We start from the raw sequence: 57,671 nt of genomic DNA on the forward strand, positions 1-57,671 counted from the left end.
GCCTATATGGAACTTATATTTATTTAACTAATTTGTTTTTATTTTTTATCCGCATACCTTTCAATTGTAAAAATAGTACAGTTGACGGTCTTCATGGCAATTGTTTTTTACCGTCCGGGATGCGATCATCCTTTTTGATTTTACAATCTATTACTTTAGACAAAAAACTATAAATATGGTTTAATCCGAATTGTAAAATTAATAAGGATATTTTGCCACCAACGGAATCTGCCTTCCTGGACCAAAAGCTTTTGGACTAACACGCAGGATAGGCGGAGCTTGAAAACGTTTGAATTCCGCATTATTAACCAATTTACAAACCCTTTCTACTAACGATTTTTCAAAGCCCATTGCTACAACCTCAGATCCTGCTTTCTCATTTTCGATGAGTTCAAAGAGGATTTGATCTAATAGATCGTATTCCGGTAGAGAGTCCGAATCTTTTTGATCTGGTCGAAGTTCCGCAGAAGGCGCTTTTTCAATGGTATTGACTGGAATGATCTCCCTTTCTCGATTGATATAGCGCGCTAAATCGTAGGCTTTGGACTTGTAAACATCACCGATTACAGAGATGGAACCTGCCATATCACCATAGAGTGTACCATATCCCACAGCAGCCTCACTTTTGTTGGATGTATTGAGTAAAATATTGCCGAATTTATTGGAAGCAGCCATCAAAATTACCGCACGTGCGCGCGCTTGAATATTCTCTTCAGTTGTATCTGGCTGCAGCCCTTCAAAAAGAGGAGCTAAACTATGTTCGAAGGCATTGGCAATATCTTTGATCGGAACGATATAATGTTTGCAACCGGTATTGTTGACGAGATCCATCGCATCTTTTATCGAATGGTCGGAAGAGTAGACCGATGGCATCAGTATGGCTAATACATTATCGGCACCCAGAGCCTCGCAGGCCAAAGCCGCAACTAAGGCCGAATCTAGCCCGCCGGACAGACCTAAAACCGCCTTCTTGAAACCAGATTTTTGAAAATAATCACGTAGCCCAAGGATCAATGCATCATGTATAAGAGCCATCTCAGCTATAGACTCTTTCGAAGAAGCTGTGGTGGAGGTGATATTTTGTTGATAATAGGTGACAAATTGAAGATCTTCTTCAAAGCTTTTTAGTTCAGCAATTTTTGTTCCTTCATTATTCAGGGCGATTGAGCGGCCGTCAAAGATAATATCCATGTGAGCGCCAATTTGATTGACATAAATTAGCGGTCTGCCAGACTTTGTTACCTGTTGGCTGAGGACCTTGATCCGTTCATCAAAATGGGTATAGGAAAAAGGGGATGCCGCAATGTTGATGAGGAGGTCTGGATTTTCTTTTCTCAGCTCTGCCATGGGGTCACCAACGTAAGAATTGCCCCCTTCGTCATCATCCCACAAATCTTCACATATGGTTAAGGCAATTTTTACGCCGTTCAACTCGATACAATCAAAACGTCTGCTGGGTTCAAAATAACGATATTCATCAAATACATCATAATCGGGCAAAAGGCCTTTTTTTACAATGTTTCGGACTGCCCCATGCTCAATAAATACAGCGGTATTATAAAGCTCTTTGCCCTCAGGATCACTGTTTTTGACGGGTGCTCCGATGATACAGGCGATATCCTGACAATGAGCAGCGATTTGATGAATAGCTTCATCACATTGATGTTTAAAAGCCTTACTTCGCAAAAGATCCTTGGCAGGATAACCACCAATCGCGAGTTCGGCAAAAATAATAAGATCGGCTGTTGCTTCTTTGGCCTGCTGGATCGCGCTAATTATTTTTTTAGTATTTGCTTCAAAATTACCGATATGGTAATTCAATTGTGCTAAAGCTATTTTCATATGCTATTAATCGTCTAACTAAATAAGATACCAATTGATGTCGGATCTTCTCACAAATTTATTTCTTTTTTTTGATACTCAGCCCGCACTTATGCGAATAAAAGCGCTAAATTATCTTCCGATCAATTGAAGGACATCGTATTACCAGCTATGGCCTGTAAGTGGAATGAATGCACAGTGAGTTCATGTTGAGTCTATCTGTTGAGCTGCTATCGTTGTAGATGTATGTTTTTTACAACGCGGGACGATATTGAATGTGCTAAATTGTTTTAACATAATTTTAACAACGTTAAATGCTGTTAAATTTCTTGACATGAAAGCAGATCTGTAGTACCTTTGATATATCAAAAGAAACGAAAGATATTAAAAATAATATATAAAGAACTTTTCATAATTTAGGTTAATAATTGGTTAGGTAAAGCTCGGAGTTCCCCACTTCGAGCTTTTATTTTTTCTAGACACCTGTTTCAAGTCGTGTTTCAATTTGCTTCTTTATTTAATTAATTTAAAGTGTTGTTTATGGATCATACTATTGTCGCACAATAGCGATCTTTTTGTTACGTAAGTATAGCTTCTACCTTTTTTCTCTTTTATTTTTTTTTGCGGCAAATTAGGATCAGATAGTGATCAAATTAACTCTTTTGACAGTGCTTGTTCAGTCATCGTTCAGCGATTGTTCAGTGCTTGCTCAGTGTAGACTGAATGATCAGTGACTGATCACTGTTTAAAAAGCGATTGAAAATTGTTATTAGGTATAAGTTGATCTTAAAATATATCAATTTTAAGATCTATCTTACTTTTAAGTTTTTGGATAATTTTGCTAGCATATAAAACTATCACCCAATAAACAGATTAATCGTTGAAAACCTCCTGAACTAAAAAGCTCCTAAAATGATGTCATTTTAGGAGCTTTTATACTTTATTGCTTTAAAAGGAGCGATAATTATTTTATATCCGTTACTTCAATTACAAAATCCAATGGCGAGTTTGCCGGAATAGTTCCCACAGCCTGGTTTTGGTATCCATAAAGGGAAGGTGCCATGATATGAATTTTACTGCCCTTTTGTAGACCTTTTTCTGTTAAGCCGCCTAATTTCATGTCACCGATTTTTTGCGGAGCAAATGCGAAGGTCCAAGCAGGAATAATAGTGCTGTAAAATGGGTATTGATACCCCGTGTTTGTGATGATTTCAAATTCTTTGGCAGTATCAGTTTGATCAAATACACTTCCACTCAATAATTTTCCAACGTATTTTACAGTCGGTTTAAATTTTAAGTATTTGCCATTTAATGTGTCAACCACTTTATATTCATAGTTCCCTGTTCCTTCGGCAAGAATTTCATACCAAATTCCTGTTTCGCTGTTGTATTGTGCATCAGGGTAATTTTGGCTAACGTAATTTTTAAGTGTTACAGAATCCGTTTTAAATTGTGCATTCGCATCATAAACCGGCGCATCGTCGCTTTTGTTACAGCTGATAATAAGGAAAGCGATTGCTGCAATTCCCATGAATAGTGGTGATAACAGTTTTTTCATTATATTTTTTATTGGTTTTTCAAGGAAAAGCTATTTTCTTTATGAAAGTAGCTTTGCAAATGTATATTATTTTTTCTTCGTTAAATGTTTTCGCTATAACAATTAACATTTTGATACAGTAATTTACACTTCTGAACGTCTACTTACAAAAAAGCCATTCTCACTAGGAGAACGGCTTCGATGAATGCATTGTTTTTATTTCTTAGTTGGAAGTAGCTCTAGCAATATCTGTTACTTCAATAGTATATACAACCGGAGAGTTTTTAGGGACAGTTACATTTTCTGTACCTTTATATTCTTGATTATCATATGCGAATACCGAAGATGACACAAATCGAATCTTAGAACCTTTTTGTAGTCCTTTTGGTAGCAAGCCACCTAATTTAGCATCTTGGCCATTTTGATTAAGTGTTTGTGGCACAAATGCATAATACCAGCATATTCCAAAATTCTGTCTAATTGCCAATAGTAAATTGGAAAAATTAGCTGGAGTACCTTCTTTGCTTTTACTAAAAACAGTTCCATTTTGATCCGTAAGTTGACCAGTGTAATTTACACTGATTGATGGGTAGCCATTTTTATAATCATAAGAATCTGATTGACCTACAGCAAGAACTTCATACCAAATTCCGGAAGAATCGGATTTAACCGGATTTTGAAAATGTGTTTTGGCATATTGTTCAAGTAAGGGAGCCTGAGCTTTTCTTGTAGAATCAATTCGGATCATTTCTAATCTTTGTTTTTCTTGTTCAGCTGCCCAGTCAATGCCATCGCTTTTACTACAAGATGCGAAGATCGTTCCCAGACACAAAAACGCCATTAAAAATTTCGTGATATTTTTCATAATTTCTTAAAGTGTGTATTAATTATAAAATCCAAAACGCAGGAATGATGGCGTTCGCTACAAGTAAATGTTAAATTATTCTAAAAAAACGGCTAACTCCTTTGAGTTCAGGTATTTTTGCTGTATACTTTTTAGGCGAAATTCGCTGTCAAAACGTAGGAGAGTTGGGAAGATCATTTTTCTTCCTTGTAGCAATTGCAAAGCTAAAGGATGGTATTGTCCTGTTTTCTTTCTTTTGCTTAAGGGCCTCCATATACTTTGGTCAAAAGAAATGTCTTGGATAGATTCTGCATCTAAATGAACGGCGTAGTAGCGCTTGTTGATTAATTGGACAATCTCCTTTTTTGTAAAGATTTCCTGTTCCATTTTCCGGCAATAGCTGCACCAATCCGTATGAATAAAGAGGAGCGTTTCGCGCGGAGAAACATTCAGGAGTGAATCCAGTTGTGCAAAATCAATCCAATTTATCCGCTCCTGTCCTTGAGAACAGAGCGGATAAAAGAATAGGATCAATAGCACATATATATTTTGGAAATGCTTCATATCCCAAATCCATGTTAATGAAAATGACCAACACGAAGGCCAAATGTATAAGTTCGAGGGCGTGTTGGACCATAGATATAATCTGAATCACGTAGCGCTCCCTTGTCGAAGTCCTTCTGAAAAGCATTGAACATGTTTTGTACACCCCCAAAAATTTCGATGCTGAAATCTTTATGTATTGGAAAGGTATACCCTAAGCGGAGATTTAATTCCACGAAGTCCCGGGCATTTTTAAGGGTCATTACATCATGTTGGATATGTGGAACAATCATTTTTCCCGTGTACACGCCCGTCAGATCGATCGCAAATTGTTTGGTCGCTTTCAGGTTGCTATTCATATAACCATAGATATTTGGCGTACGGACATATTTCTTGGTGAGGATGTCCTGCCCGTCTTCTTTTCCTGTATAGATGAGTTGGTCTTTTTTATAGCGTGAGCGCTGGATCGTTCCGCCGGTTTGGAAAGAAAACCAGGAGGATGGCGCGATATTGATTTCAATATTGGAACCGTACACCCGGGCTCCTTCACCATTTTGCATTTCCTGAATAATCAATCCATCTTTTTCAGACGCCATGACGTTGACAAACTGATTGTTTAGATCCGTGTAAAATCCTTCCACGAGCAAACTTGTTTGTACATTTCCAAAATTTTTATTGTAGCTAAAAGAACCTGTATAGGCATTGGAATATTCGGTTTTCAGATTTTCACCGATCAATACAAATACTTGGTTTCCGCCAATGGAAGTGACGTGCATGTCCTCATTAAATGCCTGTGGTGCACGGAAACCACGTGCATAGCCTCCTCTAAATTGAAGGTCTTTTGTGATATCGTATAAGATGGTCAACCGTGGGCTAAAGGTGCCGAAGCGCTGATCTGAGTTTCGGTTTATACCTGCAAGACTATATTTACCGTCAACATAGGTGTAATCATATCGCGCTCCGATTAACGTTTTAAAATTACTTAAAGGCTTCCATTCGTATTGGGCATAACTGCCTAGTCCTTTGTTCTGCTGATCAATGGTTCGTTTATACCCTGGTATTTCATCCTGGGTATCGTTGTATGAAAACTCCACTCCGGCAGTAAATACATCTCTTTCAAAGTTGTAGGTATATTGTCCCCCGGCAACTAGCGCGATATCATTAGTTTTTCCATAGGCATTTGCGGCTAATGTGCTGTCCGCAAGGGTTGTTCCGCCTCCAAGACCGCCATAGTAACTGTCGCGAACAGTTTTCTGCACAGAGCCATACAACGACATTTTTTGCTTATAATCTGTGGAATAGTGATCGTATGTGATTCCGCCAACAAGCGAACTGGTTTCCAACTGCTCGGTGATCTGCGTCAGGTGCGGTACTTTATCGAGTTGATCACCACCGCGGCGAAACTCATTTACGGTACTAAAATCAACCGTTATCTTATCCAGGTCACTCGGTTTGTAAAATAGTTTTGTGCCGAACGTGGTGTTACGAAGTTTGGTTATTTCCGAAAAACCATCGCCATTGGCATCGTAAGCTTCCCGATTACGGTGCATACCGTAGAATGTGGCTCCTCTTTTGAGGTCTTCCGAAACGGTGGAGGTATTAAAATCCACTGTATTATCCCAGCTTTTGCCGCCAATGAGTGAGTTGGTGGATTTTACTTGCCAGTCGTTTTCTACAGGATCTTTTGTAATAATATTGATTGTTCCAGCGATCGCATTGGCACCAAATAATGCCGAACCACCACTGCGCACAACCTCAATACGATCGATCATACTTGTTGGAATCTGATCCAATCCATACACGCTATTTAATGCGGAAAATACCGCCCTACTGTTGATCAATATTTGTGAATAGGGGCCTTCGAGGCCATTCAGGCGGACTTGTGAAAAGCCGCAATTCTGGCAATTGTTTTCTACCCGTACACCCGGCTGATAATTCAATGTTTCCGACATGGCAACAGATTGTGTTGCATTAAATAATTTAGGCCCTATGACATTGACAACCACGGGGGCGTCCTTACGTTTGACGCCATAGCGTGTAGCCGAAACAACGACCTCATCCAAATTGAGGTTGTCTTCTTCCAGTTGAATTTGCAAAGGCAACTTCAACGTGTCTAAAGAGATGACTTTGCTGAAGGAGCGATAGCCCACTGCCGATATATTTAAGGTTACTTTTTGCGGTGGTATGGCGGATAGCTTAAAGTACCCGTTTGGATCGGATGTAGTTGCGAGCTTGCTGTTTTTTAAAGTCAGAGTACCAGAGGGAACCGCCTCATGGTTTTTGTTGAATAAGTAGCCTTCAAGTTTTGATTGGGCGTATATAGTGGATGTACCAGCCAGTAATGTGGCCAATAAAGTGTATTGCTTTAGCATCGTAATTTTATGAAAATTTTATAAATACAAGCCTCGTATAGCATGGTCTGTTCCTCGTTATGAACGGCGTTCAAGGCATTGCGTCTTATCGGAAGCAGGGTAATAGCTTGTTTCCGACAAGGTAATGTATGCCAATGAGCTCACTGAAACCATAGTAACAGTATTCAGCGAAAGTTCGCTATTGTAACAGGGACAACTCTCAAAGTAGAGGCAAATAAAAATGGGATCAAAGATGATATCTCGATAGCGGTATTTCATGCTGTCGTTCTGGAGCCAAGCGATTTAGCACATACGTAATCTCTTACTTGTTTGCACCAAGTTCGTTTGATCGTTATGGAACCATGGACAGGCCCTCGAAATCTTTGATTTTTGGTTTATGCTAAGCTGGGGGGACCACGTAAGTGGTAATGATCGATCGTTGTGGTAATCGCCTCCGGACAAAATGAATTATAATGCTCTTCTTTTACTTCACGCGGAATAGGAAGTTCAAGGACGGTAAATTCGGTTTGTACGTAGGTATTGTGATAGATGACATTGAGGTATTCGATTTGGTCATCTGTTTCTTGCGGCTTTTGTTTTTTGGTAAAATCATAAGGGTGGGTGTGCATGACAATTTCACCGGTTGATTTTACCTCTTTGTGCATAAAAACAACACCCGAAATAATAATCAGCGACATTAATACCAATTGGCAAAATGCGATAAGCTGACGTGGGGATTTTGTTGTTTTTCGGTACATAAAAAAGCGCTACTTTTTAGGGTAACGCTTCAAAAATACGATTTTATTTTGTGAGTATTCGTGATCTACTCATTAAAAAAATATGAAATATCGATATACTAAGCTTACAGTGCTTCCTGATTATTTAATCAGATGATTGTTGTCGTCTGGAAATACAACGGAAGGTTTAAACTGCTTAGCTTCTTCAAAGTCCATGTTCGCGTAGGAAATAATGATGACGATATCGCCAACTTGAACCAGGCGAGCCGCAGCACCATTCAAACAGATAATACCTGATCCACGTTGACCTGGGATGACGTATGTTTCAAGACGGGCTCCATTATTGTTGTTTACGATTTGAACTTTCTCGTTAGCGATGATATTTGCGGCATCCATCAAATCTTCATCTATTGTGATACTACCCACATAATTCAATTCCGCTTGTGTGACTTTAACGCGGTGAATCTTGGATTTCATTACTTCTATTACCATGGCGCAAAGGTAGGGCTTTCTGCTGAATTTGAAAGATTTGTCAATTAATTTGACAAATTATTCAGAATCATATTATCAATCAAACGGACACCTTCAACCCAGGCAGTGACAAGTGCGACATGCTGCTTGCTGAAATCGATGTGGTTGACTTCTTTTAACGTTGAACTTTCACATAGCGCAAAGTATTCAACGCTAAGCCCATCGGTGTCTGTTAAAATCTGCAGAGCTTTGTCTTTTATTTCCGCTAGCGGGATAGGGTCATGTATATGATCTTTTACATATTGCAGGGAGCGGGAGAGTGCCAAAGCTGTTCTTTTTCCAGCTTCACTTAAGCGCGCGTTTCTAGAGCTCAGTGCTAGGCCGTCTTGATCTCTAATGATAGGACATATCGCCAATTGGATCGCGAGATCCTTCATGGCTATCATGCGCTTGATGACCATGACCTGCTGAAAATCTTTCTGCCCGAAACACGCAATATCCGGTTGTACCAATGTAAATAATTTATAGACCACCTGGGTGACACCTTGGAAATGGCCAGGGCGTTTTTCACCTTCCCAAATTTGGTCCAGTTCGCCAAGATCGAGATGCCAGGCCTCATTTTTATCGGGGTACATCTCATCAACACTTGGTAAGAAAAGGATGTCGCAATCGACGGATTCCAGTAATCTGATATCGTTTTCGATGGGCCGTGGATATTTTTCGAGATCTTTCGGATCGTTAAATTGTGTGGGGTTAACAAAAATGCTGCAAACACGAATATCACTGATTGGTTTTGCATAATTTAATAAGGATAAATGTCCTTCATGTAAAGCGCCCATCGTAGGGATTAGGGCGATTTTTTGACCTGTTGATCGGGCTTCTTGCAGGTATGCTTGGAGAGATGCTTTCGTTTTGAAAATTTCCACTTTGCTATTTAGTTTTTTGTTGGCAAAGGTGCATAATATTTTGGGAATATAAAACGATGATTAATAGTAAATTGCATAGTAAGTATTTTTTTCGTACCTTTGTAGACCGATTTTACTGTTCGAAAATAATAAATAAAAATAACTGGAGATGGCAAAAACGAAGATATTGTTTATTACTCACGAGATGTCGCCTTTCCTCGAATTAACTAAAATTTCTGAAATTACACGTCAACTTCCGCAAGCGATGCAAGAAAAGGGTTTTGAGATCCGGATCTTAATGCCGCGTTTTGGGAATATCAATGAGCGTAGAAATAGATTACATGAGGTTATTCGTCTTTCAGGCTTGAACATTGTTGTGGATAATAATGATAATCCGCTAATTATTAAAGTTGCTTCATTACCTGCGGCCCGTATGCAGGTGTATTTCTTGGATAATGAAGACTACTTTCAGCGTAAAAAAGTTTTTAGTGATGAGCATGGCGAATTCTTTGCAGACAATAATGAGCGTTCGGTGTTCTTCTGTAAAGGAGCGTTGGAAACTGTGAAGAAATTAGGATGGTCCCCTGATGTAGTACACTGTCATGGATGGTTCTCTGCTTTGGTACCGGCTTACGTGAAGACAACTTATAAAGACGATCCTACATTCAAGGATGCAAAAGTGATGTACTCTTTGTTCAATGAAGAATTTAAAGGTACATTAGGTACGAAGTATGCTGAAATGGCGCCAGAAGGTTCCTTTAAAGCCGCAGATGCGCAGGTGTACGGTGATGGTAGTTATGAGGCGATCTACAAAGGTGCTTTGCATTTTACCGATATGGTGGTTGTCGCTGACGAAAATGTCAACACTGAAATAGTTGATTTTGCTCGCTCAAAGGATATTCAGGTTTTTGAGCCTAATGGCGATCAGGACTACGATGCTTTTGGAGAAGTATATGATCAGTTTGCGCCTGAAGAAGTAGAAGCGTAAGCTTTACTTTTCGAAGCGTTTCGAAAAACAAACAGACAATAATATAAAAAAAGGCTATTCTCAAGGATAGCCTTTTTTTATGCGTCTCTTTTTTCATCCGGTCGAACCGTTATTGCAATGATTTTCGGTGCGCTACCTGTTAGAAACCTTTTGTCGCGATAAATATAGCTGCGAATTGTTATCTTCGCAATAATCTGTCATTGTTTTTAGCTATTCATACCAGGAGATCTCCGCGAAGATAAATTGGGTGTGATCTATACCTCATAGGTTAGGTTATCAAATAGCATACATAGGCTGTATTATATTGTATTTAAATCGGGTGTTTGGGCATGTTTCTAGGATATGAACAGACACCATAGCTATAATCGTGTAATGAAAATTAAGGTAGGATTTGGATTTGATGTCCATCAGATGAAAGAAGGTCATCCATTTATTGTTGGTGGGGTGCAATTGGAGCATCATGCTGGTGCCTTTGGGCATTCTGATGCCGATGTGTTGGTCCATGCGATATGTGATGCCATTTTGGGCGCCGCCAATTTAGAAGATATTGGCTATCACTTTCCAAATACAGATATGCGCTGGAAAGGCATTAGTAGTTTATTATTGTTAAAAGAATGTATGGCGCTGATTGCTGCGAAAGGATACACGCTTGGCAATATTGATGCGATGCTGTGTCTGGAAGCTCCTAAGATCAAACCCTATATCCCACAAATGAAAGTTAAACTGGCTGAAGCAACGGGTTTGGATATCGACGACATCTCTATTAAAGCAACAACAAATGAAACGATGGGATTTATCGGTCGTCAGGAAGGGGTGGTTGCCTATGCGGTTTGTTTGATTGAACGCGCGTAGTTCGCTTCAATATTTTCACGTTTAAATTCTTGCTTTTGGCCCAATTAGTAATACCTTTGCCAAAGTAGGGATTCTTGGCACACTATCTGATAGAGTGAGCATTAATGTCTTAATTGAAGTCTTTAAAGATCGAAATAATGCAGTATCCAAGTTTGCAAAACACAACTGTGGCTGGAAAAATGGACTATGCATTGCGGTCTTTAAAATGAATAATATTTACGTCTGAAATTTAGTAAATAGATGAAACGAGTATCAAAAAAAAATCAACTTACTGAGGCTGATGTCAAGCGGTATACGTTCAATTTTTGGAAAATTATCGTCGGGATCGTCGCGATAGGTTTCCTCTTTATATTGAGTATACGTCTTGGCGTATTTGGAAAGTTACCCTCCTTCAGTGATTTGGAAAACCCCAAAAGTAATTTAGCTTCCGAAGTTATCACGGAAGATCATAAGGTATTGGGAACTTATTATGTCCAAAACCGCTCCAATGTAAAGTATAGCGAATTGTCTCCTTATTTGGTCAAAGCATTGGTTTCGACAGAGGATAAACGCTTTTATGATCACTCTGGGATAGACTACTCACGTACATTTACAGTTATCTTTCACACGCTGACCGGTAACAAACAGGGGGGAAGTACAATTACACAGCAGTTGGCACTTAATCTATTTTCGGATGGACGGCAGAAGAATTTTCTAAAGCGTGTCATCCAGAAATTTCAGGAATGGATTACAGCGGTTCGCTTGGAAAGAAATTATACCAAAGATGAGATTATTACCATGTATTTTAACACGGTAGACTTTGGTGCTTACAATACATACGGAATCAAATCCGCTGCGCGGACTTATTTCAATACGACTCCGGATAAACTGACAGCAGACCAAGCAGCCCTTTTGGTGGGAATGCTTAAAGGTCCAGGAGCCTATTCTCCGGTGCGGTATCCCGAAAAATCACGTACTCGCCGTAATACGGTGTTGAATAATATGGTTGCCGAAAATTTTATTTCGGCTGAGGAGGCTACAAAAGCGAAAGAAAAACCACTTGGTTTAGAACTTAAGATCGCAAATTACGGTGAGGGTTTGGCGCCATATTTTAGAGCGGTATTAAAGGATGAAATCAAAAAGGAATTTGCAAAATTGTCCATCACCAAACCGGATGGCACACCTTATGACCTCGATCGTGATGGATTGAAAATCTATACGACGATCAATATGTCTATGCAGCAATATGCAGAGGATTCGCAAAAAGAGTGGATGAAGCAACTGCAGTCTAAATTTGCTGCCCAATGGAAAAATAGGGATCCTTTTAAAGGCGAGAAAGCCAAGCTGCTTATTAGCGGAATGAAGCGCTCTGATCGTTACCGTATTTTGAAAGAAGAGGGCTTGAATGAAGACGAGATCAAAAAGGCCTTCAATGTAAAGGTTCCGATGAATATATTTACATGGAAGGGAAGTGTTGATACGATGATGACGCCAATGGACTCTATTAAGTATAATAAACTTATGTTGCGCAATGCGATGATGTCTATGGAGCCGAAGACCGGACATATCAAAGCCTGGGTTGGAGGTATTGACTTTGACCACTTCAAATATGATCAGGTAAAAATGGGTACGCGTCAAGTCGGATCAACGGCGAAACCATTTACGTATGCGGTGGCGATTGACAATGGTTATTCACCATGTTACAGTATTCCCAATTACCAACAAACTTATAACGGATGGACACCAAGAGGAAATGCACAAGGTGGAAACCCAATTACCTTAGCGAAAGCATTGGCTTATTCGCAAAACTATGCGACGGCCTATCTGGTGCACGAAGTTGGCGCTGCGGAAGTAGCTGCATTGACAAAACGGATGGGTATAACAAGTGACGTGCCTAATTATCCATCGATCTCATTAGGGGCTTATGAAGCGTCAGTCTTTGATATGGTGGGTGCTTATTCGGCATTTGTGAATCAAGGAACTTGGATTGAGCCAACAGCGATCTTACGGATTGAAGATAAAAATGGTACACCGATCTATGATAAAGCACCAAAGGTCGTAAAAGCCTTAAATAGTGAATCCGCTTATATTATTGTTGATATGTTGAAAAAGGTGGTATCCCAGGGTACGGCGAGACGTATTCAATGGATGTATAAGCTCACAAATCCAATTGGCGGTAAAACAGGTACAACCAACGATAACTCTGATGCCTGGTTTATTGGCATTACACCGGAACTGGTTACGGGTGTTTGGACTGGTGCAGAAGATCGAGGCATTAGTTTCGACAGGATGGAGTACGGACAGGGGGCTGCAGCAGCGATGCCAGTATTCGCTTACTACATGCAGAAAGTGTATAAAGATTCAAATTTGAAGTATACCAAAGGTGATTTTGAGCAACCTCAGGGAGGGCTTACCCGTGTCATTGACTGTAATCAGTATTGGGGCGGTGGTGGCTCTGATGTCGAAGATGGGTCTACGGATTCAAGTGGCAAAGATGCGACTAAACTAAAAGATGATCGCTTAGGTTTCTAAGTTATTTTAACGAATACCATTGGGCCAGACAATAAATTTTTTCGAGATTTGTTGTCTGGCTTTTTTGCTGAAGGTGTTTGATATTGGAACATAATGGACGTATTTGACTATAGAGAAGAATTAAAGAAGATACCGCATCGACCGGGAGTCTATCAGTATTTTGATAAAAATAACGAACTGATCTATATCGGTAAAGCGAAGGATTTGCGTAACCGGGTCGGTTCGTATTTCGTTAATGAAAATCAGCTGAATGGCAAAACCCGTGTTTTGGTTCGGAAGATCAACCGTATATCTTTTACTATCGTTGACACGGAGATTGATGCGTGGTTGCTTGAGAATTCATTGATCAAAAAACACAAGCCCAAGTATAATGTTCTGTTGAAGGATGATAAAACCTATCCATGGATTGTCATCAAGAACGAACCTTTTCCGCGGGTTTTTTGGACCCGACAATATATCAAGGATGGATCCCGTTATTATGGGCCCTATCCTTCGGTGGGGATGATGCATATTGTATTGGATCTGATCCGTGAATTGTTTCCCCTCCGTACCTGCAATTTGGCCCTAACACAGGAAAATATACGGAAAGGCAAGTTTAAGATCTGTCTCGAATATCAAATTGGAAATTGTAAGGGGCCCTGTGAAGGGTATCAGTCCGAAGACGACTATGATCAGAACCTGAGTGATATCAAGGATATTCTGAACGGAAAGATTGCTGTGGTGACCAATCGTTTAAAGGAGAGTATTGCTACCGCAGCAGCAGCTCTGGATTTTGAAAGAGCGCAGTTAATTAAGGCGAAGCTGGATAAGCTGGACAATTACCAAAGCAAGTCTACAGTGGTTAACTCATCCATTACAAATGTGGATGTATTTAGTATTGCTTCAGACGAGGGCTACGCTTTTGTCAATTACCTGAAAGTCATGAATGGTGTTATTATTCAGACACAGACGCTCGAAATGAAGCGGCGTTTGGATGAGAGTGAACAGGAACTTTTGGCCTTGGCCATACCGGAGATTCGGGAACGCTTCAAAAGCCTTTCGCGAGAAATTATCGTACCCTTTGAATTAGATATTGAAGAGAACGAACGGATTCGATTTACGATTCCGAAGCTGGGCGAAAAGAAAAAATTGCTGGAGCTGTCTCAAAAGAACGTGGCATTTTTTAGAAAAGAGCGTCTGTTGCAATATGAAAAGCTTAATCCTGATATTCGGACCGAGCGCATCTTAAAACAGATGCAAAAAGATCTTCGCATGAATGTGCTCCCTCAGCATATCGAATGTTTTGATAACTCGAATATTCAGGGGAATTATCCTGTATCGGCTATTGTTGTCTTTAAGGATGCAAAACCTTCGAAGAAAGATTACCGTCACTTTAATGTGAAAACAGTTGAGGGACCCAACGATTTTGCCACGATGGAGGAAGCTGTTTTTAGACGCTATAGGCGATTATTGGATGAGGATCAGCCTTTGCCGCAATTGATCATTATCGATGGCGGAAAAGGGCAGCTAGGCGCAGCCTTAAAGAGCCTGCGCTTGCTGGGGATAGAGCGAAAAGTAACCGTCATCGGTATTGCCAAAAGACTGGAGGAGCTATTCTATCCAGGTGATCAATATCCACTTTATTTAGATAAAAAATCTGAAACCCTCAAGGTCATTCAACATCTTCGGGATGAGGCACACCGCTTCGGAATCACTTTCCACAGGAATCAACGGAGCCGGAAGACCTTCGTTTCAGAGCTGGAAAACGTTCCGGGCATAGGTAAAACAACCGTTGAGAAAGTATTAACTGAATTTAAATCGGTGAAAAAAGCGAAGGAAGCCTCAGATGAAGAGCTAAAAAAAGTGCTTAATCTGAAACAGATTAAAGCACTTCGTGAATATTTTGCAAAGTAAAAATTTACAAGAAGAACAATTCGTGTAGGGGAGGTCGGTATAAAAAGATCTCCGTACGAACTCTTCAATGCGGATTAATCGTCGTACCCGAAACGTTTAAGGTAGTTCTTTTTACTTCTCCAGTCAGGAATTACCTTAACAAAAAGCTCGAGAAATACTTTTCCGTCGATAAACTCTTCAATATCCTGGCGCGCATAGGTGCCGACTTTTTTGATCATGGCTCCTGCTTTTCCAATGATAATGTTTTTTTGAGAGTCGCGCTCAACAATAATTTCGGCAGCAATACGTGTGATATTTGCTTCTTCTTTGTAAGATGTAACGATTACTTCTGTACTGTAGGGAATCTCTTTATCGTATAGTTTGAATACTTTTTCACGAATCATCTCAGAGACAAAAAAACGCATGGATTTATCCGTTAACTCATCCTTTTCATAATAGGCTTCGTGAATAGGTAATTTATCCTTAATGTAGTGCATCACGGCAGCAACATTATGATTTAATTTTGCTGAAATCGCAAAAACGGTATCCGGATTTAATTTTTCCTGCCAAAATTCAATCTTAGCCTTGACCTCTTCTTCCGAAGATTTATCAATTTTGTTGATAAGCACGGCAACAGGGGAATTTGTTTTACGCAATTTCTCCAGGACATCGTTCTCATCGTATTTTTCGTGGATATCTGTCACAAATAAAATAATGTCTGCATCGATCAACGATCCTTGGACAAAATTCATCATCGATTCTTGCAAAGAATAGTTTGGTTTGATAACACCAGGGGTGTCCGAAAACACAATTTGATGGTCTTCATCGTTTACAATACCGATAATGCGGTGTCTTGTCGTTTGCGCTTTGGGTGTAATGATAGACATTTTTTCACCCACTAAAGCGTTCATTAGGGTGGACTTACCAGCATTTGGCTTTCCGATGATACTTACGAATCCTGCTTTATGTGACATTTTTCTAAATTTTATTAGGATTACAAAGAAACAAAATATATCTTTGTACTCCAATTCGGAAGGATCATAATCTTGTTTTTTCAAAAGAAAAAAGCAATTTTGTTCAAAAATATATTGCGGGGTGGAGCAGTTGGTAGCTCGTCGGGCTCATAACCCGAAGGTCACTAGTTCGAGTCTGGTCCCCGCTACTAAAGAAAGAGCCGATTGCAATGATCGGTTCTTTTAAAGAAATTTAAAATACATTGCGGGGTGGAGCAGTTGGTAGCTCGTCGGGCTCATAACCCGAAGGTCACTAGTTCGAGTCTGGTCCCCGCTACTAAAAGAAAAAAGCCGAGGTGAATATCTTGGCTTTTTTTGTGTCCTAATTTACGCTATAATACCGCCTGTTTTTCAGGATCATCTTTTTTCCTACTCTTGTAAATTTCTTTTTATCGATTGTCGTGAGGTTGTTGAAAAACGGTCTTTTGCTGTTATTTAATCGTTCTAATTTTTTGATATTGGATTACGCTGTAAAATGTGTGTTTATGCAATCGTTTGTTTAATTGGCGCAATCGATTTCGTTGTTGCTAAATTTTGATATACTATCATCTTGCTTTAGATTTAGCATTCATGTACCTAAATTTTGATTAGTACGCTAATCAATTTTTAAACTAACTATTAAATATTATGATTTCAAAGATTCTCGACAATCACAAGTTGAGTCTGTTATCATTAGCTTTACTCATTGCAAGTACACACAGCTCGGCTAATGCTAATGGTCTTACGTTTCCAAACAACAATATTTTGTTGAATGACGCGGTTTATCAACAAAAAGTGAATGGAAAAGTGCAGTCTACAGACGGCCCGTTGGCTGGAGCAACCATTAGCGTTAAGGGGAGCGGTAAATCGACATCCGCAGGAGCAGATGGACGTTTTACAATAGATGCTAAAAATGGTGATGTACTGGTCGTTACAAGTGTTGGTTATAAAGCACAAGAAGTGACCGTGACAGGACCGGTTGTTAACATCAATATGGAGTCCAATAGTGAAGCACTCCAGGAAGTTGTCATTGTTGGTTATGGAACACAACAGAAAAAAGAAAGTTTGACTGGCGCTCTTCAGGCGGTTAAAGGAAACAAATTACGTGATGTCACTACGCCATCGGTTGAAAACATGCTGAATGGTAAAGCTGCCGGGGTATATGTTGCCCCAGGAGCCGGTAAACCAGGGTCAAATGGCGGTGTTGTGATTCGTGGTCAGGCAACATTAAGTGGTACGACCAGCCCATTGTGGGTCATTGACGGTGTTATTGTTGGCTCAAGCCCAGGTGATATCAATCCGGACGACATTGAATCATTAACCATCCTAAAAGATGCTGCTTCAACCTCGATTTATGGTTCTCAAGGCGCGAATGGTGTTGTCGTTGTGACAACCAAAAACCCTACTGCATCCAAAACAAGCATTAGCTTTTCTACAAAAATGGGTATCAACCAACTTTCCAATGGACACATGGAAATGATGGATGGTGCTGAACTCTATGACTACTTTGCGTCATTCTCCAATCAAGATAAAATTAAATTTCCACGCTGGAACCCTGAATTACGCAACAGTAATTTTGACTGGTGGAAACTGGCGACAAAAACCGGGTTTGTCCAAAACCACAATTTGTCTATTCAGGGTGGAAATGATAAATTACAGTCTTATTTGTCTTTAGGTTACTACAACGAAGCCGGTGCTGTAAAAGGATATGATTACGATCGTTATAATTTTAGATTACGTACCAACTATAAGCCTTTCGATTGGCTGACCATTAAGCCATCTATTGCGGGATCAAGACGTGCTGTAGATGATCGTCAATATGATGTCAATGCCATGTATGGAAACCTGCCTTGGGACAGTCCTTACGATGCAAATGGAAATTTAGTGCCACATCGTTACAGCGGCTGGGTCAACAATGCAAGTACAAACTACTTGTACGACCTCCAATGGAATCATAGTGCCAATACCAATTATGAATTTATGGGTAACTTAGATTTCGACATCAAATTAACAGATTGGTTGACGTTCTCTTCTGTCAACAATTATCGTTACAATAGTTATTCCGATAGCGGATATCAAGATCCACGATCAAACAGCGGCGAAAGTGTAATTGGTCGTGTGACAGATTATCGCATGGAATTTGCCCGTCGGTATACCAACCAGATTTTACGTTTCAACAAGACTTGGGATAAACATAGCCTGAATGGATTGGCTGCATACGAATTTAACGACTATTGGACAAAAACCTTAGATGCTTATGGAACAGGTATTGTAAATGGTTTCGAGGTATTGGATGTTGTTGCAAAACCAGAGCGAACCAGAGGTGGAATTTCCGAATGGGCAGTACAGTCATTTTTGTCTAATGCAAACTATGCATACGATAATAAATATTTGGCACAGGTATCTTTCCGTCGTGATGGAGCATCCAATTTTGGTACCAATGCAAAATATGGAAACTTCTTTTCAGTTAGTGGTGGTTGGAATATCAATAAGGAAGAGTGGTTCAAGGCTGATTGGGTAGATAACTTAAAACTGAGAGCGGCTTATGGATCGGTAGGTAATAGACCAAGTTCATTATATCCGCAATATAGTCTTTACTCGGTGTCTGCATCATCAAGTTACAATGGTATACCAGGGGCATTAATTAGCCAAATCGGTAATAAAGATCTGACTTGGGAAAAAACCTATACAACTGGTTTTGGGGTTGATGCAGCCTTGTTTAAGAATAGATTGCGATTCAATGTTGATTATTATGACAAGAAGACCGATAATGTACTTTATCAAGTGCCAATCAGCGGTCTGACCGGTGTCACTTCTATCTGGAAAAATATTGGTAAGATGCAAAACCGGGGGATTGAATTGACCATCGGTGGCGACATCGTTCGAAATGACAATGTACATTGGAGCTTGGATGTTAATTTGAGTCACAATGTGAATAAATTGACCGAGCTATTTGCGACAAAAGATGCCAATGGTAACCTTGTTTCAAAACCAATTATCGCAGGTGACGGATCGGGTATCGCTGGATCAGCGCAACGTCTGCTTCAACCTGGTTTTCCCGTAGATACCTATTACTTAAAAGAATGGGCAGGTGTTAACGTAGATAATGGTTTGCCAATGTGGTATCGATACGAGACAGATGCCAATGGCAATGAAACAAGGACAACGACGTCGAACTATTCCAATGCAACCTTCCGTAATGTAGGAAAAGGAAATCCGGATCTTTTTGGCGGTTTCAGTACGGCTTTAAGTTATAAGCAGTTTGACCTGAATGCCGTGTTCGGTTTCTCCTTGGGGGGTAAATTATATAATTACTCGCGTCAGGAATTTGATTCGGATGGAACCTATACGGATCGTAACCAGATGAAGTTACAGGATGGTTGGAGCCGTTGGGAAAAACCTGGCGATGTTGCCACTCACCCGATTGCAAGATACGACAACCAAGATAAAGGTAATTCACCTTCAACACGCTTTTTAGAAAGTAACAATTTCTTGAAAATGAGATCGCTGACCTTAGGGTACAACTTTGATTTAAAGAAATATAACATCAAAAATTTACGTGTCTTCTTAGCTGGGGAGAATTTGTTTACGATTACAAACTATTCGGGTGTTGATCCGGAGCTTCCATTGACTGAGCCAGATGGCAAAGGCGGCGGCGGTCAAATGATTCGATCTACCGGAGTTTCTGTCTATCCTATGGTTCGCAAATACATGTTCGGCGCAAGCGTAACATTTTAATTTTAACGTTTAGAAAATCAACAATGAAAAAGATATTAATAGGACTTTTGATCGCAACGGCAGTATCCTCCTGCGATATAGATCGTCTTCCTTATACTTCAATGGATGAAGAAAATATTGCAAGTAATCCTGATGCAATGGTAACAGGTACTTATGCGCAGTTAAAAGCTTGGTCTGATCCGATGCACCGTCTTGGCGAATACGCTGGGGATAATAGATGATCCGCGGATCATCGACAGATGCATTTTACGAATTTATTTCCTATGCAAGAACACCCAATAATTACCGTTTGCAAAACTTTTGGGATAGCGGTTATAAAGCGATTGCCCAATCGTCGAACCTGATCAAGATGTTTGCTGAAGGTCAGAGTCCAGAAATGGACAATAAAATAGGTGAATGTTATTACATCCGTGGAATGATGTATTTTTACCTTTGTCGCGCATTCGGGAAGCCTTACTACCAAAGTCCAGAAACAAACTTAGGCGTTCCGATTGTCAATGGTACACCTGAAGATGTTTTCAATGATTTGAACTTACCGGACCGTGCGTCTGTAAAAGATACTTACGCGCAAGCGATCAGTGATCTGAAAAAAGCAGAAGCTTTAATGACCCTTGATAAGGGGGCCGCATATGCGTCTAAGGGTGCAGCGCAAGCGATGCTTTCCCGTATATATCTGTATATGAGTGGTACGTATAAAAATCCAAATGCGGAATATGCGCGTCTTTCTGTAGAATATGCGGATAAAGTGATTAACTCAGGTAAATATGTCCTGTTGGGCCGTGAGCAATTCATGAAATACAATACGTTTAGACCTGAAGATAACAAGGAGACCATCTTTGCGGTGAAACGTGTGGCTTCTGAATTTTCGGGCGATGACCATTATTATGGCATTGGAGGTATGTATTCCAATATTGGTGGTATGGGCTGGGGTGAGATGTATTCCAGCGCCAAATACATTGACTTATTGAATGAAACTGGTCGCAATGACTGGAGACCTGATCATTATACGATTGTCGACGCACGTGCAGCATTTATTGAACCTACTTATTCAAAAGATGATGCGGGAAAATACACAACTGTTTTTCGGTTTATTAAACAAGATGTACCCAAAAATGCAGGCGATCCGGTTACGCTAAGCTATGTACAGGCTCCTGCTACCATAAACGGGAATACCGTGACTTGTAAAGATGGTGATAATGTCTATACATTAACTGCTGTCAATGCTGCACAACAAACCTATAAAATTGCCTATGCAGATGGTAAAACATATACAGGTATGATTGATTACTATATTTCCTTGAACCGGGCTTATCCACAATTTTATATTGTGAAATGCTCACGTGAAGGTGAGGAGTCTCAACTGCACTCCCCTGTAATCAGCCGCTTGGGTGAAATTTATTTAAACCGCGCAGAGGCTAATGCAAAATTAGGTAATTATGGTGCAGCGCTAAATGATTTAAATACCATCAGAAATCGATCTATTGTCAATGGTGGATATACTTCAATTGATGCGGCCAGTGCAAGCAAACTGATTGACAAAGAGCGTCAGTTGGAATTGGCTTATCAGGCTGAACGCAGCTACGATGTGTTCCGTAACGGAGACCCGTTAAACCGTACATATCCGGGGCCACAGAAACAATTTGAAGATATTCTACCAACAGATTTTAGAGTAACTTATTTTATTCCTCAGGATGCGATCAATTCATATCCGGGCAAATTGACTCAGAATCCAACGTCTAACTAGGCGAATATTGATAATTTAAACCCTATAAATGGCTTTACTTCACGGTAAAGCCATTTTTGTTTTTGTGTCGCGATAATCCCTTTCGAATCCGTATCTTTGTTCCCTTAAGTATATTTTTAGCATAAAAGTGCCGCCTGCTGTGATAGTGGGTGGATCAAATAAAATAAATATGGCAAATATTGTTGCAATTGTTGGTCGTCCAAATGTTGGTAAATCTACCTTATTCAATCGTCTTACAGAAAGTAGAAAAGCGATTGTTGATGACTTTAGCGGGGTGACGCGCGACCGTCATTATGAAACAGCCGAGTGGATCGGAAAGAAATTTACAGTAATTGATACAGGTGGTTTTGTACATGGTTCGGATGATGTCTTTGAAGAGGCTATTCGCGATCAGGTTTATATCGCTATTGAAGAAGCTTCAGTCGTTATATTCATGGTGGATGTCACAACTGGTATTACCGACTTGGATGACGAAATCGCTGATATTCTGAGAAGAAGCTCCAAACCTGTGTATGTAGTGGCCAATAAAGTCGATCACGCGAAATTGCATCATGAATCGGCAGAGTTTTATGCCTTTGGTTTAGGAGAGGTCTTCAATATCTCGTCAGCGACAGGATCGGGTACAGGTGAACTGTTGGATGCTGTGGTTTCTCATTTCGAAGTGGAGGAGGAAGAAGAAGAATCCTTACCTAAATATACCATCGTAGGCCGCCCGAATGTAGGTAAATCTTCTTTGACAAATGCTTTGATCGGTAAAGATCGCAACATTGTAACGCCAATGGCAGGGACAACACGTGATTCAATCCGTATACATTACAATCAATATGGACATAACTTTTTATTGATCGATACTGCAGGTCTTCGTCGTAAGTCCAAAGTAAATGAAGATATTGAGTTTTATTCGGTGATGCGTACCATCAAAGCCTTGGAAGATTCTGATGTGACGATTTTAATGTTGGATGCACAGGATGGATTAGAAGCGCAGGATGTTAATATTTTCAACCTGGCAGAGAAGAACCGTAAAGGTATCGTAATTGTTGTCAATAAGTGGGATTTGATCGAAAAGGACAACAAAACAATGAAGGCTTTTGAAGATCGCATCAAAGAGAAAATAGCACCATTTACAGATGTGCCTATTATCTTTACTTCCGTAACTGAAAAACAACGTGTTCTTAAGGTGTTGGAAGTTGCCGACAAGGTATATGCCAACAAAACCAAAAAGATCCCTACTTCCAAATTGAATGAAGTGATGTTGGATATTATCGAGAATTATCCACCGCCATCCTTAAAGGGTAAATATATCAAAATTAAATATGCAACACAGTTGCCAGGACGGACACCGATGTTTGCATTCTTCTGTAATCTGCCACAATACATCAAAGATCCGTACAAACGTTTTATTGAAAACAAATTGCGTGAGAACTTTGACTTTACAGGTGTGCCAATTCAAATATATTTCAGACAAAAATAGATTTCCAAGCAGCGATTAAACATGGACCATAATCTCTATTTATACAATACGCTTTCGCGAACAAAAGAAAAATTCGAACCTATTCATCCCAATCTTGTTGGTATGTATGTATGTGGGCCCACAGTGTACAGTGATGTGCATTTGGGGAACTGTCGGACGTTTGTGTCTTTTGATTTGATTTTTAGATACTTGCGTCACCTTGGTTATAAAGTGCGTTATGTGCGCAATATTACCGATGCGGGGCACTTGGAAGGCGATCGTGATGAAGGGGATGATAAATTTGCAAAAAAAGCAAAATTGGAACAATTGGAGCCGATGGAAATTGTTCAAAAGTATACGATAGGTTTTCATGACGTATTGCGTCTTTTCAATACGTTGCCGCCCAGTATTGAGCCTACTGCGACAGGACATATTTCCGAGCAGATTGAAATGATCGAACAGATTATGGAGAATGGCTATGCCTATGAGCGCAACGGTACAGTCTATTTTGATGTTGAAAAATACGTTGAAACATACGATTATACGATATTGACCAATCGTAAATTGGAGGATATGCTCAATAATACCCGTGAATTGAGCGGTCAGGATGAGAAAAAGGGACGTTTGGATTTTGCCTTATGGATCAAAGCAAAACCTGAAACGATTATGCGTTGGCCTGCACCTTGGAGTGTTGGCTTCCCAGGTTGGCATATTGAATGTTCGGCCATGAGCAGAAAGTACTTAGGTGATCAGTTTGATATTCATGGCGGTGGAATGGATTTGGCAGCTACACATCATACCAATGAAATTGCACAATCAGAAGCATGTAACCATACGAGCCCTGCCAAATATTGGATGCACACGAATATGTTGACTGTAAATGGTGCGCGTATGTCCAAATCTGCCGGAAATGGATTTTTACCGGGCGAACTATTTACTGGAAATCATCCCTTATTGAATAGAGGTTATTCGCCGATGGCCGTACGATTCTTTATGTTGCAGGCACATTATAGAAGTACGCTGGATTTCTCCAATGAGGCTTTGGATGCGGCCGACAAAGGGTATAAAAGACTCATGACTGCGATCAGTCTTTTAGACAAATTGAAGGTGTCGAAAGGTGCTGATTCATTCAATTTAGCTGAAATCCGCCGCAAGTGTTACGCAGCTATGGATGACGATTTTAATAGTCCTGTACTCATTGCCGAATTGTTTGAAATAGTACGTATCATCAACTCGATTTATGATGGTAAAGCGAAAGTAACAGCTGAGGGATTGGAAGGTCTTCAAGTATTCATGAAAGAATTTGTTGAGGATATCCTAGGGCTTAGAAACGATCAGACTTCAGCATCCGATGATATCGATGACGTCATGAATCTGGTCATTAAACTACGTAATGAAGCCAAAGCAAATAAAGACTTCGTCACCTCTGACCGTATTCGTGATGAGCTTAATTCTATTGGAATTCAATTGAAAGATAGCAAAGAAGGAACACTTTGGAATAAGATTTGATAGATAAGAAATCGAATTTATAAAAGAGGAATAAAATGGAATATTCCTATTGGGAAAACACATTATCGTGGAAACCAATGGATATTCCATGTAACCTTTAAAAGAAAGATCAATTTGCATATGAATTTTTGGAATAGGCTATCCGTCGTCGCATTCATGAGTGTTGCTGGTACAACACTTTATGCGCAGATACCTGAGAAAGTTGGAAGCCTATTGCAGGCCGATAAGGATGCTGCTGCACTGGCTAAAGCCTCTACACCGCATCAAGCGTTTCTTTCGATCATTGATAAGGAATCTACGTTTTATGTCCCATCGGCAGTAAATGCTTATAACTATCTTAATAATAGACCAAATATTCCCGATGTCTTAAATTGGCAACCTACGTTTGCGTTGATTGCTAAAAGTCAGGAGTTTGGTGTGACTTCGGGGTCTATGGACTTTCAGAAAGTAGGTGCAAGATTGCGTCATGGAGAATACTTGACTGTCTGGAAACGCAACAAAAAGGGTAAGTGGCTGGTCGATATTCGGGCCGAAGTTGAAAACAACGGGAAGGATGGGGAATTTGATCTTGAATATATCGAACCTACCGATTCGTGGTATCTGAAGCATCGCTCTAAAGTGCGATTAAATCAGCGTGAAGATATTGTCCTGGAAACAGACAAATTGATGTCAACAGTTCTGAAGGCCGATAACCCAACCGCATATAAGGAGTTTTTAAGCGAGGATGTCCGCTTTTTGTTCCCTTGGACCAGTCCGATGGAGGGAAAGGCCACAATGATGGCTTACCTCAAAAAACAACGGATGACGATAGAAACAGTGCCCGAAGAAGTAAAACGTTCGTATAGTGGCGATTTTGCCTATACAAAAGGAACTGCAACGGTGCGACAAAAGGATAAGGTGGTGAAGTATAATTATATTCGTATCTGGCAACTGAGTGAATTGGCGAAGGATGATGTGAAGAAAGCGAATTGGAATATTCTGATCGAGATGATGTTTGAGAAATAGCATGACGATTGCCAAATAAAAAAAGGGCTTGAATATATACTATTCAAGCCCTTTTTTATAGGATAAGTGTTGTACACTTATTGTTTTTTCCATTTTTTCAATTCATCGCATGAACCAAACTCGTCACTGATATTGATAAATGTTGTTTTCGATTTATCATCGAACCATTTACTTAGATTGCGATTGATTTTATCTTGTCTGGCAGCCTCTTTGATTTTGGTGAAATCCTCGTCCAAATTTGCTTTGTGCGGCGGAATACGTGTTTTCAAGTAATTGAAACGGTAGCCAACATCGCCCATTTTGTCTGTAAATTGCTCTGGTTTGGAGTATTCTCCTGGTTTTAGGGGATCGATTGCTGTAAATACTGATTTTTCCAAGCCATCCATAGGAATTACGGTTGTGCGGCTTGAGCCTTCTTGATTTAGGATCATACCCCCATTGAATTTGCTTTCTTCTGCATCCGAATAATTTGTAGCAGCGTGATAGAAATCCATTTTTTTGTCAACAACCAGTTTATAGATACTGTCCAATTTATTTTTGGTTCTTTCCAATGCAGCAGTACCAGGATTGATCTTCATCAGGATATGGCGTGTATGCACCTCTTCGCCCCGTCGTTCGAGTACCTGAATAATATGAAAGCCAAATTTGGATTCTACAATTGGAGAAATTTCTCCCGGTTTTAATTTAAAAGCCATCGCGGAGAATTCCTTTACGTAGTTGTCACGTGTGCCGAAACCTAAATCACCACCATAAGGGGCAGATCCGGGATCTTGCGAGTATATACGAGCCATTGTACCAAAGTCTGAGCCATCTACAATCTGCTTGCGGATACCTTCAATCTTATCTCGCTGCTCTTTTTTTTCTGCATCTGTCAATTTGGGCATCATCACAATCTCACCGATTTCTACCTCGGTATTGAAGTAAGGCAGACTGTCTTTATTCAAGCCTTCAAAATAACGCTTTACTTCCAATGGTGTTACGTCTACTTTTTGAACAATGTTTTGCTGCATTTTGTTAGCTTTCAATTGCTCAAAAACACTTGAACGCATTTCTTCTTTGTATTGCAATAAAGAGCGGTTGAGGAATTTTTCAAGACGTTCTTGCCCTCCTGCCTGTTGTGACATATGACGTAGGCGGGAGTTAAGGTTATCGTCAACTTCGGTTTCCGTTACATCTATAGAGTCAATTACTGCCTGTTGGGAAAGCAGCTTCTGAATGATTAACTGCTCAAGTACGCCGCATTTAAAATTTTCATTAGGTTTATTCCCTTGCGCTAACCATTGAGAATATTGCATATCCACGTCGGACTGTAAGATAATGCCCGATCCAACCGTTGCTACAACGCGATCAATAACTTGACGTTGCGCAAGACTGGCCTGAATTGATGCAAACAGCAATAAAAACAATATATAAATGTTTTTTTTCATCCGTATAAATTATTTATGATATTTATGAGTGATCTTCATTTGTATAAATGAATTCGTTTCACTCGGTTATTTGTTCATCATTTATTTTTTTGTCACAAGCATGCACGCTGCCTTCGGCGGTATACGTAGTAATTGTGTTCAATATATACTTTTTTGAACAACAGCACAAAATTATCAGATTATATGAATTATTCGTACTTTTATTTAACAATATTTTTGTATTCCCAATATTTTAAATGGGCGATTTTAGAATTGTTAAAATTGATGTGCTAAAATACGCATTTGCCTATTAGAAAGGACGGTTTTAACCAAATTTAACAAGTCTATTGACGATATTTACGCCTGTAAAATGGAGGGGTTTTAGATCCTCAGACCGAGGAATGAATGGGGGAATTTAATTGGGTTCCCGTATAATTTAGCAACAAACTTGATGTAATGGTCTCATTCAACAAATGAGTAGCTACATCTATAAAATAATTTCAATGAAAAAAGCATTTATTTATTTGATGACAATTTTACCTCTTGCTAGTTTTGCGCAACAGATTCCCATGTTTGTGGGCACTTATACGAGCAAAACCGCGAGCAAGGGCATCTATATTTATAATTTTGATGTTAAAACTGGTGAAACAACCTTGTCGAGCACGCAAGAAAGTAAAGATCCATCCTTTTTAGCGCGAAATAATAACTTTATTTATGCCGTTAATGAGGTTCCAAATCAAGAGGGGACTGTTTCTGCCTATTCTTTTAAGGACGGTCATTTAACTTTTCTAAACTCACTTCCTTCCGGAGGGGAGTCGCCTTGTTTTGTTGAAGTACATCCTAAGGGTAGCTTGCTCGCTGTAGCAAATTATACAGGCGGCTCTGCAGCGCTGTTTGATTTAGAAAGTAATGGTGTTTTGAGCAAAAGAGCACGATTAATACAACATGAGGGCAAGGGGGTGGATCCCGTACGCCAAGAAAAGCCACACGTACATTCTACTTTTTTCTCCAATAAAGGGGATAAGTTGTACGTCCAGGATCTTGGTTTGGATGAGATTTCTATTTATCCGGTGAATAAAACGGGAAATGCCTATAGTCTTGCAGATGAATCAGAAGATATCTTTACACCGGCAGGGGGGGGACCACGTCATATCGTGTTTGATAAGAAAGAGAAATTCCTGTATGTCGTATTGGAAATGACCGGTCAAATTGCATCGTATAAGAAAGATGGAGATGCATGGATGTATCAAAGTACTTTTGATATTAACCCCGAAGGCTTTAAAGGAAGTAACGGCGGTGCTGACATGAAGATCTCTGCTGATGGAAAATTCCTGTATGCGACCAACCGTGGCGATGCCAATACGATAGCTACTTTTTCGGTAGAAAAGGATGGAGAATTGAAGAAAATAGCGAATCTTTCAGTAAAAGGTAAAGGTCCGCGTAATTTCAACCTTTCTCCGGATGGGAAATATCTTTTGGTCGCCAATCAATATACCAACAACATTGTTTTGTTTAGCCGGGATGCTAAAACGGGTTTGTTGACAGATACTGGAAAAGAAATTGCTGTACCAGCACCAGTTTGCATTATCTTCTAATCCAGAAAAGAAGTTCGAATAAGAAAAGAAGATTTTTAGGAAAAACCGTATGCGTTTTTTCTTAAAAATCTTCTTTTCTACAATCTAATTTACCTTCCTTTTCAAGGTCATTTAAGGTGGTTCCCTTCCATGTTTTTACCCGCTGTATATAGGCAGCCCTTCCAATCATGTGTGCTGCAACCGGAGCCGTTAGGATCAGAAAAAATCCAATAGCTATAGCCTTGGTCGTTACGGATACATCCGGGAAGGTCATTGCCGCACAGATAAGTAAAAGTCCCACACCCAGCGTTGCCGCCTTTACCGTAACCGAAAGACGCAAATAAAAATCGGGCATCCGCAAGATGCCAATAGACGCAAATAGTATGGCCAAGGCCCCGATGGTACTGAGAATGGCTAAAGTAATATCAATCATCTTTGCTTTGTTTTTCTAAATAAAATGAAAATGCGATCGTACCAAGAAATGCGATAAGCGCCAAGATCATGGCAATGTCTAAAAACACTTCCTGCGAAGTTCGTATACTATAAACGGTAATAATGCCAATTCCGATGGTGATAATGAGATCTAGGGCAATAACACGATCAAATATCTGGGGTCCTTTATACAGACGAATAAAAGCCAGTATGACTGAGATAGTCAAGATCGGAAGGATCACATAATCAAAATAGCTATTTAAAGTCATCTTAAGAGTTCTAAAAGTCTTCGTTCAACATTATTTTTAAGGGTAGAAACAAACTGTTCCTTGCTTTTCATGTACATGACGTGAATAAAGAGCGTTTTTTTATCTTCACTTACGTCGAGGATGAGTGTGCCGGGTGTCAATGAGATAAAGGTTGAAAGCAGGTTAATTTCCAAATCGGTTTTTGCATCCATGGGATACTTGACAATCGCAGGTTTGATAAAAAACTTGGGGGTTATCACGTCGTAGGCAACCTGCACATTGGCAACAATCATTTCCCACAGGAAAAAAAGAATAAAACTCAATGTTTTGGGGACCCGATAAAAGTAGCGTTGGTCCACCTCATTCCTGTTCATAAGCCAGAGGATACCAAATCCCAACATAAAGCCGAAAAGGAAGTTGGTGTAATACATCGATCCCGTCAAAGCGACCCAGATGAAGGATAGCATGAGGTTCATTAAAAACTGTTTTATCATATCATTTCTGCCCTCCTAATACAGCGTTTATGTAAGGTGATGTGTCCAATAATTGTGTAGCGATCTGATCCGCGACATGGATAATCGCTTCGGCGTTGAGTCCGATATACAGGGATGCAGATGCCAAAATAACAACAGGGAGTATGAGCATTGTTCTTTTATAGCCGATCATACCCGCAAATTTGTCCTCAATGATTTCCGGATCAGGTGCATCTTTCCAGAATACCTGCGCCCACATTTTGGCGATGACAAACAAGGTGATAAAGCTGCCAATAATCAGGGCTCCCGCGAAAGCATACTTCTCTAAGTGGAAGGCATCTTTGAATAGATAGATTTTAGGCCAGAATCCCGAGAGAGGCGGGATGCCCACCAGTGAAAAAAGAACAATGGCAAAAAGTAATGAAATCTTTGGGTATTGGGCATAAAGTCCACCCAGTTTAGTCATATCCATGGTGCCGCGGAGTTGCCGTATAACACCGGCTATGAGGAATAAATTCGTTTTGACCATGATATCATGGATCAGATAGAATACTGCCCCCAATAAAGCCCATTTGCTATACAGGCCCAATCCGCCAATCATAAAACCAATATGACAAACGATCAAATAGGAAAACAACCTCCGGATATTGGTTTTGATCAATGCACCAAAAGCGCCCGTCAGAATTGTCAATATGGCTAGTACGATAAGGAGTTCCTTGGTAAAATGATTGGGAATAAATAGTAAGGAAAATACCCGGAACAAGGCGTAAATCCCAACCTTGGTCAATAAGCCTCCAAATGTCGCTGCTACGGCCGAAGGTGGTGTATGGTAAGAGGACGGTAACCAGAAATAGAGTGGAAATACAGCGGATTTAATCCCAAAACCGATCAGGAAAAATGTTGCTGTAATTTCTACTAAAGCCTGATTTTGTATTTTAGGAATACGGAGGGCCAGGTCGGCCATGTTTAACGAGCCTGAAATGCCATAAAGTATACCTATTCCTGTTAAGAAAAATGTGGAAGCCAGGATATTCATGGCCATATATTTTACGGCACCTTCCAATTGGGATTTTCTGCCCCCCAAAGTCATCAGCACAAAAGAGGAAATAATAATAACTTCAAACCATACATACAGATTGAAGATGTCACCGGTTAGAAAAGCCCCATTGAGCCCCATCATCAAAAAGTGAAAGATCGGGAAATAACCATAAAGAATACGCTGGCGTCCTACACCGACACAGGAAAAGATGGAGACCGCCAGGCCTGCGATTGAAGTCAGGAGAACAAGGGTACTGCTGAATAGATCGGCAACAAAGACAATTCCAAAAGGAGCTTTCCAATTGGCTGCATTCATGGTCAAAATACCATCATCATAAACCTTGAAGAATAGTTTAAAGGCAAGAATAAGTGCGAGCAAGCTTCCGCCAACGCTCAGAAAACGTTGTGCAGTGGATTTGCGCCACAACATCAGTTGGACAATAGCAATAAATAAATGCACGATAATCGTGGCAATAATGTGGTTGTCTATCATATATCTTCTTCCTCAGGCGTGTTCAAATCATCCAGATCATCTGTACCCAGCAATGCATATACACGCTTGAGTAAAACGATGGCAAAGGAGGTTAGGCCAAAGCTGATCACGATGGCCGTTAAAATAAGTGCTTGCGGAATCGGGTCCGCATAAATATCTGTGAATACCTTCAGATCGGGTCCAATGATAGGTGGTTTACCTTTAATAATGTTTCCCAATAAGAAGATCAATATATTGGTACCATTGCCCAGTAACATAATCCCCAACAACAATTTCACCATGCTTCGACGCAAGATGAGGTATATTCCGGCAGCATAAAGGATGCCGATCAATAACACGAGTATCAGTTCCATTATTCTTCTTCAGTAGTTAAAGCAATTGTAAATAAAATCGTCAGGACGACACCTATGACAACAAAGTATACACCAAGGTCAAAAAATAAGGCGGTTCCTATCATCCCGATAACGGGGATTTTCTCTTCCAGCCAAAGCCCGGTCATGACGGGGTAGCCAAAAAATGCAGGTAAGAACATGCTTATGGCCGAAATCCCCAATCCGATGGGAATAAGTGACAAGGGTTTGTACTGAATCAGTTTCATGGTATTTTGAGGGCCAAAGGCAAAACTATGCAGCACAAAGGCAATCGAAGCAACCAAGCCGCCAACGAAACCTCCGCCGGGGTAATAATGCCCCCTGAGTAGAAGGAACACCGAGAAAAGTAAGAGTATCGGTAATAAATACCGCGTAGCGGTCTGTAATATTGTACTGTTCATTTGTTACTATTTAGCAAGGAGTTATCAGCTCATTTGTGCATAACCTTTATCAATCATTATTCTTTATCAGAGGATTTTAAACGTAATTTTAATAAGCTATATACCCCTAATGCAGCAATACTCAATACTACAATTTCAAACATGGTGTCAAAACCTCTGAAATCCACAAGTATTACATTGACGACATTTTTTCCTTTAGCAAGCACATAAGCATAATCGCCATAGAAATCACTGATATTGGTTGTCGTTGGTTCATGGAGGACACGGAGTGCGACCATGGATAGCAGAATTCCAAAAACGATAGCGACCACGGCGTCGCGAATGATGGTGCGTCGGTTGGCCAAATTCAGAAAAGAAGGGAGCTTAAAGAGTACCAATACGAAGAGTACCACCGTGAGTGTATCAATGGTGAATTGCGTCATCGCTAGATCTGGGGCACTGTAAAACACGAAAATAAGACATATGGCATAGCCTACAACACTGGTGGCTACTACGGCTGTTAAACGGGATGAGGTGCGGATGGTGAGTACAATGGCGCCGATCAAAATGCAGACTGTGGTGACTTCGTAGAAACTCACTGGAGATAAGGTTTCCCATTTGATATGGAGTGGTCCGCCCAAATATAACTGGTAGGCGATCAATAATTCGGCAAATAAGATAATTTTCAACAGATACGAACGCAAATAGCCATTGTGCATTTTGTTGGTGAAGAAAGTAGAGAACAAAACAATTTCCTGCGCACATAATTGGATGATATATTCAGGAGAAATCTTATTGAAATTTGCAATCCAAGCCAATTTTTTCTCGCTGGGCCTGTTTATGAAATAAAGTAACGTGCCAGCGGCAATTGTAATAGCGCTTAATAGCAGGATTAAATTAAAGCCATGCCAGATTTTCAGGTGAAATGTTTCGCGGCTTGCGAGTATACTTGTTGCGGTAGGTCCGGCAATCCATTCCCCGACAAGTCCTGGGATGCACCCAAAGACAACGCCTAATATAGCTAAAAGTAGAGGTGGGATCCACATGGCTTTATAGGGCAGGTGGATTGTATTAAATTGCTCGGGTAGCTTACCCATAAAAGGTTTGATGCCGGCCATAAATCCAGCAGAGACCAAGAGTATATTTGTTACTACTGCAGCGAAGGTCAAATAGAGAAATAAATCGGGTGTGGCATGTAGTGTTGCCTCGTAAATCAGATCCTTTCCAATAAATCCAAATGTAAGTGGAATACCTGCACTGGAAAGTGCCGCTAGGAAACCTGCGATAGCGACAGGCATTAATACCTTGCGTAGCCCCCGCAAGACTGTAAGATCCCGCGTTCCGGTTTCATGGTCTATAATCCCCGTAATCAAGAATAATGCGGCTTTATATAGGGCATGTACGAGTATAAAGACACTTGCAGCAATAATGGCATCCTTGGTGCCGAGCCCCAATAAGAAAACCAAAATACCGAGGGCGGATATGGTTGAATAAGCGAGTACTCCCTTGAGGTCTGTTCTGAAAAGCGAATGGAAGGCGGCATAAAGCATCGTGAGGCCACCAATGGCCATGAGGGAATACATCCAGATCGGGTTGCCCCCAAGTATCGGTGAAAAACGGGCCAAAAGGTAGATTCCGGCCTTTACCATGGTTGCCGAATGTAAGTAGGCCGACACAGGTGTTGGCGCCTTCATGGCACCGGGTAACCAAAAATGAAAAGGGAATTGTGCTGATTTCGTAATCGCTCCAAGTGCTACGAGGCCAAAGACCAGGGGAAAGAGTGGATGTTGCTGAATGATCGATACTTTGCCGATGAGAGCTGTAATATGGTAAGTGCCAGCAATATTACCCAGCAAAATAAAACCTGCCAGTAGAAAAAAACCACCCAACCCGGTAATGGATAGTGCAGTCAGTGCGCTTTTGCGTGAATCATTTTTGTCATTGTTAAATCCAATGAGAAAAAATGAGCTGATCGAGGTCAGTTCCCAAAAGATAAACAATAGTAACATGTTGTCCGACAGGACAAGCCCCAGCATAGCCGACATAAAAAGGCAGAGGTAGCCAAAGAATCGATCGATATATCGATGACCTTTGAGATAGGCATTCGCGTAAAAGAATATACAGGATCCGATCCCAGTAATCAATAAGGCGAAAAGTAGTGACAGTCCATCTAATTTAAAATCCAGATTGATGCCTAAGGAGGGCACCCACGATGTTGATTGGACGAAATAGGAGCCTTGACCAATAGGTACAATATATTGAGCAAAGTATAGAAATAGAAGTACCGGTAAGAATGCGAGAATAAAACCCCATTTGGTTTTTAGGAATCGACCAAATGGAACAATAAGGCTCGATGTTATTAGTCCTGAAAGAACAGTAAATAGCATGTAGTCTTTGTTTTAATTTTTAACCTTCTACATTTCATCGTTGCCAACGCTTATATGGCGATGAAGGTTTTTTGAAAGTTTACAATATAGTAAAAAAAAGCGAAAAAATGCTAGTTTTTGACAGTTTTCTCTCTCTATAAATGATAAAAGCAGGAATTTTGTTTTGTTTTTCGGAAAAAAACTAAACTAGTTTAGCAATCTAGAGACGAATAAATTCGGGTTTAGAATTATTATTTGGGATTGACAAAAAAAAAGAGCATTTTTACGATACAATTATTAAACATCCTCAATTGGATGTGTTTTTTACCCTAAATAATCTCATCTCTAAAAATAATAGAATCAGAGTGTGGAAGAGATCTAACTATGCAGAAAGAAGAAGTATTGTTTAAGACACACTATAATGGACTTTGCCATTTTGCTTGGAAGATTGTTGGTGACCTTTCTCTAGCAGAAGATCTGGTACAAGACTCTTTTATTGCTTATTTCAAAAATACTGATCATGTCAGTGATAATGAGATTGCAATAAAGAACTATCTCTATAGTTCTGTGCGTTTCGCTTGTTATAATCATATCCGTCATGAAAAGGTCCGTCAAAAATATTGGAATGTTGTAGGTTTTACCGAAGAAGATAATACTGCGCTTGAATTGAATATGATTCACAGTGAGGTCATTCAGGAAATATATAAAATTATTGAGGAAATGCCTTTCGCCTGTCAACAAGTTTTTCGGCTTGGTTATCTTGAAGGTTTATCCAATCTTGAAATTACACGGGAGCTGCAAATTAGTATCAATACTGTAAAAACACAAAAGCAACGCGGCATGAAAATGTTACTCAAACGTTTGAATCCCGAGTTTATACCCCTTATTATATTTTTGTTAAAAAATATTTAAATTCTTGTCACCCTTTTCTTCGTCTTAAGTTTCTTTATGGTAATTGATGAAAGAAAACACAAGACATATCACTGATTTAATACAGAAATTCCTTTGTGGTCAATTGACAGCAGAGGAACAAGTGCAGCTTGATGAATGGCTCAACGCCAGTTCACAAAATAAGCAGCTTTTAGAGTCCTTCCGAAAAGCGGAAAATATAGCAGAAGATTTGGCCGTTATTCGGCAGTTGGATGTAAATCAGGCATGGGAGCGGTTGAAAAATAAAGAATCCAACAGTGCGAGATCTTTCCGGAAATGGTCTTTAAGCATTGCAGCATCTATTGTATTCTTGTTAGGTGGTTTTCTATTATGGAAAGGTGATTTTGCCTCATTCTTTTCGGTTGATAAAAGTGTAATAGTTTCAAAAAAGCAAGATATTGCTCCTGCAACAAGTGGTGCAGTATTAGTCTTGGCTGATGGCTCCAGGCTCTCTTTGAATAGTGATTCCACTAAAACCTTGACTAAAAACAATAATCTGATCGGGAATAGCAATGAGCTGATCGTTAGGCAAATAGATCAAACGATCCCATTGCAATATAACTCTTTGATTGTTCCAAAAGCAAGTTTCTATAAGATGACTTTGGCAGATGGCACAAAAGTTTGGGTGAATGCGCTATCTCAATTGAAATTTCCTGCGCAGTTTTCACCGAAAGAACGTAGAGTCTTTTTGGACGGAGAAGCCTATTTCGAGGTTGCCCCCAAGTCAGATCAACCTTTTATTGTGGAATCGAAAGGTAATGAAATTAAAGTGCTCGGAACGCATTTTAATATTAATTCTTATTCGGATTATGTTCGTACAACATTAGCGGAGGGAAGAGTAGAGGTGCGTCAACATGATCAACGAGTGGAATTATTTCCTGGTGAATATGCTTCTTCTTTTAGGGATAACTTAGTTAAGGGAAAGGCAGATCTGGCACATGATCTTGCATGGCACAATAATGAGTTTTATTTCAAGAAGGAAACGATAACGAATATAGCACATCAATTATCACGTTGGTATGATCTAGATGTTACCTTCCGAGGTGATGTGCAGCTGGACAAAGAGTATACCGGAAGTATCGAGCGTGATGTAAAACTATCCCAAGTATTGGAGATGTTATCCTATGTCAGTAACCTAAGATTTGAAGTAGAAGGCAATAAATTGATTATCGCGACCAAAAGTTAAAGATTAAAAAGATATACAGAAATAAATAGTATGCCTATGATAAAATAATACATCAACAGCAGTGGCCTAAAAAAAGAGAACAGGAATGTTGCAGCATCCCTGTCCGGAAAAAAGATGTGATCATCAGGGCCTAAATCTAGAAATGAAAACTAAAATCCCAAATTAACCACAAAGTGTAAATGTATGAATAACTTACCACTTAGCAAAAGGTGGAGCTTGATCCCTCAAGACCCACGGTTTTGCAAACCATTACGTATTATGAAAATTAGTACATGTCTTCTATTCGCATTTGTGACAGGCGTGCATGCTAAGAGCACGGCGCAAAAGGTCACGTTGAATATGAAAAATGCCCGTATTGAAGAAGCATTGTCTGCCATCTCCAAGCAGTCCCATCTACGTGTTTTATATAGTGAAAATCTGAATACTAAAGCACGGATTTCTGTGAACGTTAAGGATGCGTCCGTTGAGGAAGCATTGAATGCTGTCTTAAAAAGCAATAATATTGAATACAAAATTATTGCCAATACCATTTCGGTCAACAGTAATGCAAAGAATATCAGTATGACAGTCCCATTGGCTATACAGCAATCCGTTTCAGGTACCGTCACTGATAAAAATGGAAAGGGATTAAGTGGCGCTACTGTAACCGTAAAGGGAACTTCTATTTCGACGCAAACAGATGATTCAGGGCACTTTAGGATTAATGCCTCTTCATCTGCAGTCTTGGTCGTTCGGTATGTCGGGTTTGGAACCCGGGAAATTTCCATGGCTGGTAAGTCAACTATAAATGTTGTACTTACAGCTAATGATCAAAAATTGGATGAAGTCAATGTAGTTGCCACCGGTTATCAAAATTTGGATCGTAAATTATTCACAGGCGCGTCATCGAAGATTGATGCGAAAGAGGCTGAACGTGCGGGGGTTCCGGATATTTCTCGTATGTTGGAGGGACAAGCGGCTGGTGTATCCGTTCAGAACGTGTCTGGTACATTTGGAGCGGCACCCAAAATTCGGGTTCGTGGTGCAACCTCACTTACGGGAGATAACAAACCACTTTGGGTAATTGACGGTGTCATCCTGGATGAGGCGGTCAATATCTCCAATGAGGCATTGTCAACAGGGGATGCAAATACGCTATTAGGTTCTTCTGTAGCAGGTTTAAATCCAGATGATATTGAGTCGATCACTGTATTGAAAGATGCTGCTGCCACAGCCATGTATGGTGCTGCTGCAATGAACGGTGTTGTGGTCGTAAATACGAAAAGGGGACGCAATACAGATGGTGTTGTCAATTTTAATTATTCAGGAAACTTCACCACCTATATCAAGCCTAATTACAACCAATTTGATATCATGAACTCAGCAGAGCAGATGCAATTGATCATTGATATGGAAAACAAAGGCTATTTAAATCATTCACAGGTTTCTCGCTCTCCAACTGGAGGTGTCTTTAACAAGATGTATAATCTGATGTACGATTATGATCCTTCTACTGATTCGTATGCTTTACGCAATGATGCTCCCTCTCGGTATCAATTTTTGCAGCGCTATACCAATGCAAATACAGATTGGTTTGACTTACTTTTTAAGCAGTCCCTTGTTCACGATCATTCATTAAGTATGTCTACAGGGACGGCTAAAAGCCAGACCTATGCATCTACTAGTTTTATGAATGATTCTGGTTTTACACTCGGAAATTCGGCAAAGCGATTTACCGCGAATGTCCGTAATAATTACAAAATCAATGATAAATTGAGTACCGAATTTATCTTCCAAAGTAATATTAGGGATCAGCGTACTCCAGGAACATTAAATAGAGTTTCGGATGCTGTGTATGGTAGCTATTCTCGAGATTTTGATATTAACCCATACTCTTATTCGCTAAATACGAGTCGTATTATCACCGCTTACGATGAGAATGGAAAACTGGAGTATTTTAATAGAGATTACGCACCATTCAATATCCTCAATGAACTCGATAATAATTATATCAAGTTAAAATTGATGGATATTAAAGTTCAAGCAGGTATAACGTATAAAATTTTACCTTCTCTGACCTATTCTGCGAATGGAATGTATCGTTATTACAATTCCGAAAGACAGCATATGATCACAGAAAATGCGAATCTTTCCAAAGCATATCGAGCAAACCAGGATCAAACAGTAAATGCGGGAAATAGGTTTTTGTACGCGGATCCAGATTTCCCCAATACCGATAAATATGTGATATTACCCAATGGAGGATTCTTTAATGTAGCCAATAATAATATGATCAGTTATTATATGCGCCACAATTTAGAATACAATCAAAAATGGAATGATCATACATTAAATTTATTTGGAACCTACGAGCTTCAGTATGCGGACAAACAAAATCATGATTTTAATGGTCCAGGAATAGAATATGGCAATGGAAATTTAGTAATGCCTACCTATCGCTATTACAAGTATGCGATTGAAAGTGGTAACGTTCCTTTTTCAATGGCTTATAATTATGATCGAAAATTGGCCTATGCACTTCGAGGTGCTTATAATTATAAGGATAAGTATTCATTCAACTTTACGACACGATATGATGGCTCAAACAAAATGGGGCATTCTAATGTAGCTCGCTGGTTGCCTACCTGGAATTTATCAGGCGCATGGGACATTGACCAGGAAAATTTTTTCAACCGTGAAAATAAAATTCTCTCTTCAGCACGCTTAAGAGCAACTTATGGTCTTGTGGCAAATATGGGAAATGCGTCAAACTCCTCTGCTGTATTTTATAATGCGGTGGCATATCGACCTTACGAATCGGAGAAAGAAGGTAAAATTAATATTGACGGTTTAGAAAATTCAGAATTGACTTGGGAAAAGATGTACGAATTGAATATTGGTACTGACCTAAGCTTTTTAAATCGTCGAATTGATTTGAACTTTGATTATTATAGAAGAAACATTTTCGATTTGATTGGGCCTATTCGAACATCGGGTATTGGAGGTCAGTTCGAAAAACTGGGTAACTATGCGGATATGAAGGGGCATGGTGTTGACATTCAACTAGGCGGATATCCTTTTAAAGATCCGCAAGGTTTTACTTGGCGGACCCAGTTTACCCTAGGCTTTAATAAAACAGAAATTACAAAACTTGATGTGACACGTAACATCTGGAATTTAGTTTCTGCTGAAGGCGGAGCCAAATTAGGAAATCCGCATCGTGGATTATATTCTATCGATTTTGATAAGCTTAACGCTAGAGGTGGGTATCCTATGTTTATCGGTACTGACGGGACACCAGGTGCTACGTATTTTTGGCTGCAGGACAATGAAACTGATTTCTTAAAATATGAAGGCCCTGTAGACCCTACAATAGCGGGTGGATATTATAACCGATTAGAGTATAAAAATTTCAGTTTGTCCTTTTTAATGAAATTTGCTTTTGGTAATAAGGTTCGTCTGCAACCTAGTTATTCCTCATCTTATTTGGATATGTATAATGTCTCGAAGGATTTGATCAATAGGTTTTTATATCGTGGTGATGAGTATCTAACGGTGATTCCCTCGACTTTGGATCCTTTGTCGGCAGAATTCGATGTTAAGAATGCTTTGGAAGAAAGAAATGCGGCAAACTATACGTACAATGCTTACAACTATTCATCCGAGCGTGTGGCGAAAGGCGACTATATTCGTTTGTCACAAATTTCTATTGGATACAATGTACCTAAGGAACTCGTCTCACGCATTAAATTCAGAACAGCACAGTTTAATCTTGTAGGGAATAATTTATGGTTATTATACTCAGATAAGAAGTTAAACGGAGTCGATCCGGAGTTTTATAGTAATGGTGGAGTTGCTCTTCCTGTGCCAAAACAAATTACGTTATCTGTGAAGTTGGGATTCTAAAAATATAAATCATGAAATTAAATACTATCAAATATATTCTTTTATCCTCTGCTTTTTTGTTCAGCGGATGTAGCAAATATCTTGATCAGGAGCCTGATATGCGTGCTCAGATCAATACTGTAGATAAAGTCAAACGATTGGTTGCGTCAGCCTATCCTGGGCGAAATTCTTTGGCTATGGCTGAAACGTATTCGGACAATGTCGAAGACAAAGGTGTTGGCGATTTGTATCAACCGGTTCCTGCTCTTTATGAGTGGAAAGATATTATCGGCGATGATACGGATTCTCCAACCGCTTATTGGAATTCATGTTATGAGGCAATTGCAGCAGCTAATCATGCACTGGATGCTATTGAGAAGAATGATTTTGGCGCTGATGTTTTGCCTTATAAGGGCGAAGCACTTGTTGCTCGTGCTTATTGTCATTTTATGCTTGCCAACTATTTTGCAAAAGTATATGACCCAAAATCGGGAGCTAGTAATGATTCCCCAGGTGTACCTTATGTGAAAGAACCTGAAACGGTACTTATAAAAAAATATGATCGAGGAACCGTTAAATCGACTTATGATAATATTCGTCAGGATCTGGAAGAAGGATTAGCGTTATTAGACAAAGGAAAAGGACTTTGGGATGTCCCTAAATATCACTTTACACCTGAAGCGGCTCATGCTTTTGCTACACGTTTTTACTTGTTTACAGGAGAATGGCAAAAGGTAGTGGATAATGCCAATAAGATTTTCGGTGGTAATTTTACGGGTAAATTAATTCCTTATAATTCCACGTTCAAGACATTGGGGTTTGAGTCCGTTCGTACAGAATTTGCCAAAGCCGAACAGCCCTATAACTTATTGATTAATGAAACTTATAGCGGTTACCAAAGATGGTGGAACAATCGTTATGCGATGGGGATAAATGTGTTTCAAAATATTTATAATGGTATGACGGCTGCTGGAGCTAAGCTTTATAACTTTGGGGTAAGTTATGGATCTCCACATTACACCACCTATCTGTGGAAAGAGTTTTGGTACGTGACAAATCCAACCGCAAATACAGGCTATCCAATGTTAATGGTACCCGTATTGATTACAGATGAGGTATTATTGAATCGAGCAGAAGCTTATGCCGAATTGGGGAATACCAATAGTGCCTTGGCGGATCTTAATTTATTTGCCAGCAATAGGATTAATAATTATAATCCCAATACCTATGCTGTAACAGTTGCAAAATCCAAGGATTTTTTTGGTGTGGCTGATGATAAAGAAGCCTTGATTGAAACAACATTACAGTTTAAGCAAATTGGCTTTATGTCGATGGGTCTCCGTTGGTTTGATATTATACGTAAAGGATTAACTGTTAGGCACAATATGATTGGCAATGATGAGCGTGAAACCATTCTAGAACTTAAACCTGAAGATCCGAGGAGAGTCTTTCAAATTCCACAAGAAGCGAAGTTAGCAGGTGTCGAACTAAACCCAAGATAAATCATGAAAACAATTGTTAAAATATTTACAGGAGTTAGTCTGATCGGATTAATCTTTGCCTGTAATAAAGAAGATAAACTAAATTACACACTTCAGAACTACGATACATTTGTTCCGGGGGCGATTGATGAATGGATTACTAAAAATCTGACAGATCCCTATAATATCGAAGTCGTATACCGCTATCAGCGTAATATGCATGATATAAACAAAAATATATCTCCTGCAGATGAATCGAAAGTGATTCCACAAATGGATATTGTGAAAAAGGGATTTTTGGAGGTATACAATAAAATTGGTGGCGCAACTTTTATTAAAACCTATACACCCAAGCAATTCGCATTGTTTGGCTCCGGAGACTATGATCCAGATGGTTCTGTGAAAGGAGGAACAGCTGATGGTGGACGCCGGATAACACTCTATGGATTAAATGGCCTGAATGAGAATAATCCTAATTCAGTAGTTGGAAATTTACAAGTGATCCATCATGAATTTACCCATATATTAAATCAAACACGATTTATACCAGTTGATTTTGAAAAAGTATGTGTTGGAGATTATTACTCCAATTGGACTGCGCAAGAAAATGATGAAGAAACAGCAAGGGCATTGGGTTTTATCTCTCCATATTCTCGAAAATCTGTAGGTGAAGACTTTGCGGAAACGCTTTCCCATTTAATCGTGCAGGGACAGTTGTTCTATGATAGTTATGCCTATGAATCTGGAGAGACTGCCTATCCCAAATTCGGGAAGAAAGAGACTATTGTTAGGGATTATATGATCAAGTATTTTAATATTGATGTGACGCAGTTGCAAATGGAATTTCAGCGAGTAATGGAGGAACAGTATAAAAGTACAGCATTTAAATTTCCGACTTTAATCGCGAGAAACCAAGTAGGTTGGTTGGATTGGGATATTCGTAATAGCTGGTCGATCAGTAAACCAGTTTCTGCTAAGCAAAAAGAAGTGTTAAATCCGATCCTCGATGGCTTGGGAGGTTATACTACAAAGTCATTGCAGTTCAGATTGATGTCATCCAATAAAGCCACATTATATATCACCTTTGGGGATAATTCAAATACATGGGCTGCAGCGTATGATTTTTCAATCACTAAAAGTGCCAATGATACCTTTGTTTTTGAACTATCGGAAGAGCAGGGCGAGGAAAATCCATTTGATGAGAATGCGTACGAATATGCAAAAATAAGTTGGATTGCTAGCGATGTACAGCCTTTAATTAATTATTTAGGAAATACAAGTTTTAACTTGGACTGGTATACTCCATTGAAAGACGTTACACCACAGGAATATCTAAAATTTATAAATTTTAAGGATAGCAAAGATTCAAAAGCGATTATGCTGGGTCAAATAACTCCAAGAAAATATTAGTATGAAAAAAATATTTTATTTTATATGTTTTGTATTACTAGCGATGAGTTGTACAAAACCAAAAGAAGTCGAGCTGGAATTGGGGGCTGATCCTGACTCCCGTATTTCGGATACACTTTCCTATGTAAGAAAAACATTAGTGGAAGCACCCTATGGATGGAAAGCAAGTTTGACGACAGAGTATTCTGGTGGATATGGGTTTTATATGGAATTTGGGAACAATGATCGTTTAAAAATGGTTGCAGATTTGAACGATAACACCGCATCGGTACCTAAAGAATCGACTTACCGTATTCGTCAAATTATGGCTGCCACCTTATCTTTTGATACATATACTTACTTGACAATGTTGCAAGATCCGACCCCTAGTACATTCGGCGGACAAGCTGGAAAGGGTATGGGGAGTGATGTAGAGTTTGACTACGTAAAAACTCATGGTGATACTTTGTTTTTTGAAGGTCGAAAATTTCAAAAACCGCTAAAGTTAGTAAAAGCAACTAAGATAGAACAAGAATCTTATATGGGCGGGGGGTATGAAGAAGCCGTAAATAAATTTAAAAACTATTTTGCGAATAATCCCTTTTCGAAGCTTAGCATCGGTGATACACAATTCGAATTTGGATTTGATTACAAAGGTAAATCGACCACTTTGGAAGCCAGAAACTCTGATGGTAGCTTTTCCACTTTGGATGCTGCTGTTTTTGCTTTTACTCTGAATGGAATTGAATTTGTTCAAGGTCTTCCTTATAAGGGCGTAATTTTGAAAGAGCTCGTTTGGGAAGGTAGTAGCTTAATAGCAGTTGATAAAAATGGAAAAAAATATTCAGTCAACAAAAGTAATGCTCCCTTTAGGCAGTTGTATGAAGTGATAGGTACGAAATATTCTGAATTGGTAAGTGATTACAAAAGCTATCTTCCTGGAACTTCTGCAGATGGTTTGACGATTTTAAAACGTTTTCATGATGGACTGGGAAATGGAGCTGCAGGATTTTATTTTAATTATGGCTACATGGATTTGAATTGGGAAAAAGATAAGGGGATTGTAACTTTGATTGGATTCTGTAGTCAAAACGGTGGTACAAGTGGTTGGGAAACAAAAATTGTCTATGATTATACGTTCAACGAAACTACAAAAGCCTTTACCTTTAAACTAAAACAAGGAGCATCAGGAGGATATGTAGGTGGAATTATGGATAAAATGGATAGCTTTTTAAAAACAAATAGTTTTACACTTGAATATTACGTTGCCAACGGAGTTATCTGTGGTATGTTAAGATCAGTACAGAACCCATCAATTACGATGACTTTTGATTTATATTAAGATGAAAGCAGTGATTGCAGAAAAGTGCAGTCACTGCTTTTAAATAGATATTACCATTTGCTATGCTTTAATGGTCTGTAAATTAAAAGATCTTTTTAACTTGATATTATGACTATAAATTGGCATATCTTTCTGTATATAATTATATTTTTCTTATCGGCATGTAATATACATACCTCCAATAAGATCAATGGCAGTGTACCAATATCACCTCACTTTCACATAGATTTATACAATTTAAACAATGGGACCAAAGTTTTGTCAGATACATTGTTTAAACAGAATTTTGAATTAAATGTTGAGCAGCTTCCGAAGGGAATCTATCAAATCGTTTTTTCCTGGGAGAGGGATGTGGTGAAGCCACAGGAGATCGAACGATTTGCCCGTCAACCTGAACTCGGTACACCAAAATATTATATGTCAACCACATTTTGGCTGGATGCCAACGAATCTGATAATTATAAACTGTTACTGGACAGTACCTATCAACAAGCAGAACTAGAAGAACTATTGTTAGCGAAGAATAGAGGCGAATCAATAAAAATGGCGGTCGTATCCGATGGAAAAAACAATAAGGTCTACAATGAGTACTTAGCATTATTGGATCAATATAAGGCCGAAAACCGACATCTAAAAGACAGTCTTCAGCAAGTAGCAGTGCATTACAATGATCTTAAATTATTCGAGGGTTCAGAGCGATTAAACGCGCTCTTAGTAAAAGATTGGTTGCCAAATGTTAAAACAGCACTGTTACGTGAAGAAATAAATTTTATGAAAGATAATATAGACAGCGAGGTCATTCCTCATATCTATCATATTCAGGTTAATACGAAAGAAGATTTCGAACAATATCGTGAAATCTATAATTTGTTTCCGCTTTCAGTTAAGCAAAATTTTACCGTTTGGAATAAAAGTAACTGACCTAGCAAACTATTGATTATGAAAGAAGTATTTAATACCCACATACCCTTCGGTAGTTATATATGGGGGGCTGGGATGATTATATTTATTGCCATGGTATCATATGGTGACTTGGAGCAAGGACTTTACACTGGGGCACTTTTGTTGTTTGCGGTATTTGCATTAACCTGGTATTTCACTTTCTTCTATAAACGTTATTGGATTGAAGACAATAAACTGTTTATTAAAAGTATCTGGGGAACAGATTCTGTTGATGTCAACTCCATTCGCAAAGTTGAAGCTGATAAGGTATTTTGGTTTGGATCGATGAGGTTCACCGTTTTAAGGCCCTATAGAAGGGGAATGATTCTGCATTATAATGTAATTGATGATATATTCGTTGATCCGGAAAATCCAACCCAATTTATTGATAAATTAAAACAAATTGCACCCAATATCAATGTTATCGAAGCGAAATAGTCTTTTTCCTCAATAAAGTTTCGTCAATACGAATTGATTACTCGGACTAAACATCTGCCATTTGAGACGATCTATTTTGCCGGTGTTCAATTTAACAATGCAAGCAATTTGAATAGGATTTTGAAAGATTATGATTCCGGAAAGGTACCTGGGTTTGGCTGGAATGCTGGAGCTGGACTTGCATATAGGATCAAACAAACCCTCATTGGCGTGAATTTTAGCCTGTCGACAAGCAGTAAAAACGACAATACGATGAACACAGGAGATTTTACGGTTTATGTATCTACCAATGCGATACATACAGGCAGATTGATCTTTAGCCCGCAGCTGGGAGTCGGTACGCAGTCTACTACTTTTACCGTTCAAAAGAAAAATCTGAATGGAGAATTTGGAGACTTTTTGACCACGCAATCCAACCAAACTAAAATGGAGCATGATGCTGCTATTGTCGATTTAAGTGTTACGTTGAAAACATCCAATTCCGAACGCACTAGCTTTCGCCCGGAATGTAGAATAGGGTATAAATCGTCTATTGCACAAAATGAATGGAAAGTAGTGAATGCTGCAGTTTCGAATGTGCCAAAGGATAGGCTGGGACATTTCTATGTACAGTTAGCCTGGGGTATTGGACGATAACAGTAAAACAAGGAATAGCGGATGTAGTTTATAAATTTAATTTAATGTTCGGACTTTTTAGTTAGCACCATTACCGCATAAGTTAACTTATCGTTATACTTTTGTGAATGCCCTACTTGAACTTGCTGTAAAACATATAGATGGTGAATAGGAGAGAAAGTGTATGATCCATAAAGAAGTATGGACATTGCAGAAGAGCAAATAATATGATAACTTAGTATAACCTATTTTCTGAAATTTATTTACCATGAAACGGATTATTTTCCTCCTATTTTCTATTCTTATACAAGCTGTTGTAGTGAATGCACAACAAAAGACCAGAGCATTTCTATTTACGAAACCACATAAGATCGTCGAAAACGCTAAGTATGGCAAAATAAACCTATACGACGCAAGAGAGATAAAAGATAATCTGGGTGTCATACAGGTCGGTATAATGAACGCAAACCGGTTGTTGGTGGCAGAGCCATCATTGGAAAAACAGTTGCAGAGCCAATTGGAACAAATTAGCGGTCGTAAAGGCAATGGTGAATTGCTGATGCGGTTGGAAAAATTCTGCATAGCGGAATTGACGGGAGCTTTTTCTGAAAAGGGATTTTTGGATTTTAGAGCAATCTTATTCTCAAAAAAGGCTAATGGAGAATATTTACAGCTAGCCCGAGCTGATACAGCTATCGTCGTTAAAGGGATGGATGTAACCAAAGCGACTTTGGCACGCGCCAGCGAGGTTGTCAATAACCTGATCTTTGATGCATTAACCAAAAACGGCGATACCACAAAAAGCTATAGTCTCAGTGAAATTGAACATTACGACGATATTCAAAAGAAACAATTGGCACTTTATAACACGGAAACATATAAAGATGGGTTATATCTGACCTACGAAGAATTTGCCCTTCAAACACCATCAGGTGGGCGGGCCCAATTAAGAGAGGGGGATTTAAACTTAGGCTTCTTTAAAGAGAATGAAAAAGGGAAAGTGAAAAAGGTAAACCCGAAAGATTATTATGCAGTAGTGCATGCTGGTAATCCTTTTATTTCAAGTCAGGATCAGTTTTATGCTTTAATCAAGGAAGATGATGATTTTATTTTTGTGGGCCCCGTTGTGGAAACTGCATCTGCAACCAATGTTGTTGTAGCTTCGGTGTTGCTAGGTGCAATAGGAGGTGCATTGGTAGCAGGCCCTGAAACAAATTACTATACGCAGAAACTCGACTATGCAAATGGTAGCTTTATTCGAATGCTGAATAAACAATAATATATATCTCTTATTTACATCGTAAAAAGCTTTTGGTCGAATCTAGTATATCGTCTTATATTTCGTTTAAAATTTGATGTGTTTGCAGTTTTCCACATCTTGTTAATAACATTGTGGAAAACGTTATCAATCCAGAGTTGTCAAATAGATTTCTTGTTATCGAAATGGATTAATTATATAAATTTCTCTTTGGATGTTAAATGTCTTTTGTATATTAAATTGTACTCTATTAAGCCTTGACTAATGAAAACCAAATTTATACTTGTTTTAATATTGTCCTTCATCGTCTGCTTTTCAATAGCAGCTGCTGTATACTATTTCTTGGATGAGAAATCGTCCATTCCCGATTCCTTGTTCGTGGCGTCTATATCAAGCTCTATCGTGATTACATTATTCTCAAAGTTCAACACAGCCACTCGCAAATAATTGTATTTTCTTGGCACCAACTCTACACCAACTTACGATCAACTCCGTACTGTAACCACCTTGTGTGCACAGTGAGTCCACGTTGAGTCCACCTTTTAAAGGTGCTTTCACTGTACAGACCCCCTGTCTGCACCTTGCTTGCAGTCAGAAGGTGGTTAGGAATTGGTTATAACTAATCCCAAAAAAGGTATCACTAAATTTTCAAATTTATAATTGCTGTTTGCTGCAGCTTCCGAAATCCTTAAAAATGAACAAGATACTTGACATAGGGTCGTTTTGGTGGTATATTTATTGTATGGGAATAAATGATAACGGCTATATCCGTGGACTGGTTGGCCCACTGGTAAGCAGAAAGGTAGGAACAAAGAACTACATTCAAGGTAAACCACATCGTGTAAAACAAAACGTCGACACGAAGAAAGCTGGTAAAGATTTTGGACAGGCAAGTCGCGCGGGCGCCGCAATTAGGCAGGCTTTTGGGTTAGTGCATCAGGAACTGCATGATGGACAAATGGGCAATCGCTTGAATAGACAGATTTATAGGGCAATGAAGACAAATATCAATGACGACAGGGGAACACTGTGCCTAAACAATTGTAGGCTAGACAGATTGGTGAATTTCCAGTTCAACGAAAATTTCCATATGCAGGATGCGCTGAATATCGATCCAACGGTTAGCCTAACCGACGGGAATCAGATCGAAATATCATTTCCAATGTTTGACATTAACCGAGCATTGCTGCTACCCAAAGATTGTAATGCTATCGCCTTTAAATTCCATACCTTTTCTTTCAATTTCAAAGAAAGGGAGTTTACTGAGGTAAAAGATGAAGAATGGGAAATCGATATCGTCTATGGACAGGATCCAATTCCGGCCAAGACAATCAGCATTCCATGCAACGAATTTGTTGGTACACCCATCCTGGTTGGATTTACGATCATATATCTTTATAAAAATGGCCGACGGTGCAATGTGCTCAATGAAGTTGATTGTACGCCAGCAACTATTCTAGCTGCTTTTCAGTTATAAAAGTAACGTTAACCCGTACCTGTGTTTTTTCCTACCGGAGCGGATATCCATTTACCGCTCCTTTACCTCCATTTACCGACTTTTTTATTCCGTTGATCTAAATGTAATAAAATGGGATGCTGCGTTGTCTTACTTTTGAATCAGAATCTTAAGGAAATGATGCAACAAAATCAACTTCCTTGCGACAATAAGAAAAGAGATAAAAAAACTAACAATATAAAGTATAGCAATTATGAAAACTTTAGTAAAGACATTCGCAGCAGCAGCATTGATTACACTATCAACTTTCGCAATGGCAGCAGCTGACCCGGGCAAAGCATTGAACCTTTCCACAGCCGATTTGGCCATCGATAGCTATGTGTCAGTAATGACAGAAGGCGCATCTCAGGGCGTAGAAAAATTGTTCGCATCCGAATTCAATCAAAAAGTTCAGGGAAAAGCTGCACGCACCAATAGCCGTTCGGAAGTCATTTCGTTCCTAAAAAAGCAAAAAGGTGAAAAATTGAACTGCAGCACAAGTACCGAAGTACTCGAGGAATCTGAAAACTATATGGTGGCACGTATCACCATGAAGTTTGAGGATTTCACGAAAACAGATTTGGTGACATTGATCAATGAATCGGGAACCTGGAAGGTTGCAAGCTCCGTAAACTCGTATAAATAGAAACTGTTTAATTAAATTCATATGTTTATTTTAGCCACGTCGGGATGATGTGGCTTTTTTGTGTTTAATGCTTCTTTGTTCTGTTAATCTTAAAGTGCTTTTGAACTTATCAACAATGTTATTAACATCGTGTGGAAAACTGTTTTTTCCCCCCACTAAATCGATGCATCACATGAATTATGTAAATTAGCCCATAAAATTATTGTCCTACGCACATTTTATGAAATATTATTTAAATCAATTGTTGAAATTCATTTGTTTCATTACATTATTGGTCTTTTATCTGCAGGATGCGGCGGCCCAAGATATCGACACAACATTCCATAAGAAAGATGGGAAAGAAATAACAGCGAAAGACCCCGCTTATTTTAAGCGTATCATTCGTCCTGTAAGCGATCAAAACAAAAAATATTATGTTGTTGAAGAGTATTATATCAATAACAATACGATTAAGTTAAAAGGCACCAGCAAAGATGCTGGTTTTCCATTTAGCTTTCAGGGTCAGAAATCTCAGTTTAGCTTTCAAGGTCAGAAATCTCAGTTTTACGAAAATGGAGTGTTAAAGAGCCTGGAAAATTTCAGTGAAAAGAGTGAACTGATCGATTCTGCATACTATTGGTACCCAAATGGTAAGCCTGAGTTGACTGTATTTTACCCAAGCTCATTAGATAAAAGAGGTAACCGGGTTGCAGAGAATCCTATTTATGTGGCTTATTTTGACTCGTTGGAGAATAAAACGTTGGCGGATGGAAATGGTTTAATTTGTTTACGTGAAGGCGGTGACGATAATTTTGAAAAGGGGAGGATGGTCAATAATTTGCGTGAAGGAGAATGGAAAGGACTGGCAGATAATGAAACTTTTGTCGAAACGTATAAAAAAGGAAAGCTATTAAAGGGTAGTAAAATCAAAGAAAATGGGGAGCTCATAAACTATGATGCGAAAACTTATTTTGCGCAACCGGAATACCCTGGAGGTATATATAAGTTATTGACTTTTATTGCTAAAAATTATGAATATCCCAAAGAAGCTGTCAAAAATGGGGTAAATGGTTTAGTAGAAATAGATTTTGTGGTCGACAGAGATGGCCACATCGAAGATATAAAAGTAAAGAGTGATTTAGGATTTAACACTGGTGAAGCTGGTATCCGAGTTGTAAAAATGCTAAAAAAATGGAAACCGGGTATACTGAGAGGAGAGCCCGTAAGAGTGGGGTATACCTTGCCAATACGGCTAAACTATGTACGTTAAGGATAATGACTGTCGGTTTTTATGTTATCCACAATTTTATTAACATAATGTGGATAACATAAAAGGGGGGGGGGAAATCCCACTGCGATAAAATTAAACTTTATTTAACCGGTTAATTTTTTTACTATCCAAGATATTTGTTATTATTACCCTTGTATTAACAATTATTATGAAGTATTATTTAGACTTTTCGACGAAACTTATTTGTTTTTTTCTATTGAACCTGTGCGGATTGAGCCTTTCGGCTCAAGTTACTTTTACCACTTACCATAGGAAAGATGGGGAGGAGACTAAGAAGCAAGACTCGGCTTATTTTTTAAGAGAAATTCATATTGATGCGTTGGGAAAGGATAAAGTTTATCAAATCGAGGAGTATTATCTGCGGAATGACTCGCTAAAGCTTAATGCGATCAGTGAGAGTGGACACCCGCCATTCAGATTTTTGGGTAAAAAATATGAATTCTATGAAAATGGTACGTTGAAGAGTCTTGAGAGGTTCAGTGATGAGAGTAAATTGATAGATTCTGCTTTTTATCTCTATCCGAATAATAAGTTGAAGATGATTGTATTCTATCCGAGTGAAGTGAAGAAAAAGAAACTACTGATAAAGAAGCCAATCTATGTGGTGTATTATGACTCTTTGAACAATAAAAAGTTAGAAAATGGAAATGGTTTTATTCGTTTTAGTATAGATGAACAGGACGAAACTGAAGAAGGTCAGCTGGTCAATAATTTGCGCGAGGGGGAGTGGCGAGGAAAGAGGGGACCTGATTCTTTTGTCGAGCATTATAAGGAGGATAAATTACGCTCAGGAACTAAAACAAAAGAAAATGGTGTCGTCATTTCATATGATTCTACTACCTATAGAACACAGCCAGAATACCCTGGAGGTGTCAAAGAAATGATGTATTTTGTGGCAAGAAATTACGAATATCCAAAACAAGCCATGATGAATGGTATAAGCGGTACTGTAGAAATAGCGTTCATTATAAATCAACAAGGGCGATTAGAAGATTTGAAAATAAAGAACGATTTGGGTTTCGGTACAGGGGCTGCTGGTATACAAGTAGTCAAAAAGCTTAGAAAATGGAAACCTGGTATGCTGCGTGGTGAGCCTGTGCGGGTTGGCTATACATTGCCGATAAGGTTAAACTTGAGGGGAATATAATAACAGCCTTCCTATTGGAAGGCTGTTATTTTTTTAAGATACTTTATACGTTATTTTCTCAAGGCCGCAGCGCCTTTGATGATTCCTTCTACAACGGCAGGATCTTGAAGTGTCGAAGTATCTCCTACATTGGCGATATCGTCTTCGGCAATCTTACGTAAGATACGACGCATGATCTTTCCTGAACGTGTTTTTGGTAAATCATCAACAAATTGGATAATGTCTGGTTTAGCAATTGGACCGATAATACGTGAAACAGTTTCCATGATATCCTTTCTGGTGGCTTCTGCATCGGTGTGGTGATTCGCAATGACATAAGCATAGATACCCTGGCCTTTTACTGGGTGCGGATATCCGACAATGGCCGATTCAACAACGTCAGCGTGCATATTGATGGCATTTTCCACTTCTGCTGTACCAATACGGTGACCCGAAACGTTCAATACATCATCTACACGGCCTGTGATTTTATAATAACCCTCCGGACTACGGAAACATCCATCGCCTGTAAAATACATATCCTTATACGTCGAGAAATAGGTTTGACGACATCTGTCATGATCCCCCCATGTCGTGCGTAGCATACCTGGCCAAGGGAACTTGATACATAGGTTTCCTGTGACATCATTGCCTTCGATTTCTTTCCCATTCTCATCCATCAAAGCGGGTTGAATGCCCGGCATCGGGAACATCGCATAACTTGCTTTTTCCGGTGTTACTCCCGCCAATGAAGTGATCAAATGGCCTCCATTCTCTGTCTGCCAATAGGTATCAACAACAGGACAATTCTTTTTACCAACTTTTTCGTTAAACCAGTTCCAGGCTTCTTCGTTGATAGGCTCACCTACAGATCCCAAAACACGCAAAGATGAAAGGTCGTTCTTGTCGACAAATTCGTCACCAAAAGCCATCAATGAACGTAAGGCGGTAGGGGATGTATAGATAATATTGACCTTGAACTTATCAACAATGTCCCAATAACGGCTCGCGTCCGGGAAGGTTGGAATACCCTCAAACATTAAAGAAGTAGCTCCTTGTGATAACGGCCCATAGACGATGTAACTGTGTCCTGTAATCCAGCCAATATCTGCTGTACAGAAAAATACATCGTTTGGCTTATACTGGAACGTATTCATAAAGGTATAGCCTGTATACACCATATAACCGCCACAGGTGTGTACTACACCTTTAGGCTTACCTGTGGATCCCGATGTATAAAGGATGAATAAGTTGTCTTCCGCATCCATCTCTTCTGCTGGACATGCTGGATTTCCTTGTGTTTCTACTTTTTTGATCTCATCTTCCCACCATACATCACGGCCTTTGATCATCGATACCGGTGTACGTGTACGTGTTAAGACAATTACTTTTTCAACAGTGTCACATTGCATTAAAGCATCGTCCACAATATTTTTTAAACCAATGGTTTTGTTGCCACGGTAACTACCATCTGAAGTAACGATCAGTTTGCATTCCGCATCGACGATACGATCCGCGATAGAACGTGCTGAAAAACCTCCAAATACCACCGAGTGGATGGCACCGATACGTGCACAGGCCAATACTGCAATAACCAATTCAGGAACCATCGGTAAGTAAATACATACCCGGTCTCCTTTTTTGATGTTATTATTTTTAAGTACGTTGGCAAATTGCTCTACCTTTTGTAGTAATTGTTTATAGGAAAGAATGCGGTGCGCTTCATTTGGATCGTTAGGTTCCCAGATGATGGCTGGTTTATCACCATTCGCATAAATATGGCGATCAAGACAGTTTTCTGTAATATTTAATTTAGCACCCTCAAACCATTTGACATTGGGTTCCTCAAAGTTCCAGCTCAGCACTTTATTCCATTTTCTCTTCCAGAAAAAATGATCTGCAATGCTCGCCCAAAACTCCTCAGGTTGTTCTACACTTCGCTTATATTCACTTTGATATTCTTCAAATGATTTTATTTGTAGGCTCATCGTTATTAGGATTATTATGAATTATTTTAATTTATATTGTTATCGTTGCGAAATCGTTTTTGATATTTCGATTTCGGTGTACAATTTAGCGGTTTTTGCCCATTTTATCAAAAAATTGATGTTTAATATAATGTTAAACTACTTTTATCTATAAGATTGTTATCTTGCATCAAGATTTACCAAGATGTCTTTTCTAAGAAAGCTATTCTATATTACAATCTATACAAATCTGCTGATCGCCATGGCGGCCATGGCACAATGCGCGCTGACTTATATCATATTTGAACGACCTATCAATTGGTATATTGTTTTAGTGGAAGGAACAGCGACTTTGTTGCTTTATAATTTTAGCCTGTGGTGGTCCAAACCGAAGAACCCAAAAGAATCAAAATTCCCGCGGACACGCTGGATCTTTAATCATGAATGGGTCATGTGGTTAAACAATGGTATCGCTTTGCTTGTGCTCGGTTATTGCTTATGGTATATTCATGTGTACTCCTTTTTGTTTTTGGGATTTATTGGAATCCTGAGTCTATTATACGGAATGCCCCTGTTTACCTTCCGTGACCGCAAAGTGGGCCTTCGACAGATACCTGGGGCCAAGATTTTTCATATTGCCCTGGTCTGGGTCTGCAGCAGTGTGGTGCTTCCCTATGTGGAACTGGCCAACGTCGGTGTCAAAATAGATCAGTGGGTTTTTATTGCGCTCTGCGGATTGAAGTTCATATTTTTGATTATCTGTACCCTGCCTTTTGATATTCGGGATATCCAACAGGATTCCTATTATCACCTGCGGACTTTGCCCAATATGCTGGGCGAACAAAAAGCTAAAAATCTAACTTATGGGCTGTTGGGCCTCCATTGTGTTTTGATCCTGACGGTACCTTATACGATACCTATTAAAATTGGATTGATTCTGACCAACGTGCTCATATTTGCATTGCTAAAATTGGCCGTTTTCAAAACAAAAGATCATTATCACTATGCTTATCTACTTGACGGTAGCTTGGTGCTTCAGTTTCTGATTGTTGTTGTTATCGGTATCTTTAGTGCCGGAACCTGATTTTTTATACGTTTCAAGACCAATAGGTTACTTTAACCTCCTAAGCGTGTATGGATAGGAGGAGATTGCTAGATTGATTGATTGATTGATTGATTGATTGATTGATTGATTGATTGATTGATTGGAGCTTTGGGAAAATAGGCCGTACAAAAATTAAGATGTCAGAAAGGCGATGATCTTATCGGCCGCCACTTCCGATAATTTATAATAACTTTCGAATGTCCATCCGGCAACATGTGGAGATAAGATCACATTGTCTCTACGGATAAGATCTGCATACCAGTTCTGTTCAGCGAGTTTTGGGAACTTTTCTACGGGCAACACATCGAATGCTGCTCCGATAATGGAACCTGAATCAAGGCCGCTAAGCACTGCGGGTACTTGTACAATACCGCCTCGTGCCCCCAGTAAAAAGAAAATAGGTTTTTCAAATTTAGCCAGATAATCCACATCAATCATCCCCTTTGTTTCATCCGTTAAGGGGATATGGAAACTGATCACATCGGCTTCTTTGCAGATCTTTTCCATGTCTGCTGCTGATGCATATTGATCGGCGTAGTCGATTCGATATTTATCATAAGCAAGCACCTGTACATCAAAACCGGATAGTTTTTTTGCCATGGCCATACCATTGTGCCCATAGCCGATCAAGCCTACAGTACGTCCCTTAAGTTCGTATCCACGATTGGCTTCACGCAACCACTGGCCAGATCGTATTTGTTGGTCACCCCGATTCAGATTGTTCATTAGACTGAGCAACATACCGATCATATGTTCACCTACAGCATCCCGATTGCCTTCATTGGCCGGAATTAACAGCACATCTCTTTGCGCAGCAACTGTATCGTCGATATTGTCCATACCTGCACCAGCACGGGCGATAAAGCGGAGGTTTGGTGCCAGGTCAAAAAAAGCCTTATCTACCTGAAATTTGGAACGAATAACCATCCCCGAGTAATTGCTGATAATTTTTTCAGCCGCTTCCCGACTGATATCCGGTTGATAATGGAACGCGATTCCTGCCTCTTCAAATTTCTCAAGCATGATTTCATGAATGTCGTCGACGATCAAAATGGTAGTTTTCATTCAGTTATTTTTTTATGTGGGACTGATCAGTGAATACTGTTGTGGTGTAGTACGATGATTTAGATCCCAGCGTCATGATTATGGTTGATCTGCATAAAATCTACAGATAATAATTTGTTTAATTGTTGTTGTTTCATGCGGTTAGGCATTATTTTCATGCCAAAATTTCGCATTCTTATCAGGAATGGATTCTCCCATTGTGCGATTTTTCCTATCCTCCAGGAAGTATTACAGATGTAATTTACCCGATCCAATCTTCTTTTTTCGAATCCTTGAAAAGCCAAACTAACGGAAGCTGCGGTCTGGAGTTCATCCACGAGAACAGCAACATCTTCAATAGCCTGACAGGCTCCCTGGCCCAAGTTGGGAGTCGTTGCATGTCCAGCGTCACCCAATAATAGGATATTGTCAAAAGCGAGTTGTTGAAGTGGTTCGATGTCAATGATGTCATTTGCAATTAGCTCGCTATCCTTTGTTTCCGAAAGAATCGTTGGAATAGGGGCATGATAATCTTTAAAATTTTCGAGGAGCTCCTTTGTTTTCCAGTTTTTTAAGACCGGATTTTGTGCCTCAGTATTGATGCATGCGTACCAATAGATGCGGTTATTGACAAGTGGGGTCATCCCAAAGCGGCCTTTGCTGCCCCAGGTTTCTGTCCCTTTACTGAGCTGTATACTGCTATTATCGATGGTGGCCCGCCAACAGGTATAGCCTGAATAACGAGGTGCCGAGCCTGGTATGAGTTGTTGTCGTAATGCTGAGTGTACGCCATCGGCAATCAAAAGGGCTTGGCCGTGTACATGGCTTCCGTCTGCGAAATAAACTTGAATATCTTCTCCCTCTCGTTTAAAGGAAACGGCACGTTTGCCGAGATGAACTTGTCCATTGGGGATTTTGGATA

46 protein-coding genes and 2 tRNA genes (1 of these 48 running past the window's edge) are annotated in these 57,671 nt (G+C 39.5%); 28 read left to right on the forward strand and 20 right to left on the reverse strand.

Annotated elements, in window-relative coordinates:
- Positions 1-198: 198 nt before the first annotated feature.
- The 8 genes from B4N43_RS10610 to panC all read right to left on the reverse strand — a co-directional run bounded on the left by B4N43_RS10610 (position 199) and on the right by panC (position 9,230).
- Positions 199-1,842 carry an NAD+ synthase gene (locus B4N43_RS10610; protein ID WP_286734585.1) on the reverse strand — a complete coding sequence of 548 codons (1,644 nt, stop codon included), beginning with the start codon at positions 1,840-1,842 and terminating at the stop codon, positions 199-201.
- 943 nt (positions 1,843-2,785) lie between these two features.
- A complete protein-coding gene (locus tag B4N43_RS10615; RefSeq protein WP_088163059.1) occupies positions 2,786-3,379 on the reverse strand; it encodes an FKBP-type peptidyl-prolyl cis-trans isomerase in 594 nt (197 codons plus the stop codon).
- Positions 3,380-3,581: 202 nt separating this feature from the next.
- Positions 3,582-4,223 (reverse strand): FKBP-type peptidyl-prolyl cis-trans isomerase, encoded by a 642-nt coding sequence (locus B4N43_RS10620; RefSeq protein WP_070570120.1) that lies wholly within the window; start codon positions 4,221-4,223, stop codon positions 3,582-3,584.
- 75 nt (positions 4,224-4,298) lie between these two features.
- On the reverse strand, positions 4,299-4,766 hold the full coding sequence (locus B4N43_RS10625; RefSeq protein ID WP_286734588.1) for a thioredoxin family protein: 468 nt from the start codon (positions 4,764-4,766) through the stop codon (positions 4,299-4,301).
- Between the two features lie 14 nt (positions 4,767-4,780).
- Positions 4,781-7,117, reverse strand: coding sequence for a TonB-dependent receptor (locus B4N43_RS10630; protein ID WP_286734590.1), 2,337 nt, complete (start codon positions 7,115-7,117; stop codon positions 4,781-4,783).
- 374 nt (positions 7,118-7,491) lie between these two features.
- On the reverse strand, positions 7,492-7,854 hold the full coding sequence (locus B4N43_RS10635; RefSeq protein WP_286734591.1) for a hypothetical protein: 363 nt from the start codon (positions 7,852-7,854) through the stop codon (positions 7,492-7,494).
- A gap of 120 nt (positions 7,855-7,974) precedes the next feature.
- Positions 7,975-8,325, reverse strand: coding sequence for an aspartate 1-decarboxylase (gene panD, locus B4N43_RS10640; protein WP_070570112.1), 351 nt, complete (start codon positions 8,323-8,325; stop codon positions 7,975-7,977).
- A 44-nt stretch (positions 8,326-8,369) separates the two neighbouring features.
- A complete protein-coding gene (panC, locus tag B4N43_RS10645; RefSeq protein WP_201667161.1) occupies positions 8,370-9,230 on the reverse strand; it encodes a pantoate--beta-alanine ligase in 861 nt (286 codons plus the stop codon).
- A gap of 148 nt (positions 9,231-9,378) precedes the next feature.
- Between panC and B4N43_RS10650 the strand changes: the two genes are divergently transcribed.
- From B4N43_RS10650 to uvrC, 4 genes are all read left to right on the forward strand, one after another.
- Positions 9,379-10,197 (forward strand): glycogen/starch synthase, encoded by an 819-nt coding sequence (locus B4N43_RS10650; RefSeq protein ID WP_070570107.1) that lies wholly within the window; start codon positions 9,379-9,381, stop codon positions 10,195-10,197.
- A gap of 372 nt (positions 10,198-10,569) precedes the next feature.
- A complete protein-coding gene (ispF, locus tag B4N43_RS10655; RefSeq protein ID WP_070570337.1) occupies positions 10,570-11,049 on the forward strand; it encodes a 2-C-methyl-D-erythritol 2,4-cyclodiphosphate synthase in 480 nt (159 codons plus the stop codon).
- 240 nt (positions 11,050-11,289) lie between these two features.
- Positions 11,290-13,560, forward strand: coding sequence for a penicillin-binding protein 1A (locus B4N43_RS10660; protein WP_070570105.1), 2,271 nt, complete (start codon positions 11,290-11,292; stop codon positions 13,558-13,560).
- A gap of 93 nt (positions 13,561-13,653) precedes the next feature.
- Positions 13,654-15,453, forward strand: a complete 1,800-nt coding sequence (gene uvrC, locus B4N43_RS10665; RefSeq protein WP_070570103.1) for an excinuclease ABC subunit UvrC — start codon at positions 13,654-13,656, stop codon at positions 15,451-15,453.
- A 74-nt stretch (positions 15,454-15,527) separates the two neighbouring features.
- Here the strand turns inward: uvrC and era are convergent, their stop codons facing one another.
- Entirely contained in the window at positions 15,528-16,406 is an 879-nt protein-coding gene (gene era / locus B4N43_RS10670) for a GTPase Era (RefSeq protein ID WP_070570335.1), read from the reverse strand.
- Positions 16,407-16,521: 115 nt separating this feature from the next.
- On the opposite strand from era, the gene B4N43_RS10675 reads away from it, so the two are divergent.
- The 8 genes from B4N43_RS10675 (at position 16,522) to B4N43_RS10710 (ending at position 25,870) form a co-directional block, all read left to right on the forward strand.
- A tRNA-Met gene (locus B4N43_RS10675) sits at positions 16,522-16,594 on the forward strand.
- A gap of 55 nt (positions 16,595-16,649) precedes the next feature.
- Positions 16,650-16,722: transfer RNA gene (locus B4N43_RS10680), tRNA-Met, on the forward strand.
- Positions 16,723-17,072: 350 nt separating this feature from the next.
- On the forward strand, positions 17,073-20,162 hold the full coding sequence (locus tag B4N43_RS10685; protein ID WP_083296082.1) for a SusC/RagA family TonB-linked outer membrane protein: 3,090 nt from the start codon (positions 17,073-17,075) through the stop codon (positions 20,160-20,162).
- Positions 20,163-20,185: 23 nt separating this feature from the next.
- Positions 20,186-20,383 carry a hypothetical protein gene (locus tag B4N43_RS10690; RefSeq protein WP_286734595.1) on the forward strand — a complete coding sequence of 66 codons (198 nt, stop codon included), beginning with the start codon at positions 20,186-20,188 and terminating at the stop codon, positions 20,381-20,383.
- Positions 20,380-21,906, forward strand: coding sequence for a RagB/SusD family nutrient uptake outer membrane protein (locus B4N43_RS10695; RefSeq protein WP_286734597.1), 1,527 nt, complete (start codon positions 20,380-20,382; stop codon positions 21,904-21,906). The genes B4N43_RS10690 and B4N43_RS10695 overlap by 4 nt, the downstream gene beginning before the upstream one ends.
- 169 nt (positions 21,907-22,075) lie before the next feature.
- Positions 22,076-23,377 (forward strand): ribosome biogenesis GTPase Der, encoded by a 1,302-nt coding sequence (der, locus tag B4N43_RS10700; RefSeq protein WP_070569188.1) that lies wholly within the window; start codon positions 22,076-22,078, stop codon positions 23,375-23,377.
- Between the two features lie 21 nt (positions 23,378-23,398).
- Positions 23,399-24,865, forward strand: coding sequence for a cysteine--tRNA ligase (gene cysS / locus B4N43_RS10705; RefSeq protein ID WP_075994298.1), 1,467 nt, complete (start codon positions 23,399-23,401; stop codon positions 24,863-24,865).
- 120 nt (positions 24,866-24,985) lie between these two features.
- Entirely contained in the window at positions 24,986-25,870 is an 885-nt protein-coding gene (locus B4N43_RS10710) for a DUF4440 domain-containing protein (protein ID WP_070569123.1), read from the forward strand.
- Between the two features lie 77 nt (positions 25,871-25,947).
- On the opposite strand, the gene B4N43_RS10715 is transcribed toward B4N43_RS10710, so the two are convergent.
- Positions 25,948-27,297, reverse strand: coding sequence for a peptidylprolyl isomerase (locus B4N43_RS10715; RefSeq protein ID WP_075994297.1), 1,350 nt, complete (start codon positions 27,295-27,297; stop codon positions 25,948-25,950).
- Between the two features lie 482 nt (positions 27,298-27,779).
- Between B4N43_RS10715 and B4N43_RS10720 the strand changes: the two genes are divergently transcribed.
- Positions 27,780-28,871: a lactonase family protein gene (locus tag B4N43_RS10720; RefSeq protein WP_075994296.1), complete on the forward strand. Its 1,092-nt coding sequence runs from the start codon at positions 27,780-27,782 to the stop codon at positions 28,869-28,871.
- A gap of 61 nt (positions 28,872-28,932) precedes the next feature.
- On the opposite strand, the gene mnhG is transcribed toward B4N43_RS10720, so the two are convergent.
- Genes mnhG through B4N43_RS10755 form a run of 7 tightly spaced genes read right to left on the reverse strand, consistent with a single transcriptional unit; the run spans position 28,933 to position 34,672 of the window.
- Entirely contained in the window at positions 28,933-29,283 is a 351-nt protein-coding gene (gene mnhG, locus B4N43_RS10725) for a monovalent cation/H(+) antiporter subunit G (protein ID WP_046671613.1), read from the reverse strand.
- Entirely contained in the window at positions 29,276-29,551 is a 276-nt protein-coding gene (locus tag B4N43_RS10730; RefSeq protein WP_046671612.1) for a monovalent cation/H+ antiporter complex subunit F, read from the reverse strand. Before B4N43_RS10730 ends, mnhG begins: the two co-directional genes overlap by 8 nt.
- Positions 29,548-30,024 carry a Na+/H+ antiporter subunit E gene (locus tag B4N43_RS10735; RefSeq protein WP_046671611.1) on the reverse strand — a complete coding sequence of 159 codons (477 nt, stop codon included), beginning with the start codon at positions 30,022-30,024 and terminating at the stop codon, positions 29,548-29,550. Before B4N43_RS10735 ends, B4N43_RS10730 begins: the two co-directional genes overlap by 4 nt.
- Before the next feature lies 1 nt (position 30,025).
- Entirely contained in the window at positions 30,026-31,534 is a 1,509-nt protein-coding gene (locus B4N43_RS10740) for a proton-conducting transporter membrane subunit (protein ID WP_075994295.1), read from the reverse strand.
- On the reverse strand, positions 31,531-31,887 hold the full coding sequence (locus tag B4N43_RS10745; RefSeq protein WP_046671609.1) for a Na+/H+ antiporter subunit C: 357 nt from the start codon (positions 31,885-31,887) through the stop codon (positions 31,531-31,533). The genes B4N43_RS10740 and B4N43_RS10745 overlap by 4 nt, the downstream gene beginning before the upstream one ends.
- Positions 31,887-32,306 (reverse strand): Na+/H+ antiporter subunit B, encoded by a 420-nt coding sequence (locus B4N43_RS10750; RefSeq protein WP_075994294.1) that lies wholly within the window; start codon positions 32,304-32,306, stop codon positions 31,887-31,889. Before B4N43_RS10750 ends, B4N43_RS10745 begins: the two co-directional genes overlap by 1 nt.
- A 56-nt stretch (positions 32,307-32,362) precedes the next feature.
- Positions 32,363-34,672 carry a putative monovalent cation/H+ antiporter subunit A gene (locus tag B4N43_RS10755; RefSeq protein WP_248932578.1) on the reverse strand — a complete coding sequence of 770 codons (2,310 nt, stop codon included), beginning with the start codon at positions 34,670-34,672 and terminating at the stop codon, positions 32,363-32,365.
- A 363-nt stretch (positions 34,673-35,035) separates the two neighbouring features.
- Between B4N43_RS10755 and B4N43_RS10760 the strand changes: the two genes are divergently transcribed.
- From B4N43_RS10760 to B4N43_RS10825, 14 genes are all read left to right on the forward strand, one after another.
- On the forward strand, positions 35,036-35,563 hold the full coding sequence (locus B4N43_RS10760; RefSeq protein ID WP_070569139.1) for an RNA polymerase sigma factor: 528 nt from the start codon (positions 35,036-35,038) through the stop codon (positions 35,561-35,563).
- A 46-nt stretch (positions 35,564-35,609) separates the two neighbouring features.
- A complete protein-coding gene (locus tag B4N43_RS10765; RefSeq protein WP_286734599.1) occupies positions 35,610-36,767 on the forward strand; it encodes a FecR family protein in 1,158 nt (385 codons plus the stop codon).
- 258 nt (positions 36,768-37,025) lie between these two features.
- Complete coding sequence (locus B4N43_RS10770; RefSeq protein ID WP_286734601.1) at positions 37,026-40,652, forward strand: SusC/RagA family TonB-linked outer membrane protein; 3,627 nt, start codon at positions 37,026-37,028, stop codon at positions 40,650-40,652.
- Positions 40,653-40,663: 11 nt separating this feature from the next.
- Positions 40,664-42,133 carry a RagB/SusD family nutrient uptake outer membrane protein gene (locus tag B4N43_RS10775; protein WP_088163044.1) on the forward strand — a complete coding sequence of 490 codons (1,470 nt, stop codon included), beginning with the start codon at positions 40,664-40,666 and terminating at the stop codon, positions 42,131-42,133.
- Between the two features lie 3 nt (positions 42,134-42,136).
- Positions 42,137-43,522, forward strand: coding sequence for a substrate import-associated zinc metallohydrolase lipoprotein (locus tag B4N43_RS10780; RefSeq protein ID WP_286734603.1), 1,386 nt, complete (start codon positions 42,137-42,139; stop codon positions 43,520-43,522).
- Between the two features lies 1 nt (position 43,523).
- Positions 43,524-44,843 carry a DUF4302 domain-containing protein gene (locus B4N43_RS10785; protein ID WP_286734605.1) on the forward strand — a complete coding sequence of 440 codons (1,320 nt, stop codon included), beginning with the start codon at positions 43,524-43,526 and terminating at the stop codon, positions 44,841-44,843.
- Positions 44,844-45,101: 258 nt separating this feature from the next.
- Positions 45,102-45,764 carry a hypothetical protein gene (locus B4N43_RS10790; RefSeq protein ID WP_286734607.1) on the forward strand — a complete coding sequence of 221 codons (663 nt, stop codon included), beginning with the start codon at positions 45,102-45,104 and terminating at the stop codon, positions 45,762-45,764.
- A gap of 18 nt (positions 45,765-45,782) precedes the next feature.
- Positions 45,783-46,223, forward strand: a complete 441-nt coding sequence (locus B4N43_RS10795) for a PH domain-containing protein (RefSeq protein WP_075994286.1) — start codon at positions 45,783-45,785, stop codon at positions 46,221-46,223.
- Between the two features lie 108 nt (positions 46,224-46,331).
- Positions 46,332-46,859 carry a hypothetical protein gene (locus tag B4N43_RS10800; RefSeq protein ID WP_286734608.1) on the forward strand — a complete coding sequence of 176 codons (528 nt, stop codon included), beginning with the start codon at positions 46,332-46,334 and terminating at the stop codon, positions 46,857-46,859.
- A gap of 247 nt (positions 46,860-47,106) precedes the next feature.
- Complete coding sequence (locus B4N43_RS10805) at positions 47,107-48,117, forward strand: hypothetical protein (protein WP_286734609.1); 1,011 nt, start codon at positions 47,107-47,109, stop codon at positions 48,115-48,117.
- Between the two features lie 673 nt (positions 48,118-48,790).
- Positions 48,791-49,573 (forward strand): hypothetical protein, encoded by a 783-nt coding sequence (locus tag B4N43_RS10810; protein WP_286734610.1) that lies wholly within the window; start codon positions 48,791-48,793, stop codon positions 49,571-49,573.
- Between the two features lie 232 nt (positions 49,574-49,805).
- Positions 49,806-50,237: a nuclear transport factor 2 family protein gene (locus B4N43_RS10815; protein ID WP_112374911.1), complete on the forward strand. Its 432-nt coding sequence runs from the start codon at positions 49,806-49,808 to the stop codon at positions 50,235-50,237.
- Between the two features lie 220 nt (positions 50,238-50,457).
- Positions 50,458-51,486: an energy transducer TonB gene (locus tag B4N43_RS10820; protein WP_201669649.1), complete on the forward strand. Its 1,029-nt coding sequence runs from the start codon at positions 50,458-50,460 to the stop codon at positions 51,484-51,486.
- 169 nt (positions 51,487-51,655) lie between these two features.
- Positions 51,656-52,654, forward strand: a complete 999-nt coding sequence (locus B4N43_RS10825; RefSeq protein WP_286734614.1) for an energy transducer TonB — start codon at positions 51,656-51,658, stop codon at positions 52,652-52,654.
- Between the two features lie 50 nt (positions 52,655-52,704).
- On the opposite strand, the gene acs is transcribed toward B4N43_RS10825, so the two are convergent.
- A complete protein-coding gene (gene acs / locus B4N43_RS10830) occupies positions 52,705-54,621 on the reverse strand; it encodes an acetate--CoA ligase (RefSeq protein WP_075994276.1) in 1,917 nt (638 codons plus the stop codon).
- A gap of 184 nt (positions 54,622-54,805) precedes the next feature.
- Between acs and B4N43_RS10835 the strand changes: the two genes are divergently transcribed.
- A complete protein-coding gene (locus B4N43_RS10835) occupies positions 54,806-55,684 on the forward strand; it encodes a hypothetical protein (protein ID WP_145329921.1) in 879 nt (292 codons plus the stop codon).
- Positions 55,685-55,837: 153 nt separating this feature from the next.
- Here the strand turns inward: B4N43_RS10835 and B4N43_RS10840 are convergent, their stop codons facing one another.
- Complete coding sequence (locus tag B4N43_RS10840) at positions 55,838-56,770, reverse strand: NAD(P)-dependent oxidoreductase (RefSeq protein WP_248932571.1); 933 nt, start codon at positions 56,768-56,770, stop codon at positions 55,838-55,840.
- Positions 56,771-56,829: 59 nt separating this feature from the next.
- Positions 56,830-57,671 carry the 3' portion of an FAD-dependent monooxygenase gene (locus tag B4N43_RS10845; protein WP_286734616.1) on the reverse strand. Its footprint extends 343 nt past the window's final position, so the window shows 842 of its 1,185 coding nt (coding positions 344-1,185); the start codon falls outside the window, past its right edge; its stop codon occupies positions 56,830-56,832.

This window comes from Sphingobacterium sp. UBA1897, from assembly GCF_002337775.1.
In the GTDB taxonomy this organism is placed as follows: Bacteria; Bacteroidota; Bacteroidia; order Sphingobacteriales; family Sphingobacteriaceae; genus Sphingobacterium; species Sphingobacterium siyangense.

Excerpts from the sequence above, each read along its gene's own strand:
- B4N43_RS10715 (WP_075994297.1), bottom strand. The coding sequence starts at position 27,297 with ATGAAAAAAAACATTTATATATTGTTTTTATTGCTGTTTGCATCAATT.
- B4N43_RS10720 (WP_075994296.1), top strand. The coding sequence starts at position 27,780 with ATGAAAAAAGCATTTATTTATTTGATGACAATTTTACCTCTTGCTAGT.
- cysS (WP_075994298.1), top strand. The coding sequence starts at position 23,399 with ATGGACCATAATCTCTATTTATACAATACGCTTTCGCGAACAAAAGAA.
- B4N43_RS10615 (WP_088163059.1), bottom strand. The coding sequence starts at position 3,379 with ATGAAAAAACTGTTATCACCACTATTCATGGGAATTGCAGCAATCGCT.
- der (WP_070569188.1), top strand. The coding sequence starts at position 22,076 with ATGGCAAATATTGTTGCAATTGTTGGTCGTCCAAATGTTGGTAAATCT.
- B4N43_RS10795 (WP_075994286.1), top strand. The coding sequence starts at position 45,783 with ATGAAAGAAGTATTTAATACCCACATACCCTTCGGTAGTTATATATGG.
- B4N43_RS10780 (WP_286734603.1), top strand. The coding sequence starts at position 42,137 with ATGAAAACAATTGTTAAAATATTTACAGGAGTTAGTCTGATCGGATTA.
- panD (WP_070570112.1), bottom strand. The coding sequence starts at position 8,325 with ATGGTAATAGAAGTAATGAAATCCAAGATTCACCGCGTTAAAGTCACA.
- B4N43_RS10810 (WP_286734610.1), top strand. The coding sequence starts at position 48,791 with ATGAACAAGATACTTGACATAGGGTCGTTTTGGTGGTATATTTATTGT.
- B4N43_RS10760 (WP_070569139.1), top strand. The coding sequence starts at position 35,036 with ATGCAGAAAGAAGAAGTATTGTTTAAGACACACTATAATGGACTTTGC.
- B4N43_RS10805 (WP_286734609.1), top strand. The coding sequence starts at position 47,107 with ATGAAACGGATTATTTTCCTCCTATTTTCTATTCTTATACAAGCTGTT.
- B4N43_RS10745 (WP_046671609.1), bottom strand. The coding sequence starts at position 31,887 with ATGGAACTGATACTCGTGTTATTGATCGGCATCCTTTATGCTGCCGGA.
- ispF (WP_070570337.1), top strand. The coding sequence starts at position 10,570 with ATGAAAATTAAGGTAGGATTTGGATTTGATGTCCATCAGATGAAAGAA.
- B4N43_RS10750 (WP_075994294.1), bottom strand. The coding sequence starts at position 32,306 with ATGAACAGTACAATATTACAGACCGCTACGCGGTATTTATTACCGATA.
- B4N43_RS10755 (WP_248932578.1), bottom strand. The coding sequence starts at position 34,672 with ATGCTATTTACTGTTCTTTCAGGACTAATAACATCGAGCCTTATTGTT.
- B4N43_RS10740 (WP_075994295.1), bottom strand. The coding sequence starts at position 31,534 with ATGATAGACAACCACATTATTGCCACGATTATCGTGCATTTATTTATT.
- B4N43_RS10770 (WP_286734601.1), top strand. The coding sequence starts at position 37,026 with ATGAAAATTAGTACATGTCTTCTATTCGCATTTGTGACAGGCGTGCAT.
- B4N43_RS10835 (WP_145329921.1), top strand. The coding sequence starts at position 54,806 with ATGTCTTTTCTAAGAAAGCTATTCTATATTACAATCTATACAAATCTG.
- uvrC (WP_070570103.1), top strand. The coding sequence starts at position 13,654 with ATGGACGTATTTGACTATAGAGAAGAATTAAAGAAGATACCGCATCGA.
- B4N43_RS10825 (WP_286734614.1), top strand. The coding sequence starts at position 51,656 with ATGAAGTATTATTTAGACTTTTCGACGAAACTTATTTGTTTTTTTCTA.
- B4N43_RS10820 (WP_201669649.1), top strand. The coding sequence starts at position 50,458 with ATGAAATATTATTTAAATCAATTGTTGAAATTCATTTGTTTCATTACA.
- B4N43_RS10625 (WP_286734588.1), bottom strand. The coding sequence starts at position 4,766 with ATGAAGCATTTCCAAAATATATATGTGCTATTGATCCTATTCTTTTAT.
- B4N43_RS10840 (WP_248932571.1), bottom strand. The coding sequence starts at position 56,770 with ATGAAAACTACCATTTTGATCGTCGACGACATTCATGAAATCATGCTT.
- B4N43_RS10660 (WP_070570105.1), top strand. The coding sequence starts at position 11,290 with ATGAAACGAGTATCAAAAAAAAATCAACTTACTGAGGCTGATGTCAAG.
- B4N43_RS10815 (WP_112374911.1), top strand. The coding sequence starts at position 49,806 with ATGAAAACTTTAGTAAAGACATTCGCAGCAGCAGCATTGATTACACTA.
- B4N43_RS10775 (WP_088163044.1), top strand. The coding sequence starts at position 40,664 with ATGAAATTAAATACTATCAAATATATTCTTTTATCCTCTGCTTTTTTG.
- B4N43_RS10710 (WP_070569123.1), top strand. The coding sequence starts at position 24,986 with ATGAATTTTTGGAATAGGCTATCCGTCGTCGCATTCATGAGTGTTGCT.
- B4N43_RS10765 (WP_286734599.1), top strand. The coding sequence starts at position 35,610 with ATGAAAGAAAACACAAGACATATCACTGATTTAATACAGAAATTCCTT.
- B4N43_RS10685 (WP_083296082.1), top strand. The coding sequence starts at position 17,073 with ATGATTTCAAAGATTCTCGACAATCACAAGTTGAGTCTGTTATCATTA.
- B4N43_RS10730 (WP_046671612.1), bottom strand. The coding sequence starts at position 29,551 with ATGACTTTAAATAGCTATTTTGATTATGTGATCCTTCCGATCTTGACT.
- B4N43_RS10650 (WP_070570107.1), top strand. The coding sequence starts at position 9,379 with ATGGCAAAAACGAAGATATTGTTTATTACTCACGAGATGTCGCCTTTC.
- B4N43_RS10620 (WP_070570120.1), bottom strand. The coding sequence starts at position 4,223 with ATGAAAAATATCACGAAATTTTTAATGGCGTTTTTGTGTCTGGGAACG.
- era (WP_070570335.1), bottom strand. The coding sequence starts at position 16,406 with ATGTCACATAAAGCAGGATTCGTAAGTATCATCGGAAAGCCAAATGCT.
- B4N43_RS10610 (WP_286734585.1), bottom strand. The coding sequence starts at position 1,842 with ATGAAAATAGCTTTAGCACAATTGAATTACCATATCGGTAATTTTGAA.
- B4N43_RS10735 (WP_046671611.1), bottom strand. The coding sequence starts at position 30,024 with ATGATAAAACAGTTTTTAATGAACCTCATGCTATCCTTCATCTGGGTC.
- B4N43_RS10635 (WP_286734591.1), bottom strand. The coding sequence starts at position 7,854 with ATGTACCGAAAAACAACAAAATCCCCACGTCAGCTTATCGCATTTTGC.
- acs (WP_075994276.1), bottom strand. The coding sequence starts at position 54,621 with ATGAGCCTACAAATAAAATCATTTGAAGAATATCAAAGTGAATATAAG.
- B4N43_RS10785 (WP_286734605.1), top strand. The coding sequence starts at position 43,524 with ATGAAAAAAATATTTTATTTTATATGTTTTGTATTACTAGCGATGAGT.
- B4N43_RS10630 (WP_286734590.1), bottom strand. The coding sequence starts at position 7,117 with ATGCTAAAGCAATACACTTTATTGGCCACATTACTGGCTGGTACATCC.
- B4N43_RS10695 (WP_286734597.1), top strand. The coding sequence starts at position 20,380 with ATGATCCGCGGATCATCGACAGATGCATTTTACGAATTTATTTCCTAT.
- mnhG (WP_046671613.1), bottom strand. The coding sequence starts at position 29,283 with ATGATTGATATTACTTTAGCCATTCTCAGTACCATCGGGGCCTTGGCC.
- B4N43_RS10690 (WP_286734595.1), top strand. The coding sequence starts at position 20,186 with ATGAAAAAGATATTAATAGGACTTTTGATCGCAACGGCAGTATCCTCC.